This is a genomic window from Vogesella lacus (genome assembly GCF_979366295.1).
In genome coordinates this window covers 184361-233157 of sequence record NZ_CEETQT010000007.1, presented here as the reverse complement: position 1 = coordinate 233157, position 48797 = coordinate 184361, and the positions used below count along the sequence as shown (strand labels likewise).

Here is a 48797-nt window from a genome sequence, read left to right as displayed (position 1 = left end):
TTGGCACGCAAGTTCAAAGAAACCGAATCCGAAGATTCGTGTCACTTTCTCTTGCAGTGCAAGTATTTGGCTTCGCCAGATACTTACACCTATCGGTTATTTGGTCTGTTAAAGAGCGGTGCTGACTGCTTGTTTCGTTTGCGTCGTCAGCTGAGGAGGCGAACTATACCCACCCCGACCAACCTCGTCAACACCTCAAAACCAAAACAATCACACAAAGTGAACAAGTCGTTGATTATAAAGAACCCCACAAAGCAAAAAAGTTGGCCGCAATCGCTTGCGGCCAACTTTTTCTGACAATCAGGACTACTTACTCGCGCAAGCCTGGCGGCAGTGCAAAGGTAATTTTCTCCTCCACACCATCAAGCTCGCTCACCGACTCGATACCGAATGACTGGATACGCTCAATTACGGCTTGCACCAACACTTCCGGTGCACTGGCTCCCGCCGTGACGCCAATGCTGCTCTTGCCGACAAACCATTCCGGCTGCAGCAGACTGGCGTTATCGACCATATAGGCCTCAATACCACGCAGCGCGGCGACCTCACGCAAACGATTTGAGTTGGAGCTATTCGGCGAGCCGACGACGATGATCAGATCACACTGACCTGTCATCGCCTTGACCGCGTCCTGGCGATTCTGGGTGGCGTAGCAGATATCATCCTTCTTGGGACTATGAATCTGCGGGAAGCGCACCTTGAGCGCCTCGATAATTTCGCGCGTCTCATCAACCGACAGGGTTGTCTGGCTGACATAGGCAAGCTTGCTCTCATCCGGCAGCTGCAAAGTCGCCACATCAGCAACCGTTTCCACCAGGAACATGCCCGAGCCGACCTGCCCCATGGTGCCTTCAACCTCAGGATGGCCCTTGTGGCCGATCATGATGATGCTCATGCCGGCCTGATGCATACGCTTGACCTCGACGTGGACTTTGGTCACCAACGGACAGGTCGCATCATAGACCGTCAAGCCCATATCGGCCGCCTGCTGGCGAACCGACTGCGGTACGCCATGCGCCGAATAAATCAAGGTACTGCCTGCCGGCACATCAACCAGATCTTCGATAAAGATGGCCCCCTTGGCGCGCAGATTATCGACTACGAAGCGATTGTGAACGACTTCATGACGCACATAGATCGGCGCACCGTAGATTTCAAGCGCACGCTCGACGATGGCGATGGCACGATCGACACCAGCACAAAAACCACGCGGATTGGCCAGCATGATGGTTTTCGACATCGGTTTATCCTTTTACAAGAAAGGTTGGCCGCAGATGCGGCCAACCTTTGATTACAGCAAGCTGATTACTTTTGCGGATGGAGAATGCTGTCCACCACCATCAGGATCGCGCCGACCACGATAAAGCTGTCAGCAAGATTGAATGCCGGATAAAACCAGCTCTGATAGTAGTGCACCTGGATAAAGTCGATGACGTGACCATGAATCAGACGGTCAATCACATTACCCAGAGCGCCCCCTATGATGAAGCTGGCAGCCAGGCACATCAGTCGGGTGAACTGCTGACGCAAAATCCCCCATCCCAGCCAGCCACTGACCGCAAACGCGAGGCCCGTGAAGAAGTACTTCTGCCAGCCTCCGGCATCCGCCAGAAAACTGAAAGCTGCCCCAGGATTGAACAGCAAGGTAAAACCGAAATACCCCGGAATCACCTCGCGTAACTCACCATAACGATAGCTCTCGTTAAAATGGATCTTGGTCAGCTGGTCGACCACGATGATGGCGATCGCCAGCAAGAACCATTTCAGACTGGCACGCAGCGCCATCACTGGCGCGGCCTTGATTGCATTATCAGGCGTGGACACGAGCCTCACCTTTGCCATCGATATTGTCGACGCAGCGACCACACACCGCACCATGACCGGCATGCGAGCCGACATCGGCACGATAGTGCCAGCAGCGATCACACTTGGCATGTGCCGACGGGCTGACCTGAATAGCAGTTTCGCTACCTTCCAGCACCGTGGCGCGCGATACGATCAGCACGAACTTGAGATCCTCACCCAGACTCAGCAGATGCTGATACAACTCGCCTTCAGCGGTGATATCCAGCTCGGCCTGCAGCGATGAGCCCAGCTGATCGGCACTGCGCAAGGCCTCGATCTGCTTGTTGACCTCGGCACGGAAGGCGCGAATCGCTTGCCACTTGGCGACCAGCGCTGCCTCGGCACCGACAGCCGGATTCGGGAACTCGTGCCAGACGTGATACAGCGGGGTTTCCTCATCACTGCCCAGCAACACTTCCCAAGCCTCGTCGGCGGTAAAGCACAACACAGGCGACAGCAGCAGCAGCAGGCTGCGACTGATGTGATACAGCGCAGTCTGCGCGCTGCGACGTGCGTGGCTGTCGGCCTTGGTGGTGTACAGCCTGTCTTTCAGGATGTCCAAGTAGAAAGCACCCAGATCTTCCGAGCAGTAATTCACGATTTCCTGCATCGCGTGATGGAAGGCATAACGCGGGTACAGATCACCGGTGATCTTTTCCTGCATTTCCTTGGCCATCATCAGCGCATAACGGTCGATCTCGCTCAGACGCTCGTAAGGCACGGCATGCTCCATCGGATCGAAGTCCGACAGATTGGCCAGCAGGAAGCGGATGGTATTGCGCAGACGGCGATAGCTTTCGGTCACACGCTTGAGGATTTCATCGGAAATCGCCAGCTCGCCAGAGTAGTCGGTAGACGCCACCCACAGACGCAAGATGTCGGCACCCAGGCTGTCGTTCACCTTCTGCGGCGCTACCACATTGCCCTTGGACTTGGACATCTTCAGGCCCTTGCCATCCACCACGAAACCGTGGGTCAGCAGCTGCTGATACGGTGCGCGACCAATCGTGGCGCAACCGGTCAACAGGGACGACTGGAACCAGCCGCGGTGCTGATCGGAGCCTTCCAGATACAGATCTGCCGGCCAAGCCAGCTCTGCGCGCTGCTTGAGCACGGCAAAATGGGTAGAGCCCGAGTCAAACCATACATCCAGTGTATCGGTCAGCTTGCGATAGTTGGCCGCATCTTCACCCAGCAATTCGGTCGCATCCAGGCTGAACCAGGCTTCGATACCTTGCCTCTCGATACGCAAGGCCACCTGCTCCAACAGCTCGGCAGAATTCGGATGCAGATCACCCGTCTCTTTGTGGATGAAGAAGGTCATCGGCACGCCCCAGTTGCGCTGACGCGATACGCACCAGTCAGGACGGTTACCGATCATCGCTTCCAGACGTGCACGCCCCCAAGCCGGGAAGAACTCGGTGCTGTCAACAGCCTGCATGGCACGCTCACGCAATACCTGACCATCGTTGCCCGCCTTGTCCATGCCGATAAACCACTGCGGCGTGGCACGGAAGATGATCGGCGTCTTGTGACGCCAGCAGTGCGGATAGCTGTGCAAGAGCTTGTCCTGATGCACCAGTGCACCACGTTCGATCAGCACTTCAATCACTTTCGGATTGGCTTCCCAGACGCTCAGACCGGCAAACAGCTCGGTAGTACTCTTGTAGCGACCATTGTCCGCCACCGGATTATCAACCGGGATACCGTATTGCTGGCCAACCTGGAAGTCTTCTAGACCGTGCGCCGGTGCGGTGTGCACCAGGCCGGTACCGGCATCGGTGGTCACATGATCACCACAGATCACCGGCACTTCACGGCTGTAGAACGGGTGGGCAAAACGGATCATCTCCAACGCCTCACCCTTTGCCTCACCCAGCACAGTCCAGTTTTCGACGCCATAGCGCTTCATGGTCGCTTCGACCAGATCCTTGGCCAACACCAGCTTGCCTTTCGGCGTATCCAGCAGCTGGTAATCCAGCTTGGCACTAACGGAGATCGCCTGGTTGGCAGGCAGCGTCCACGGCGTCGTTGTCCAGATCACCGCCATCGCACCATCAACGTTGGCCACAGCAAAAGCTGCGGCCAACTTGTCGGTATCCACCACACGGAAACCGACATCGATTGCCGGTGAAGTCTTGTCTTCGTATTCGACTTCCGCTTCGGCCAGTGCAGAGCCACACTCGATACACCAGTGCACTGGCTTCTCGCCCTTCATCAGGTAGCCGTTTTCAAAAATCGTGCCGAGGGTGCGCACAATGTCAGCCTCGGTCTTGAAATCCATGGTCAGGTAAGGATTATCCCAATCACCCAGTACGCCGAGACGGATAAAATCCTTTTTCTGACGAGCGATCTGCTCGTGAGCATACTCGCGGCACAGCTCGCGGAATTTGGCTGCCGGAATATCCTTGCCGTGCAACTTTTCCACCATCAGCTCGATAGGCAGACCGTGGCAATCCCAGCCCGGCACATACGGCGCATCAAAACCAGACAAGGTCTTGGAGCGGACGATAATGTCCTTCAGCACCTTGTTGACGGCATGACCAATGTGGATATCACCGTTGGCATACGGCGGGCCATCATGCAGGATGAACTTCGGACGACCGGCGGCCAGCTTGCGCAGCTTCTGATAACGTTGCTGTTCGTTCCAGCGCTTGAGCCAAGCCGGCTCACGCTTGGCCAGATCGCCACGCATAGGGAAGGCGGTATCCAGCAGGTTGACGGTTTTTCTGTAATCGATGCTCATGCCTGATCTCGTTGCAAACTGTTCAAATAGGTTCTGGCACTGGCAGCATCACGTTCGATCTGTGCCACCAGCAAATTCAAATCATCATAACGCGCTTCATCGCGCAGTTTTTTCAGGAAGTGCACACTAATACGCTGACCATACAAGTCGCCGGCGAAGTCGAAAAGGTGCACTTCCAGTTTGTAGTTCTGACTATCGGTTACAGTCGGGTTTTTACCCAGGCTCGCCACGCCACCCAAGCGGCCAACAGGCGTGTCGACCTCAACCACAAAGATCCCCTGCAGCGGCGGCAAACGATGCGGCAAATGCACATTAGCTGTCGGAAAACCGATAGTACGCCCCAACTTTTGGCCATGCATGACCTTGCCACTTAACTGATAAGGCCGGCCAAGCAGTCTTGCCGCAGCATCCAGATCGCCTGCGGCCAACCTTTCACGCACCAGCGTACTGGATGCCCGCTCCCCCGCAACCAGCACCGAGGGCATCGCCTCCACTACCATCTCGGCATTGGCAGACAGCAAAGAGAAATCACCCTTTCGATCAGCACCAAACTGGAAGTCATCACCAATCAGCAAGTAACGCACCTGCAACTGCTCAATCAGCACATCACGAATGAAATGCTCTGCGGGCAGCCGCGAGAAAACGTGATTGAAACGGTAAACAAATACGTAGTCGACCCTGGCTTCATCGGCCAGAAATTGCAGCTTGTCGCGCAGAATGGATAAGCGGGCCGGCACCTGCCCTTTGGCAAAAAATTCACGCGGGTGCGGCTCGAATGTCAGCAGCGCGGATGGCAAGCCACGCGCCGCAGCCTCATGCCTCAACTTGGACAGCATTTTCTGATGCCCCAGATGGACACCGTCAAAATTGCCGATAGTCAGGGCACAGGGCGGAAGTTCATATCGCCTCGGGTCTCCCAGAAACGCTCGCATGGGCTAAGGTGCTCTTTCCATGATCAAACTTCGATTGTAACCAGCAAGCGAAATCGCGGCCAGCCCACTGACAAAAGAAAAGCCCCGGCTTGGCCGGGGCTTTCATCAGGCGATCCCGGACGGGATTACTTGACAGTCACTTCCTTGGCGGACTCTACAGTCACTTCGAAGCGACGATCGCCTTCCAGGCAAGCAATCTTGTCTGCGCGCTTGGCGATCTTCTGGCACTGTTCGGTCAGCTTGGCTTCGGACTCACCCTTGCCGTAAGCAGAAACTTTCTCTGCCGGAATACCGCCAGCTACCAGGTAGTCTTTCACAGCATTGGCACGACGCTCGGACAGACGCTGGTTGTAATCAGCAGAGCCCATGTAGTCGGTGTGGCCAACGATGGTAACGGCCTTCAGGTACTTGTCGCCCTTCAGGTCAGCAACCAGGCTATCCAGTGCAGCGTTACCGCTGGTGATAACGGTCTTGTCGAACGCAAACAGGCCAGCAGCAGACAGGCTGAAAGAGCGAATTTCGGACTTGACTGGAGCAGGAGCAACTGGCGCAACCGGAGCTACAGGTGCAACCGGCTTGGCAGCTTCGCGATCGCCACACTCAACCAGACCATCACGAGCCTGATTGTAAGTTGTCGGCAACTTCCAGCACTCGCCGTAGGCATTCTTCACTACATTGCGAACGTGACCATCAACTGCATAGCCTTGGTTAGCAAAAGCAGCACCAGAAACCAGCATTGCAGCAAGCAGAGCACTCAGTTTGACCGATTTTTTCATGGCAAAATCCTTATTTGTGAATGAATCCATCTCGAAGCTGAATCTACAGGAAGCTTTAAATGTCAATAAATCAACTGACAAAAAGCAACCAACAGCATAAGACAGTTGCAGAAACTATAGGCAACGCATCACTACAATGTCAACTTAAACAAACACATAAAAGACAAAAAAGGCAACATGGCAAATTACTTTTCTATCGAAAAAAGTATTTTCCAGTTGCCTTCCTGCAACAAATCAACCTGCTGCGCGACGCTTGAACAAAGGCTCCGGTTGCAACGCAGTTACCTGATATTGCTCGCTGAAATCGAACAGACCTGCCAAGGCATTTTCAGCGGAACGATCGGCACGAACTGCAAATGCAGTAAACCCTACCTGGGCCAGATAAGCCAATTGATCACGCTGGACATCGCCAATCGCGCGCAACTCACCTTGATAACCATAGCGCTCGCGCAACAATCTTGCCAGACTATAACCACGACCATCGGTAAATGCAGGGAAGTCGATAGCGATCAGCTCGACACTAGCCAGACTGGATCGCAAGGCCTCGAGATCGCTATCCGGAGACAGCCACGGCGCACGGCGACCACCGGCCGGCAACTCACCAGCCAGATACAGCTCAAGCGGTACAATCAGGTCATCCGCCGCATTGAAGCTGTCTTCAGCGCTGCGTACCAGCACCCAAGTATCGTCCTGGCAAATTTCACGATTCTTAATGAGATTTTGCATATACGCGCTCCTTGAATGGATCCAAACCGATACGACGCACGGTCTCGATGAAGCGCTCGCCCTCCTGACGCTGCTCCACATACAGATTCATGATTTTTGCAAACGCCTCAGGCACGTCAGCCTGGGCAAACGACGGGCCAATCACCTTGCCGATGGCTGTGCCATTGCCCTGGCTGCCACCCAAAGTAATCTGGTACCACTCCTGACCGTTCTTATCTACGCCGAGGATGCCGATATTGCCGATGTGATGATGTCCACAGGCATTCATGCAACCGGAGAAGTTACAGTCAATCTCGCCAAGGTCAAACAGGTAATCCAGATCATCAAACTTGCGCTGGATCGCCTCGGCTACCGGAATCGAGCGCGCATTGGCCAGATCACAGAAATCGCCGCCCGGACAGCAGATGATGTCGGTCAGCAGGCCGATGTTTGGCGTAGCAAAACCATGCGCCTTGGCCAGTTGCCACAGTTCGTACAGATCAGCCTCTTTGATATCTGGCAGAATCACGTTCTGCTCATGCGAGAAGCGCAGCTCGCCAAAGCCGAAACGATCCGCCCAATCGGCGGCCACATCCAGCTGCGCATCAGTGATATCGCCAGGTGGCACACCGGTTTTCTTCAACGACAGCACTACCGAGCGATAGCCCGGCTTTTTATGGACACGGGTATTACGCGACACCCACTTGGCAAAAGCCGCATCGCTAGCTTGTGCTGCAGCGAAAGCTGCAGGGTTAGCCGCAAGCACTTCATAAGCCGGATCAGTAAAGAAACTGCTGAAATGCGCAATATCCTGATCACGCAGCGTCGCCGGGCCATCCTTGAGATGCGCCCATTCGTCTTCGACCTTGGCGGCAAAACCCTCTGCCGTCAGTGCCTGCACCAGAATCTTGATCCGTGCCTTGTACTTGTTGTCGCGACGGCCAAAGCGGTTGTAAACGCGCAAGATGGCATCGAGATAAGTCAGGATATGGCGCGCCGGCAGGAACTCGCGAATCACCTTGCCGACGATAGGCGTACGGCCAAGGCCGCCACCAACCCACACCTTGAAGCCGGTCTCGCCCGCTTCATTCTGCACCACATGCAGGCCGACATCGTGCACCTGGGTCGCCGCACGGTCATCGCGGCTACCGGAAACGGCAATCTTGAATTTACGCGGCAGATAGGCAAACTCGGGGTGCAGCGTACTCCACTGACGGATGATTTCGCAGTAGGCGCGGCCATCCAGCAATTCGTCGGCAGCGACACCGGCAAAGGCATCCGTGGTGGTATTGCGCACACAGTTGCCGGACGTCTGGATCGCGTGCATCTCGACTTCAGCCAACTCGTCCAGGATATCCGGCACGGTTTCCAGCGCAGGCCAGTTGAACTGGATGTTCTGACGCGTAGTGACGTGAGCATAGCCACGGTCGTACTTGCGGGCGATATGCGCGAGCTTGCGCACCTGGGTGCTGGAAACATGGCCATAAGGCACCGCCACACGCAACATCGGCGCATGACGCTGGATGTAGAGGCCATTCATCAGACGCAGCGGGCGGAACTCTTCTTCAGCCAGTTCACCAGCTAGGTAGCGACGGGTCTGGTCGCGGAACTGGTCAACGCGTTCGCGTACCAGTTTGTGATCTACAGCATCGTACTTGTACATGTATCGACTCGGTATAAGGTTGGCCGCAAGCTGGCGGCCAACGTTGACATTCTCAGTTCGGGCGCTTGAGCGGGCTGGCTTTCACATGCAGGCCGCACTCTTTCGATTCCGGATTCTCCCACCACCAGCGGCCGGCACGCACGTCTTCGCCAATGGTAATGGGGCGGGTACAGGGCGCACAGCCGATAGATGGCACACGCTTGTCGTGCAGGCTATTGTAAGGAATCTCGTTGGCGCGGATGTATTCCCACACTTCTTTTTCCGTCCACTCGATCAGCGGATTGAATTTCATCAGCCCGTTGTCGGCATCGTGCTCGCGATCGCCCAGATCCTGGCGCGTTGGCGACTGCTCGCGGCGCAAGCCGGTGATCCAGGCATCCAGCCCGCCCAGCGCGCGGCGTAGCGGCTCGATCTTGCGTACATGGCAACAGGACTTGCGTAGCTCCACGCTCTGATAAAAAGCGTTAATGCCGTGGCTGTTGACATAGTTTTCCAGCGCCGTGGCATCCGGATAGTAAACACGGATGCTGTGGCTTGGATAACGTTCGGCAGCCTGCTGCATCAGGGTGTAGGTTTCCACCGGCAGACGTCCGGTGTCCAGACTGAAAATGCCGATAGACAGATTGCGGCTGGCGATCAGGTGCATCAGCACCATGTCTTCGGCACCAAAACTGTTGGCAAGAGCTACATTGGGAAAATCGCGCGCGATCTCGTCGAGCAGCGCTTCGGTATGCGCGAGTTTGTCGGCAAAACTCATCGAACGCCTCCAGTGGGCAAGCGGATTGAGGTTTGCATGGTAGCGAAAGGCCTTAAAGCCGAAAAGAATATTGTGTTAGTATTTAATTACTTTAAGTTGTAAGGACACACCCATGAAACTGCAGCAGCTGCGCTATCTGGTCGAGGTCGCCAAACAAGGCTTGAATGTCTCCGAAGCAGCGGAAAAACTGCACACCTCGCAACCCGGCATCTCCAAACAGATTCGCCTGCTGGAGGACGAACTGGGCATCCAGGTGTTCATCCGCAATGGCAAACGCGTCGTCGCCGTTTCCGAACCCGGCAAGGAAGTGCTGCGGATTTCCGAGCGCATCCTGCGCGAGGCACAAAACCTCAAACGCGTAGGTGACGAGTTCTCTAAGGAATCCGAAGGTTCGCTGACCATCGCCACCACCCACACCCAGGCCCGCTACGCCCTGCCGGATGTGATCAGCGAGTTCGTGCGACGCTATCCCAAAGTCAGACTGTCGATCAAGCAAGGCAGCCCGACGCAGATCTGCGATATGGTGATCTCTGGCGAAGCCGACCTCGCCATCGCTACCGAAGGCGTCTCGCTTTACAAGGAGCTGGCCACTCTGCCCTGCTATGACTGGAACCGCAGCATTGTCGCGCCCAATGATCACCCGCTGCACCAGCTGGGGCGCACCATCACCCTGCAGGACATTGCCGAGCATCCGATCATCACCTACGACTTTGCCTTTGCCGGCCGCAGCAAGATCAACCAGGCCTTTGCCGATGCCGGCTGCAGCGCCAACGTCGTGCTGACCGCCATTGATACCGACGTAATCAAGACCTATGTGAAGCTAGGCCTGGGCATCGGCATTATCGCCAGCATGGCCTTCGAGCCCGAGCGCGACACCGGCCTGGCTGCCATTGACGCCAGCCACCTGTTCTCGCCCTCGACCACCAAAATCGGCATTCGCAAGGACGCCTATCTGCGCGGTTTTGCCTACACCTTCATCGAGCTGTTCGCGCCGCATCTCAAGCGCAAGGATGTCGATGCCGTGCTGCATCAGGGCGAAGAAGAGTAAATTTCGCCACCGCAGACCACACAAAGTAAAAGGTTGGCCGCAAACTTCAGCAGTTTGCGGCCAACCTTTTTTATCAGCTAGGCGTAAAGCTTACAGCGCTGCGCGCACCACACCCGCCAATCTGGCTACACCTTCCTCGATACGTTCGGTAGTCGCATGACTGAAGTTCAGGCGCAGGTGACCGATGCCCTCTTCCGGATTGGCGTAGAACGGCTCGCCCGGCATGAAGGCCACATTGTGCTGTTCCAGCGCAATCTTCAGCAGCGGACGGGTATCCACCGGCTTTTTCAGCTTCAGCCAGAAGAACAGGCCGCCTTTCGGGATTTCCCAATCAGCCAGATCAGCAAAATGGCGTTGCAGCGAGGCCTGCATCGCGTCGCGGCCAACCTTGTAATGCCGCTGCAAATCGGCAAGATGGGCGTCCATCTCGCCACTTTCCAGCCAGCGTGCATTGAACCACTGTCCCAGACGGTTGGTATGCAGATCAGACGCCTGTTTCAGGCGCAGGAAGTAAGGGTAAAGCTCGGGCGAAGCTACCAGATAGCCGATACGCAGACCCGGCGCCAGTGTCTTGGAGAAAGAACCACAGTAAACCCACTGGGCTGTCTTCAGATGCGTAACCAGCGGTCTCGGTGCAGCGCCATCATAGGCAAGGGCGCGGTAAGGATCGTCCTCGATCAGCACCATATTCGCGGCATCGATCACCCCGGCCAGTTGCTGACGCGTGTCTTCGCTGTAACAGGCACCAGACGGATTCTGGAAGGACGGAATCAGATAGCCGACACGCGCCTTGCTATGTTCGAGCGCATCCGCTAGCGAGGCAGCCGACAGTTGGCCATCCTGCTGCTGCACCGTGGTGATCTTGGCGCCAAACAGCTTGAACACCTGTAAGGCTGCCAGATAGGTCGGGCCTTCGGTAATCAGCGGCGTACCCGGATCGACAAACAGCTTGGCAGCCAGATCCAGCGCCTGCTGCGAACCGGACAGCACCAGCACCTGATCAGGCGACACCTGCATGCCGATCTTGGCCAGCTCGGCCGCAATGGCAGCGCGCAGCTCCGGCTCGCCTTCGCTGGTACCGTATTGGGCAATGTGCGGTGGTACCGCCGCAAAATCGAGCGCCGGCAGGCACTGGCTGGCCGGCAAACCGCCAGCAAAGGAAATCACTTCGGGACGTTGGGCGGCAGCAAGAATCTCTCTGATAAGGGAACCGGACAAGCGTTCGATGCGCTCTGAAAACATGTTACTCTCCACGGCAGACAGGTTATTATTTAGTCAAATTATTTGACCAAACTACCGCTTTCACGCTCCAACGTCAACCATGAATACCGAAGCCCACTCGCCAGTGTTGCGCGATGCCATGAAGGCCTTTTTTCACGCCTACATGGCCTTTACCGACAAGCCCGACGAAATACTGGCCAAGCGCGGCCTCGCTCGCGTGCATCACCGCATCCTGTTCTTTATCGCCCTGCAACCCGGCCTGTCGGTCAAGGACTTGCTCGCCCATCTGGACGTCACCAAACAGGCGATCAACATCCCGCTGCGCCAGCTGGTCGAAATGGGCCTGGTACGTACTGACACCGCCAGCCACGACAAGCGGGTGAAAGAACTGCGCCTGACGGAAGAGGGGCGCAAGCTCGAAGAAACCCTGCATCGCGAACAGGCCAGGCTGCTGCAACTGGCCTTTGATGCCGCTGGCGGCGATGCAACCAGCGGCTGGCTGAAGGTCAATGAGGCATTGAGCCGCTGACCCGGCCAACAACGGACACTACCGATAAACAATGGCCAGCCCAAAGTAACAGGCTGGCCATTTATTGATCCACATCTGGCTGATTCAGTCTTATGGATCAGCCAGATATAACGATCACTTGGAAGTCGGCGTCTGCCATACTTCGCCAAATGCGTTCTTGATTGGCTCACCACTAGACGTAATAACTGCGGCCATAGATACCGCTGAGAACAGTGCCAAGATAGAAGCCAGCGCCAATTTTTTCATCTTTCATCTCCCTAAGTTAAATTACCCCATTCAGATAGGGCAATGGATTATTTAACCGAAAAAGAATACCCACACAATCAAAATGGCTTAATTGTCAAAACGTGATCAACCCTTGTAGCAAACAAACTACACCAATTACCTGACACATAAGCATCAGCTTATCTTTTCGTAACGCACCGCCAGAATCTCGATTTCTTCCTCGCCATCCGGGCCGCGGAACAGCACCGTATCGCCCTCACGCGCCTTGATCAGCACGCGTGCAATCGGCGAGATCCAGCTGATGTGGCCGCGTGCCAGATCAATCTCGTCCACCCCGACTATGCTCAGGGTCTGCTCGTCGCCATTGCCACGCTGGATTTCGACTGTCGCCGAAAAGAACACTTGGTCGGTCTCTTCGCGCAACTCGGGGTCGACCACCTCGGCGATCTCCAGCCGCTTGGTCAGAAAGCGGATACGACGGTCTATCTCGCGCAGGCGGCGCTTGCCGTACAGATAATCACCGTTTTCCGAACGGTCACCATTACTGGCCGCCCAGTTCACCACCTGGGTCATGTGCGGACGCTCGGTCTTGACCAGCTGGTTCAGCTCCTCGCGCAGGCGATGCCAGCCGGCTGGCGTGATGTAATTCTTGGTCGATTTGGGCAGGCGCAGTTCGGCCGGCACATCGTCTTCGTGCTCGTCATCCTGCTCGCGGGTAAATGCCTTGCTCATGGCTGCTCTCGTGGCTGACACAACAAAAGAAAAAGCCTCCGGCGTGTGCCGGAGGCCTTGATTGTAGCGCTGTTGGCCGTGGCTGTTTAGCGCTGGGGCTTGCGGCTGCCCTTTTCCTGACCGGTAGCCGTCAGGCCGGCCCACTTCATTACCGCGGCCACTTCGGCTTCATTCAGCTCGTAGTACTGGCCACGCTTCAGGCGTGGAGGCAGACCGATATTGCCGAAACGCACGCGAATCAGGCGGCTGACAGTCAGACCGAAATGCTCGAACATGCGGCGAACTTCGCGGTTACGGCCTTCACGGATGATGACCTTGTACCAGCGGTTGGCACCTTCTTCGGCACCGCCTTGCTCGCTCACGTGCTGGAAATGCGCCTGGCCATCTTCCAGCATGATGCCGCTGGTCATTTCCTTCATCTGCTCGCGAGTCAGCTCACCCAGTACGCGTACTGCGTATTCGCGATCAAATTCGAAGCTCGGGTGCATCATGCGGTTGGCCAGCTCGCCACTGGTGGTCACCAGCAGCAGGCCGGAGGTATTCACGTCCAGACGGCCGATCGCCACCCAGCGGCTGGAGCGCGCCTGTGGCAGACGGTCGAATACCGTGATACGACCTTCCGGGTCGTCACGAGTCACGATCTCGCCTTCCTGCTTGTGATACATGATCACGCGCGGCAGGCGGTCAGCCCATTTCAGGCGGATCTGGTCACCCTTCACCGTCACGCGGTCGCGCGGGCCGACCTTGTCGCCCAGCGCGGCTTTCTTGCCGTTCACCAGCACGAGGCCGGCTTCGATCCATTCTTCCATCTCGCGACGCGAACCGACACCGGAGGCGGCTAGCGCTTTTTGCAGGCGCACGGCTTCGATATGGTCGATATCGACGCGAGTTTCACGCAGACGGGCAGAACGCTCCTGCACATCCTGACGCGGCGCGCGCAGCGCCAGCTTCTTGGCACGCTGCACCTTGTTGGCGGCACCGCGCTCGCGGCGGCCAACGGCGGCTTGTGGCTCTTCTACGCCAGGGATGGCGGCATTCTTGTTGCCAAAGCGGCGTTCATGCTGCAAGGCAGGGTTGGCCGCAGGCTGGGCGCGGCCTGCCGGCGCCGCACGGCCGGCTGCAGGGGCATTACGCGGGCTCAGGAAGTGGCCGGATGGCTTCTTGCCACCACCGGCACGACCCATATCGGGTTTACGGGCTTGGCCACTTTCCTGGCCACGGACACGGGCGACCGGCTGGCGCGCGTTGTTGCGTTGTCCTTTAGACATCATGATTCCTGTTCTGTAAGGGGGGGCGCCTCATCAACGAGGGGCAAATCGTCCGGGCCTGCGGCTTCTGCCTTGCTATCAGCAATCACCAAGGTCGACAGCTCGGCAAGCGGCGGCAAATCGCGCAGGCTGCTCAGGCTGAGGTCATCCAGAAACTTGCTGGTGGTGGCATACAGGCCGGGACGGCCGGGCACATCCTTGTGCCCGATGATTTCGATCCAGCCCCGCTCGAGCAGGGTCTGCATCACGCTGGTCGATACCGTAACACCACGAATGGCCTCGATATCGCCGCGCGTTACCGGCTGTTTATAGGCAATGATGGCCAGCGTTTCCATCACGGCCCGCGAGTAACGCGGCGGTTTTTCCGGATTGAGTCGTGCCAGGTAAGGCGTGAACTCGGCGCGCGCCCGAAAGCGCCAGCCTGAAGCCAGCTTCACCAGCTCTATACCACGGCCTTTCCAGCCTTTCTGGATCTCGTCCAGCAAGTCATTGATCAGCGCCGCACGCACGTCTTCGGTAAACAGCTTTTTCAGCTGATGCACCGACAGTGGCTCTTGCGCCGTCAGCAGCGCTGTCTCCAGCACGATTTTCAGATATTTGAGATCGGTGATGGTGGACATGCCGGCACGGTTTCAAAAACGGAAGGCGCGGATTTTACACGCTTTTTTGGCTTTGCGCAGCCAGATGGTAACGCAGGAGGTCAGGTTCGCCTCCACCTTGCGGCCGGATATCCAGCAAACGGCCACCACGACCGCTGATGGTGCGCTGCGAAGCAGGGTTGTTGGCCGCACAGGTGATGATCCAGCCACCATCCAGCTGCGCAGTGCCATAACTCTGCACATGGGCGAGCAGCCGGCCGGCAATGCCCTGGCCTCTGGCCGCCGGCAAGACTTCGTAACCGATATGACCGCATTCATCGAAGATAAACGGCGTCGTCCCCAGTCGCAAACGGATGGCACCGACAATGCGCCCCAGCTCATCCAGCGCAAACCAGGTCTGGCTAGGCACATAACCAGGCGGCAAATGGCGACCGGCAGCGTTATCCAGCACGCGCTGAAAGAACACCGCCGCCGAGTCACCAGCGTCAGCATAATGCTCGCAAGCGGCTGCACGGCAAGCGTGAAAATAATCGGGGTAGCAAGGCGCATGGCGGATGTCCGCCAGCTCGATATGCAGATTCATGACAGGCTTTCACGATGGCTTTGCATAAAGCATATAAAGCCCGCGAATGACTGCCAAGCACTTAGCCACGGGGTGCCAGCATGATCACTGCCATACCGGCCAGACACAGCCCGACACCGGCCAGATCCCACAAGCTTGGCCGCACACCATCCACCGCCCATAACCAGGCCAGCGCTACCGACACATAGACCCCGCCGTAAGCGGCATAGATACGACCGGAGGCATCCGGATGCAAGGTCAGCAACCAGGCAAACAAGGCCAGACTGGCTGCCGCCGGCAGCAACAGCCATGGCGAGCCACCCTTTTTCAGCCACAGCCACGGTAAATAACAGCCGATTATTTCGGCCAGTGCTGTTATCACAAACAGCGCAAAAGTTCGCATCGTTTCCACTTCTCCGCGCCGGCATGCCGGTGCCATCCACTCATCCGGGTCAACAATCCACCCGGCGCTTATTTGTCCAAATTCACTTGACATGACAGCATGCGCAAAATGCCATTGGAGAATGATTATGCAACAACAAGACGTGTGGGTATGCGTGGATATCGAGAGTGACGGCCCGGTGGCCGGCATGCACAATCTGTTGGCCTTTGCCGCTGTCGCCTTCCGCGCCAACGGTCACATCATCGCCGAATTCAGCTGCAACCTGCTGCCCACACCGGGTATGAGCGGCCATCCTGACACGCTGGCCTGGTGGCAAACGCAAAAAGAGACCTGGGCAGCCCTGCAACAAGATCAAGTCGAAGCGGGGACGGCGATGCAGGATTTTGCTGACTGGCTAAAGTCCCTGCCCGGCCGCGCCGTGCTGGTCTCGCATCCGGCCACGTTCGACTTTCCATTCATGCGCTGGTACAGCTTCAAATATCTTGGCTACGAACCATATTGCCGCTGGGGTATTGATGTCCCCAGCTTTGCCATGGCAGTACTGGGCAAACCATTCACCCGTAGTGGCCGCAATGACTGGCCTGCCGAACTGAATGAAGTCAGCAGTCCGCACTCGCACCTGCCGCTTGATGACGCACGCGGCCACGCTCAGGCCTTCTGCAATCTGCTAAAGCGGCGGGAAGAATTATGGGGCAAGGCCGAATATCAAAACTGAGGTCAAGCAACCTTCCCGATCAAATGTGTGAACCTACTACACCAGCGCCAGACGTACATAGATGGGCTGATACGGCTCGTCCTGACTGACCTTGATCATGCCTTCCTTGACCAGCTCCAGCACCGCGATGAAGTTGACTACCAGATGGGCTACGCCCTTGTTGATGTCGAACAATTCTTCGAAGGCGACATAATCGCGACCATCCAGATAGCGCAGGATAAAACTCATCTGTTCGCGTACCGACAGTTCGTCTTTCTTGACCTGATGGTGACGATTGTTCCTGGCTCGCGACAAAATGGCCAGCCAGGCATGTCGCAGATCGATTGCACTGACATCGGGCAGGCGCTGCTCGGCGGACTGTTCGATCAATACCGCCAGCCAGGCAAAGTCACGCTCGGCTTGCGGCAGCTTGTCGAGCGCGAGGCCAGCCAGCTTCATCTGTTCGTATTCCAGCAGACGACGTACCAGCTCGGCACGTGGATCATCCGGCTCGAAATCATCATCAGCCGGCGGACGCGGCAGCAGCAGGCGCGATTTGATTTCAATCAGCAGAGCGGCCATCAGCAGATACTCTGCGGCCAACTCCAGCCGTTCGGCACGCATGGCATCAATATACTGCATGTATTGCGCGGTAACTTCGGCCAGCGGGATGTCGAGTACATCGAGGTTCTGCTTGCGGATCAGATACAGCAGCAAGTCGAGCGGGCCTTCGAAACTCTCAAGTATCAGCCGCAAGGCATCGGGCGGGATAAACAGGTCCTGCGGCAGCTCCAGCACCGGCTGGCCAAAGACATGGGCCAGCGGCAGGCTGACAGGCAACTCGTCTGCATTCAGGGAAAAGTCGGGCGTGGTGTCGGTCATGACTACTCGGCAAGCTGATTCAAGCCGGCATTGTACGCGCTGCCGCCATTGGCAGCAGCAGGCTGATCGGCCAGCTGCCAGCGCAGGCGCAGAAACTGCGGACCGCTGGCAATCACGCGATAGCCCATTTCGGCATAAAAGGCATGCACAGGCCGGTCGCGGCGCAGACAGTCCAGCTCGATGCTTTCATGTTGGCCGCACATCGCCTGCAGACATTCCATGGCGCGCCTCCCATAGCCACGTCTTGGCGACACCACAACCAGCAAGTACAGCTGCCAGACGCTGCCGATCAGCTCCATGCACAACAAGCCGCGCTGGCGGCCGTTTTCGAGATACCAAAACAGTGTGCGGTCGCGATAGCAATCCATAAACTGCAGCCGCTGCTTGAGCTCGTCCCAGTGTGCGGCCAAGGATAGCTGCGCCTTCATGCCGTGACAGTACCAGGCATAGGCTTCGCCAACCTCACGCTGGCTGACCGGCTGCAGCTGGCCGTTCACATTCCGGCATCCTGCATGCGCTGTTCGGCTTCCTTGCGCATCTGGCGCCGGATCTCGGCCTCGCGAAACCGTTTGCGGTGGGTTTCGCTATCAAGAGAAAGAGGCGGCACCGGCTGGGCCTGGCCATCCTGAAACGCCACCATGGTGAAATAGCAGCTATTGGTATGGCGCACGCTGCGTTGCTGGATATTCTCGGCCAGCACCTTGATGCCAACCTCCATCGAGGTGCGGCCAACGTGGTTGACGCTGGCGAGGAAGGTCACCATTTCGCCGACATGAATCGGCTGCTTGAACAGTACCTGATCCACCGACAGCGTCACCGCATAACAGCCGGCGTAGCGGCTGGCACAGGCATAAGCTACCTGATCGAGCAGTTTCAGCAATACGCCGCCGTGTACATTGCCGGAAAAGTTGGCCATATCCGGCGTCATCAACACCGACATGGTCAGTTCGCGCTGATTAACAGTGTGTTCCGTCATTCTGATACCTTGCTTCACGTTTTATTCAAACTGGATGGCGTACAATACTTGCCCGGCAACCCACCCAGATTTCATCATGTCATCCCTGAGCCGATTGTTCCAGTACGCCCGCCGCTACCGCCGCGATGTTTACCTGGCCAGCACCTACTCCGTCATCAACAAGTTTTTCGACATCCTGCCCGAGATCCTGATCGGCGTAGCCGTCGATATCGTGGTCAACCAGCAGGCGTCGTTCCTTGCCAAGCTCGGTATTGTCGACACCTTCCAGCAACTGCTGTGGCTGGGCGTGCTGACCGTGCTGATCTGGGGTGGCGAATCGCTGTTCGAATACCTGTACCAGATTCGCTGGCGCAATCTGGCCCAAAATCTGCAGCACGATCTGCGGCTGGATGCCTACCAGCATGTGCAGAAGCTGCCGCTGTCCTATTTCGAAAACCAGAGCACCGGCAAGCTGATGGCCATCCTGAATGATGACATCAACCAGCTGGAACGCTTCCTCAACGGCGGCGCCAACAGCATCATCCAGATCTTGTGCTCGACGGTGATGGTCAGCGCCGTCTTCTTTTATATCGCGCCACAGTTGGCCGCACTGGCGCTGGCGCCGGTGCCGCTGATTCTGTTCGGCACGTTCTGGTTTCAGCGCCGCATCGCGCCGCACTATGCCGCGGTGCGCGAGGCCGCCGGCGTGATTAACAGCCGCCTCAACAATAATCTGCTGGGCGTGGCCACCATCAAGGCCTTTACCGCCGAGGGTTTCGAGGCGCAACACATTCGCGATGCCAGCGAAGCCTATCTCGCGCGCAATGCCGCCGCCATTCGCCTTGCCTCGGCCATTATTCCCATCATCCGCATGGCCATCCTGTCCGGCTTTGTGGTGACGCTGGTCTACGGCGGCTATCTGGCGATGGAAAAACAAATCAGTGTCGGCAGTTACTCGGTGCTGGTCTTCCTGACCCAGCGGCTGTTGTGGCCGCTGGTCGGGCTGGCCGACATTGCCGACCTCTACCAGCGCTCGATGACCGCCATCGATCGCGTGCTGAATGTCCTCTCCACACCCATCACGATTCCGTATGAAGGCACGTCGCTGCCGACCGAGGCAGTATCGGGGCAACTGGCTTTCAGCAAGCTGTCGTTTGCCTATGGCGAACAGCCAGTGTTGCAGGACATCAGCTTTGTGGTGCCGGCCGGTCGCACCGTGGCCTTTGTCGGCGCCACCGGTAGTGGCAAGAGCACGCTGATCAAGCTGCTGTTGCGCTTTTATGAAAGCAAGCAGGGCGAGATCCGGCTGGATAACCAGAATATCCGCGACATTGCCCTGCCCGAGCTGCGCCGCCAGATCGGTTATGTGAGTCAGGATGTCTTCCTGACCGATGGCAGCGTGGCGCAGAATATTGCTTATGGCCTGGGTGAGGTTGGCCGCAAGGAAGTCGAAGCCGCCGCCCGCGCGGCCGAGGCGCATGATTTCATCAGCAAGCTGCCACAGGGCTACGACACCCAGATCGGCGAGCGCGGCCAGAAGCTGTCCGGCGGCCAACGTCAGCGCCTGGCACTGGCGCGCGCGATCTTGCGTAATCCGAAGATCCTGATTCTGGATGAAGCCACCAGCGCGGTGGATAACGAGACCGAGGCGGCCATCCAGCGCTCGCTGGATATCGTGTCGCGTGGCCGCACCACACTGGTGATTGCCCATCGCCTGTCTACCGTGCGCCACGCCGACTGCATTCATGTGATGGAGCACGGCCGGCTGGTGGAATCCGGCACGCACGACAGTCTGCTGGCACAGGATGGCATTTACGCCGCACTGTGGCGTTTGCAGACCGGTGAAAAGCCGCAAGCCAGTCTCGCGCTATAATTCAGGCATCCACCCAGCAGCGCGCCATCATGCAAATTTCCACCGCCACGGCGGGCAGTTACGACAATCCTTACCTGACATCCTGCCCGGCAGGGTGTCAGTGTGCGTCGTGCCTGCGCAAGGCTGAACGCAAGGAAGCGCAGGCGGCCAACGTTGGCCGCAAGAGCAATGGCGAGCCGCTGGAGGATCACGAGCAGCGCCAGGTCGACAAGCTGAAAGAGCGTGATGCCGAGGTGCGCCGCCACGAACAGGCGCATGTTGCGGCCGCCAGCGGCCTGTCGGCCAGCAGCCCCAGCTATACCTTCCAGCAAGGGCCGGATGGCAACAAGTATGCGATCGGCGGCGAGGTCAATATCGACGTCAGCCCCGGTCGCAGCCCGCAAGAGACAATAGACAAGGCACGTCGCATCGAAGCCGCCGCGATGGCGCCGGCCGACCCGTCACCGCAAGACCATGCCGTCGCAGCGCAGGCTCGGCAGATGGCGCAACAAGCCAGTGTCGAGCTGCGCAGCCAGCAGCAAGCGCAGTCAAGCGGCGGACAAACCGGCTCGGCCAGCCAGCCCGGCACTCAGCCAGCCAGTCAGGGCGACCCGCTGGCGCAACGCATCCACAAAGATCTCAACCCAGCCAAAACTACCGGGCAATACATCAACACCAGCGCCTGACCTGACGGCAATAGGCGCGATAATCCTCGCCAAAGCGCTGCCGCAGCGCCGCCTCTTCTGCCGCAATCTGGACACGATCCATCCAGACGACAAACAGCAAGGGCACGATCAGGCCATGCGGCACCGCCAGCCATAATCCCCACGCCAGCAACAGCAAGCCCATGCCCAGATACATCGGATTGCGGCTATAGCGATACCAGCCGGCCACCACCAGCACGCTGGCTTCGCTTGGCCGCACCGGATTCAGCGTGGTACGGCTCTGCACGAAACGCCGGGCCGCGCCAAACAGCATGGACAAGCCCGGCAAAGCCAGCAGCAGCGACAAGCCTGCCGGCACCTCAAAGCGCGGCGTCGGCCAGCGCCAGGCCAGCAGCCACATCAGCGCAGCCAGCAAGACTGTCAGCAATAAAGGCGGTATACGCAGACTCATCCGTTCTCCTTTTCAACGCGCGCGTGCCAGACGCAAACCATTGGCAATCACCAGCAGGCTGGCACCGACGTCGGCAAATACGGCCATCCACAGATTGGCAATACCGAACAAGGCCAGCACGAAGAATACCGCCTTGATGCCCAATGCCAGCGCAATATTCACCCGCAACACCGCCATGCTGCTCCGTGCATGGGCAAACAGCCACGGCAGCTTGTCCAGCCGGTCATCCATCAGCGCGACCTGTGCCGCCTCGAGTGCTGTATCCGAGCCGGCTGCGCCCATGGCAATGCCCAGATCAGCGCGCGCCAGTGCCGGCGCATCATTGACACCATCGCCCACCATCGCCACCGGCGCCTGCGCCGCGGCTGCGGCCAACCTTTGCAGCTTGTCTTCCGGCAGCAGATTGCCATGCGCCTCGTCCAGCCCCAGCTGTGCGGCCACCCGCGCCACCACGCCGGCACGATCGCCCGACAGCAACATCAGCCGCATGCCCTGCCCGTGCAAAGCCTGCAAGCTGGCCGCCGCCGTTGGCCGCAAGGCATCCTCGACCAGCAATACCGCCAGCAAGCTGCGCTCCTGCATCAGCAAGACATAACCTTGGCCATCCGCCTCCAGCGGCTGCAAGTATTGCTGCAACACCTCCTCAGCCACGCCCGACTCTTGCGCGAGGCGACGATTGCCCAGCGCGACATCGCGACCTTGCCACAAACCGGTCATGCCTAGGCCGGGCAGCTGGCGCACCGCGCTGATCGGTTGCGGCGTAATCTCCTGCTGCTTTGCTGCCTGTTGTACGGCCCGCGCAATCGGGTGGCTGCTCTCGCCAGCCAGACCGGCTGCCAATGCCAGTAGCTCACGCTCCGGCTGATTGACCACGGCTTGAATGGCACCCAGCTGCGGCTCGCCCAGACTCAGGGTGCCGGTCTTGTCGAGCACGATGGTTTTGATGCGCGCTGCTGCTTCCAGTGCCGCGCCGCCCTTCACCAGCACGCCATGCCGCGCCGAAGCCGCCAGCGCCGACACCAGCGTCACCGGCGTGGCGATGACCAGCGCGCACGGGCAGGCAATCACCAGTAATACCAGCGCCTGATACAAGGCCGCCTGCCAGCTGGCGAGGCCGACCAGTGGCGCGGCCACCGCCCACAGCACCGCCAGCGCGACCACCACCGGCGTGTAACGCGCGGCAAAACGGTCAATAAAGCGCTCGACCTGGGTACGCTGCGCCTCGGCATCCCGCACGCTGCGAATGATGCGGGCAAGCAGGCTGTCATCCGCCAGACTCGTTACCGTCATCAGCAGCACGCCCTCACCATTGATCGCACCGGCAAAGAGCGCATCCCCTACGCTCTTGTCCACCGGCAGGCTCTCGCCGGTAATTGCCGCCTCGTCAAGCGCACTGCTGCCTTGCAGGATGCGACCGTCCAGCGGCACCCGCTCGCCCGGCTGCACCTTGACCGTGCGGCCAAGCGCGATAGCAGCTACCGCCACTTGCTGCCACTGGCCGCCCTCTTCCACCCAGGCAAGCTCTGGTCGCAAGGCCATCAAGGCACGAACCGCCTCGCCAGCCTTGGCCAATGCCCGCGCTTCGAGCTTTTCCGACAAGGCAAACAGGAACAGCACCATTGCCGCTTCCGGCCACTGGCCGAGAATCACGGCACCCAGTACGGCAACCGACATCAGGAAATAGATATTCAGGGTGAAGGTCTTTAGCGCAAACCAGCCCTTGCGCGCCGTTGCCGGGCCGGAGAGCAATAGTGACAGCAGCGCCGCTACCACCACAGCCGCCGGCTGCGAAGGCAGCAGGTAGTGCACCGCCTCGGACGTTGCGGCCAACATGCCTGATAAAGCCAGCGCGGTATTGCTCTGCCACCACGGTGCAGCTGTTGCCGTGCCGGCACGGTCGCTACGCTGCGCCGGCAAGCCGATCTGCTGCAGCGCGGCATAGAGCGGCTCCGGCGACGCTGCCTGATAGCGCAACACCACATTGCGCGCCAGATAATCAAAGCGCAAAGCCGACACACCGGCGACCTTGCCCAGTGCCTCGGCAATCATGCGGCCTTCGGTCGGGCAATCCATCGCCGGTATGTGCAAGGCCAGCTCGTCACTGGCAAGTGCATCGACCACCGTTTGTGCCGGCCCGGCGTCCGCGGCAGTAGCGCAGCAGCCATGCTCATGATTGTGCTGGTGGTCGTGCTGATGGTCGTGCCTCGTCTGGCACGAGGCTGGTTGTTTGTTCTGGCAGCAGGCTGACATGATGTACTCCGCTAGTCTGTTCAGACTGCATTGCACACCCTATAGTTACTTTAGGGTCAAGACTGATGACCAGACAATTTCAGGAGGCTGTCGTGCAAATCGGACAATTGGCCAAGGCCACGGGTTGCGAGGTGGAAACCATCCGCTATTACGAGAAAGAAGGCTTGCTGCCTTCGCCCAGCCGCAGCAGTGGCGGCTATCGCCAGTATCTGCCGCAGCATGTCGAGCAGCTGCACTTCATCCGCCACTGCCGCGCGCTCGGCATGTCGCTTGGCGATATCCGTCTGCTGGCCGATTTTCACCAGCACCCCGCCCCCGAACCTTGTGACCATGTGAATGCGCTGATAGACCGGCAAATCCGCGAGGTACATCAGCAGATTGAAAAACTGCAGCAGCTGGAGCAGCAATTACTGAGCTTGCGCGCGCGCTGTGACAGCCCGCATACGGTGGCGGACTGCGGCATTCTGAAATCTCTGGAAGATGCCTCGAACGGGCTGGACTGCGCCTGCCACCCCGAGGCTGGCGAACAGGCAAAAAAATAGCCGGCTAAAAGCCGGCTTCAACAACGCTCGTAAGGGGATTCAAGGTCATACCTCGCATCGCATCCCCTGGCTATGCGAGGCATCACATAATCTTCGGGATCAACCCGGCTGATGCCTTGTCCGCTAGGCGGACCACAACGTTCAGATGCACAACACTGTTCAGCGAGGAGAAGCTGGCAATGTCGCTCTGGCAAATGCACGCTGCGTTACGAGCCACAACACAACACAGAGAGTGATACGGATTATAAGTAAGAAAGTTACAGTCGTGAAATGACTTGTTTTCATAAAAATCATTCCAAAATAGAATTCAAAAGCATCATGCAAAAAAATTGCCGGCTGATTGCCGGCAATAACAACGCTCGTAAGGGAGTTCAAGCTCATGCTTCGCACCGCACTCCCGGCTTGCGAAGCATCAATGAAATCATGGACCTGGCCAATGATGCTTTGTCCGGTCAAGGACAACGGCGCCACAACAGCCTGCCGTGCAAAGAGGAGAAGTCTGCACCGCGCTACTGCTGCACTACCGTGTTACGAGCCACAACACAACACAGAGAGTAAGCGCAGTATAGCGAAACAAAACTACATTCCGCAAATGAATTGATATTATATTTATAATTCTAAAATGGAATAATTTATATCCAGGCAAAAAAATGGCCGGCTTGTCAGCCGGCCAAACAACGCTCGTAAAGGGAAGTCAAGGAAACTACCTCGTCAGCGTCCCATGCACTAGACGAGGCATCAGTAATCTGATGCGACCTACAGTCGCTGCCTTGCCCAAATCTGGGCGACGGGTTAACAGGCACATTCTTCAGGGAGGAGATACCGTCAGAACGTTGATTGCCGTGTAGTCCGTCTTACGAGCCACAACACAACACAGAGAGTGATGCGGAGTATATAGTGATACGAAACATTCTAAAAATGAATTAAAATAATAAATAACATTCGAATTGGGAATAACATGGACATCAAGGCACTGCGCTACTTTACCGAACTGGTACGCCAGCAAAACTTCACTCGTGCGGCGGAGGCACTGTTCGTTACCCAACCTACCATCAGCAAGATGGTGAAACAGCTGGAAGAAGAGATCGGAACACCTCTGCTGGTGCGTGAAGGCAAAAGCTTTCATCTGACCGATGCCGGCCGCGTGGTGTACCAACGCGGGCAGGATGTGTTGGCCGCACAAATGCGCCTCAACAGCCAGCTGGCCGAACTCGCCGAGCTCGCGCGTGGTGAACTGGTCGTCGGCCTGCCCCCGATGACCGGCGGTGCCTTCTTTGCCCCGGTGGTCGGCGCCTTCCGCGACCGCTACCCCAGCGTCGAGCTCAAGATTGTCGAGGACGGCGCGCGCGCCATCGAAAACAGCGTGCGCAGCGGCGAGCTGGAAATCGGTGCAGCGGTATTGCCTGTCGACAATAATGTGTTCGAGAGCATCAGCCTCGTGCGTGAGCGTCTGTGCCTGGTCGCACCCAAAGGCAGCCGCTGGCAAGGCCAGACTCAGGTAACGTTGTCAGAGATAGTCGACCAGCCATTGGTGTTTTATCCGGAAGACTTTTCGCTGAGCAAGCGCATTGCCGACTCGTATGCCCTGCTGGGTAAACCATTGCTGATTGCCGGACGCAGCGCCCACTGGGACTTCATCGCCGCCATGGTCGAAGCCCGCCTTGGCATTGCCATGCTGCCCGAGGTCATCAGCTATCGGCTGGACAGTCAGCGTTTCGACATCATCCCGATTGATGAAGAGCGCATCATCTGGCACCTCGGCCTGATCTGGAAGAAAAACAGCTATCTGTCTCACGCAGCACGAGCATGGATTACACTGACCAAAGAGATACTACTTTCTTGACCGGCTTATGACGGTTAGTGTGCAGATTAGTCAGTATGATTATTGAAATGGCCACATAGTCCAGCATTATGGCTTAACATAGCTGTCAGTAACTGCATTGACATCATTACAAGCATTTCAGGAAAGAAATCAGGATAACGCCAGCATGACCGTTCCCACCAACCCCGCGACCACCACCATCTCTGACCCGTTCCTGAACAATCTGGTCGAACTGACCTCGCAACGCGAGCAGAATCTGCTGGAACGCAGCCTGCTGTCGACACTGGTCGAATGCCTTGGCGCTACCCACGCCGAGTTATTTTCCTGCCGCTGGATCAACGGCGCACCCTATGTCAAACGCCAGACCCTGGTGACTGTCAGCGAAGATGGCAACGCCACCATCAGCAATCTCGAAGGTGAGACCTGGGCACCACCGGTCATCTCGATGTACAACGCCCTGCAAAGTGGCCAGACCGTACAACACAGCCCTGCCGGCCATACCCTGATGTTGCGTTGCCTCGGCTCGGTGGTCGCCATCGTACGCTTCCGCTGTCGTGATGATCAGCCGCTGAATGTCGGGGCACTGATGGCGATGGCGCGCATCAATGAAAACTTTCTGCGCCTGCTGTTCGAGGCCGACCGCGACATGCTGACCGGCCTGCATAATCGCCGCAAGTTTGATGCCCACCTTTATACGCTGATCTCCGGTCTGCTGCTGGACAAACAGGATGAACCACGCGCCGCGCTGGCTATCATCGATGCCGATGACTTCAAGCGCATCAATGACGACTACGGCCACCAGATCGGTGACGAGATCCTGCTGTTGCTGGCCCAGCAACTGCAGCGGGCATTTGGCGAAGATGACGGCATCTATCGCTATGGTGGCGAAGAGTTCGCCATCATCATGCGCAATGTGACGGTAGAGCAGGCTCAGGCACAGCTAGAGCGTTTCCGCCAGGCCATAGAGCACTTCGGCTTTCCGCAGATCGGCCAGCTGACAATCAGCTGTGGCTTTACCGAGATCCAGCGCGGCCAGCTGCCAACCACCCTGATCGGCCAGGCTGACAAGGCCTTGCTGTACAGCAAGAAGCACGGCAAGAACCGAGTCAGCCATTTTGAAAGCCTGCGCCAGCAAGGCCTGCTGGAAGACAGTCAGATCAACGGCGAAGTCACCCTGTTCTGACATCAAGGTTGGCCGCAAGCGATTGCGGCCAACCTACACGCTGCAAAATAAAAAACGCCACCCAGAAAGGTGGCGTTTTGCTTTGACCGAAAGTCTTGCGACTTAGATCATGCCTTTGCTTTTCAGCAGTTCGAACATGGTCTTGCCGATCTCGGCCGGGCTACGAGTGTAGGCAATACCAGCCTGCTCGAAAGCCTTGAACTTCTCTTCGGCAGTACCCTTGCCGCCGGAGATGATCGCACCAGCGTGGCCCATACGCTTGCCCTTAGGCGCGGTAACACCAGCGATGTAGCCAACAACCGGCTTGGTCACGTACTGCTTGGCAAATTCAGCTGCTTCTTCTTCAGCGGAACCACCGATTTCACCGATCATCACGATCGCGTCGGTATCAGGATCGTCCTGGAACAGTTTCAGGGCGTCGATGTGGCTGGTGCCAGGGATCGGGTCGCCGCCGATACCGATACACGTGGACTGACCCAGACCCAGAGCGGTAGTCTGAGCAACCGCTTCGTAAGTCAGGGTACCGGAACGGGACACGATACCGATACGGCCCGGGTTGTGGATGTGCCACGGCATGATGCCGATCTTGCACTCGCCCGGAGTGATGATACCTGGGCAGTTAGGGCCGATCAGGCGGATGCCGGCTTCGTCAACGGCCTTCTTCACGTACAGCATGTCCAGAGTCGGCACGCCTTCGGTGATGCACACGATCAGCTTAACGCCGCTGTCGATAGCTTCCAGGATGGAATCCTTGGCGAAAGCTGCAGGTACGTAGATAACCGAAGCATCAGCCTGGGTTTGACGAACCGCGTCTTTCATGGTGTTGAACACCGGCAGACCCAGATGCTCGGAACCACCTTTGCCTGGAGTAACACCACCGACAACCTTGGTGCCAACCTTCAGCGCCTGTTCAGCGTGGAAAGTACCGTTCTTGCCGGTGAAGCCTTGCACCAGCACTTTGGTGTCTTTGTTTACCAATACGCTCATTTCGAAATCCTTATGCGGTGCGTGTGATTACAGGGCAGCAACAGCAGCAACGATCTTCTCGGCTGCGTCGTTCAGACCTTGTGCGGAAGTCAGCTTCAGGCCGGACTCGTCCAGGATCTTGGCGCCCAGTTCGGCATTGTTGCCTTCCAGACGTACCACTACCGGTACAGTCACGTTCACTTCTTTAACCGCAGCAATGATCGCCTCGGCAATCATGTCGCAGCGAACGATGCCGCCGAAGATGTTGATCAGCACGCCCTGAACCGAAGTGTCGGCCAGAATCAGCTTGAACGCTTCGATCACGCGCTCTTTGGTAGCGCCGCCGCCCACGTCCAGGAAGTTGGCAGGCTGGCCGCCCTTCAGCTTGATGATGTCCATGGTGGCCATCGCCAGACCAGCACCGTTCACCATGCAACCGATATTGCCTTCCAGGGCCACATAGTTCAGGTCGAACTCGGAAGCTTTCACTTCGCGCTCGTTCTCCTGCGACTTGTCGCGCTGAGCCAGCAGTTCCGGATGACGGTACAGGGCGTTGGAGTCCAGGTTGATCTTGCCGTCAACGCAAGCCAGTTCGCCGTTTTCACGCAGCGCCAGCGGGTTCACTTCGAACAGTGCGAAGTCGTTTTCAACGAAGGCGTTGTACGCGCCCAGCATCAGCTTGCTGAAAGCAGCGATCTGGCTACCGGACAGACCCAGCGCGAAAGCCGCGTCACGAGTCTGGAACGGCTGCATGCCAACCAGCGGATCTACTTCGATCTTGATGATCTTTTCCGGGGTTTCTTCGGCAACTTTTTCGATTTCCACGCCACCTTCGGTGGAAACCATGAACACTACGCGCTGGGAACCGCGGTCAACCACGGCGCCCAGGTACAGTTCGCGCTGTACCGGGTACATGTCTTCACATACCAGCACGCTGTTTACCGGCTGGCCGGCAGCGTCAGTCTGGTAAGTCACCAGATTGGTGCCGATCAGGGTCTTGGCAACTTCAGCAGCTTCTTCGCGGGTTTTAACCACTTTTACGCCACCAGCCTTGCCACGGCCACCTGCGTGTACCTGGGCTTTTACAACGGCGAATTTGCCGCCCAGTTGGTCGTAGGCAGCAGCAGCTTCTTCCGGCGTGGTAGCCAGAATGCCTTTTTGCACCGGCAGGCCGTATTTGGCCAGCAGCTCTTTCGCTTGGTATTCGTGCAGGTTCATTGCGTTTCCTTTACGGGTAGATTCGGGCCGGTTTGTGGCCAGCCCAGCTATGCCTGAATTGCGGGATTGTACCGTCTGTCGCCCAGACGGTACATGACCTTGTTTTGTTAGCCGTGCAGGGCGCGCTTGTCAGCAGCCAGCGCAGCCTCGTGCACTACTTCGGACAGACTCGGGTGAGCATGGACAATGCGTGCCAGATCTTCGCTGGCCGCCTTGAATTCCATGGATACCACGCCTTCGGTTACCAGTTCGGACACCATCGGGCCGATCATGTGCAGACCGAGAATACGGTCGGTCTTGGCGCAAGCCAGCAGCTTGACCGTACCCTGTGCCTGACCCAGACCCAGTGCGCGACCGTTGGCAGCAAAACCGGAAGTACCTTTCTTGTACTCGATACCTTCGGCTTTCAGCTGCTCTTCGGTCTTGCCGACCCAGGCGATTTCCGGCGAGGTGTAGATCACCCACGGAATCACGCCGAAATCGACGTGCGGCTTCTGGCCAGCGATACGCTCGGCCACGGCCACGCCCTCTTCCGACGCCTTATGCGCCAGCATCGGGCCACGCACCACATCACCAATCGCCCAGACATTAGGCAGATTGGTATGGCAGTGATCGTCAACCACGATGAAACCGCGCTCATCAGTAGTCAGGCCAACGTTGGCCGCGCCCAGACCATTGGTGTTCGGCACGCGGCCGATGGACACGATCAGCTTGTCGAATTCGGCCTTCACGGTTTCGCCGTTCAGCTCGTAGCTGACAGTCACGCCGTTGTCGCCCTTGACGATCTCGCCAATCTTCACGCTCAGCTTGATATCCAGGCCAGTGTCTTTGGTCAGGGTCTTGAACGCTTCCTTGGCGATCTGCTGGTCAGCAGCAGCGAGGAAAGTCGGGGCTGCTTCCAGGATGGTCACTTCCGCGCCAAGGCGCTTCCACACCGAACCCATTTCCAGACCGATCACGCCGGCGCCGATCACGCCCAGACGCGCCGGAACGGCGGTCAGCGCCAATGCACCTTCGTTGTCCAGCACGATCTGGTTGTCGGTTGCCAGACCTGGCAGTGCGCGCGGGCTGGAACCGGTAGCCACGATCACGTGGGTAGCTTCCAGGGTGTCAACCACGGCGCCGTTGTCGGTCACTTCGATAACCCACTTGTCGCCCTGACGGCTCTTCAGTTCACCGAAACCGTGGATATTGGCAACCTTGTTCTTCTTGAACAGGAAGCTGATACCACCGGCGTTCTTGGTGATGATGTCGTTCTTGCGGGCCAGCATCTTGGCCACGTCCATCTGCGCGCCTTCGACGCTGATGCCGTGCTTGGCAAAGTCGTGCTGTACGGCGTGGAAGTTTTCCGACGACTGCAGCAGGGCCTTGGACGGAATGCAACCGACGTTCAGGCAGGTACCACCCAAAGAAGGCTTGCCTTCCGGGCTCTTGGTCGCGTCAACGCAAGCAGTATTGAAACCCAGCTGGGCTGCACGAATGGCCGCAACGTAACCGCCAGGGCCGCCGCCGATCACCACCACGTCAAATTGTTGGCTCATTGATTATTCCTTTGCACGCTGCGGCCAACCTTGTGGGTTGGCCGCACGTTGTCAGCTAGACAAGACAACGCGGGAGACAGGCTCCCGCGCTGCGGTATTACAGATCCAGGATCAGGCGAGCCGGATCTTCGATCGCATCCTTGATGGCTACCAGGCTCAGTACAGCCTCGCGACCGTCAATGATACGGTGGTCGTAGGACTGTGCCAGATACATCATCGGACGCACGACAACCTGACCGTTTTCCACGACAGCGCGCTCTTTGGTAGCGTGCATGCCCAGAATGGCGGACTGTGGCGGGTTGATGATAGGGGTAGACATCATTGAGCCGAAAGTACCACCGTTGGAGATGGTGTAAGTACCGCCGGTCAGTTCGTCAACGGTCAGCTTGCCTTCCTGGGCACGCTTGCCGAAGTCGGCGATCTGCTTCTCGATGTCGGCCAGGCTGAGCTGGTCGGCATTGCGGATAACCGGTACCACCAGACCACGCGGGCTGCCTACGGCCACACCGATGTCGAAGAAGCCGTGGTAAACGATGTCGTTACCGTCAACGGAGGCGTTCACGATCGGGTACTTTTTCAGGGCAGCAACCGCGGCCTTGACGAAGAAGCCCATGAAGCCCAGCTTCACGCCGTGCTCTTTCTCGAACTTGTCCTTGTACTTGTTGCGCAGATCCATCAGCGGCTTCATGTTCACTTCGTTGAAAGTGGTCAGAATCGCGTTGGTCTGCTGCGACTGCACCAGACGCTCGGCGACGCGCTGGCGCAGACGGGACATTGGTACGCGCTGTTCCGGACGACCGGACAGGTCAGCAACAAAAGCGGTGGCAGCGGCAGCTGGCTTGGCGGCCGGCTTGGCAGCGGCAGCAGCTACGTCTTCTTTCAGCACACGACCGTCACGGCCGGTACCGGCAACCGAACCCAGTGCTACGCCAGTCTCGGCAGCCAGCTTGGCAGCAGACGGCATGGCCAGCGGCTCGGCGCGGGCAACCACGGCAGTACCGAAACCGATAGCCGGATCAACCGCAGCCGGTGCAGCAGCCGGGGCCGGAGCGGCTTCAGCAGCCGGCGCCTTGTCGCCGGCAGTCGCGGCGGTATCGATACGGGCGATCAGCTGACCGGAAACGACGGTCGCGCCATCCTGCTCGATGATTTCAACGATCACGCCAGCCTGTGGTGCTGGCAGTTCCAGCACAACCTTGTCGGTTTCCAGGTCGATCACGTTTTCGTCACGGGCAACAGACTGACCAACAGCCTTGTGCCAGGACATCAGGGTAGCTTCGGATACGGATTCCGGCAGCTGCGGAACTTTAACTTCAATGATGGCCATTGTTCTTCTCCATATTGGGGAGCCCGAGCTCCCCGTTATTGTCATGCAGGACGATTACTTGATCGCGGCAAAGGCTTCTTCAACAAAGGCCTTGAGCTGGGCAACGTGCTTGCTCATATAGCCGACGGCTGGCGATGCGGACGACGGACGACCGGCAAAGCCCAGCGTTTGCTTGCCTTGCAGCAGGCCTTCCAGACGATGGCGGATCTGGTACCAGGCACCCTGGTTGCGCGGCTCTTCCTGAACCCACACGATTTCCTTGACGTGAGAGTAAGGCTCGAGCACGGCTTGCAGCTGCTCGGTCGGGAACGGGTACAGTTGCTCGATACGCACGATGGCAACATCGTTCTCGATACCGCGCTCTTTGCGGCCATTGACCAGATCGTAGTAGACCTGACCGGCACACAGCAGTACGCGCTTCACCTGCTTCGGATCGGTAATACCGGCATCGGCAATCACCGGGCGGAAGCCGTGATCGGTGAAGTCAGCCAGCGGGCTCATGGAATCCTTGTAACGCAGCAGGCGCTTGGACAGGAAAATCACCAGCGGCTTGCGATACGGGCGCAGCACCTGACGACGCAGCATATGGAACATCTGCGAAGCTTCGGATGGCATGACCACTTGCATATTGTGCTCGGCGCACAGTTGCAGCCAACGTTCCAGACGCGCGGAGGAGTGCTCCGGGCCCTGACCGTCATAGCCATGCGGCAGGATGGTGGTCAGACCGCACAGACGGCCCCACTTGGTCTCGCCCGAGGAGATGAACTGGTCAATCGCGACCTGGGCACCGTTGGCGAAGTCGCCGAACTGGGCTTCCCAGATCACCAGCTTGTCAGGTGCAGAGCAGGCGTAGCCGTACTCGTAAGCCATGACCGCTTCTTCGTTCAGGATCGAGTCGATCACGCGGAAGTCAGCTTGTTGCTCGCTCAGGTTCGCCAGCGGAATGTGGGTACCCTGGTCCCACTTCTCGCGGTTCTGGTCGTGCAATACAGCATGACGGTGCGAGAAGGTGCCACGACCGGAGTCTTCACCGGAGATACGCACGCCGTAACCATTGGTCACCAGGCTGGCGTAAGCCAGGGTCTCGGCCATACCCCAGTCGAAGTCCTGATTGCCGGCAGCCATGGCCAGACGGGCATCCAGTACTTTCTTCACGGTCGGGTGCAGCTTGAAGCCTTCCGGTACGGCGGTGAACTTCTCGGCCAGACGCTGGATATCGGCGGCAGGCAGGCTGGTATCAGTCGGGTGCGCCCAGTGGGTGCCCTGATACTGGCTCCAGTCCAGCGCGTGTTCGCGGCGGTAGTTGGTCAGCGTGGTCTGTTCGACGTGCTCGCCCTTGTCCAGCGCATCACGGTAAGCCTGGATCAGGCTTTCGGCTTCGCTGGCGGACAGGACGCCTTCGGCCACCAGACGCTCTGCATACATGGCACGGGTGCCCTGATGCTTGGCGATCTTCTTGTACATCATCGGCTGGGTCAGGAACGGGTCATCGCCCTCGTTGTGGCCCAGTTTGCGGTAGCACACCAGATCGATTACCACGTCCTTCTTGAAGGTCATGCGGTAGTCGAGTGCAGCCTGCATTACATAGCAAACCGCTTCCGGATCATCTGCATTCACGTGGAAGATCGGTGCTTCGATCATCTTGGCCACGTCGGTACAGTACAGCGTGGAACGCATGTCGCGGGTGTCGGAAGTGGTAAAGCCGACCTGGTTGTTGATCACCAGGTGCAGGGTACCGCCAGTACGATAGCCACGAGTCTGCGACAGGTTGAAAGTACCCTGGTTCACGCCCAGACCACCGAAAGCGGAGTCACCGTGAATCAGCAGCGGCACCACAGTCTTGCCTTCCAGATCCTTGCGACGCTCCTGACGGGCACGCACCGAACCTTCGACTACCGGATTCACGATCTCGAGGTGGGACGGGTTGAACGCCAGCGACACGTGCATCGGGCCGTTCGGGGTCGGGATGTCGGAAGAGAAGCCCATGTGGTACTTCACGTCACCGGACGCCAGATCCTGCGCTGCCTTGCCTTCGAACTCGGCGAACAGGTTGGCAGGCTGCTTGCCCAAGGTGTTGACCAGCACGTTCAGACGACCACGGTGGGCCATACCGATGATCAGCTCTTCCACGCCTTGCGCAGTACCGTTCTGGATCAGGTGATCCATTGCGGCGATGGCGGCTTCGCCACCTTCCAGCGAGAAACGCTTCTGGCCGACATACTTGGTATGCAGGTAACGTTCCAGCGTCTCGGCAGCAGTGATCTGCTTCAGAATGCGCTTTTTCTTGTCGGCATTGTAATGCGGGGTCGACAGGTCACCTTCGAAGCGCTTCTGTACCCAGTGCTTCTCTTCGGAGGTGGTGATGTGCATGTACTCGACGCCGATATTGCCGCAGTAAGTCTGCTTCAGACGGGCAATGATCTCGGACAGCGGCAGCTTGGCCGGGCCAACCAGCGAGCCGGCATTGAACTGTACGGCCATGTCGGCATCGCTCAGGCCCTGGCTCAGGTGGTCCATCTCGCGCATCTGCGTCTGGTCCATGCGCTTGAGCGGGTCGAGATTGGCCTGGCGTGAACCCAGTACGCGGTACGCAGAGATCAGCTTCAGTACCGCAACCTGCTTCTGCATGGACTCCCAGTCAGCGGCAGCATTGCTGCGCGCGGCCATCGGCGGGCGCTTGGCCAGCTGGATGAAGGATTCCTGGATGGGCAGGTGCGCCACATCGCGCTCGACTACGCCAGGCGTAGCGGCGAGCTTGTCAAAGTAGTCCCGCCACTCCTGCGGTACCACCGTCGGATCAGCGAGGTACTGTTCGTACAGTTCCTCGATGAACGGTGCATTCCCGCCAAACAGGTGGGAATGACTGTACAAGGTTTGCATCATTTTCGACCCTTTGTCTGCGTTGCTGCTTTAGCAAAAAGCGTTTTGACAAAGAGAGCTGGCACTGCGACAGACATCCAGAGCACCTCCCTTTGACAGAGCGTTCTTTACAACCGGCATGACGGTAATAAAGGTTGGCCGCATCGCGGCCAACCTTTAACAGCGACTTAGCGCTTGTCGGACTCGATGAAATCGCGACGTGGTGCGCCGGTGTACAGCTGACGCGGACGACCGATCTTCATGCCCGGGTCGGAGATCATCTCTGCCCAGTGCGAGATCCAGCCCACGGTACGGGCCAGCGCGAAGATCGGGGTGAACATCGATACCGGGATACCGATAGCGGACAGCACGATACCGGAGTAGAAGTCGACGTTCGGGTACAGCTTGCGCTCGATGAAGTACGGATCTTCCAGAGCGATCTTTTCCAGCGCCATGGCCAGCTTGAACTTCGGGCTGTCCTGCAGGCCCAGTTCTTTCAGCACTTCGTCGCAGGTCTCTTTCATGATCGCTGCGCGCGGGTCCATGTTCTTGTACACGCGGTGACCGAAGCCCATCAGCTTGTGGGTCTTGTTCTTCACGCCTTCCATGAAGGCAGGAACGTTGTCCACGGAGCCGATTTCGTCCAGCATCTTCAGTACGGCTTCGTTGGCGCCGCCGTGGGACGGACCCCACAGGCAAGCGATACCGGCCGCGATACACGCGAACGGGTTGGCACCGGAAGAGCCAGCCAGACGCACGGTAGAAGTCGAAGCGTTCTGCTCGTGATCAGCGTGCAGGGTGAAGATACGATCCAGCGCACGCGCCAGAACCGGGTTCACCTTGTACTCTTCGCACGGCGTCGAGAACATCATGTGCAGGAAGTTCTCGGCATAGGTCAGACCATTCTTCGGATAGGAGAATGGCAGGCCTTTGTTATAGCGATAAGCCTGGGCTGCAATGTTCGGCAGCTTGGCGATCAGGCGGTGAGCCGAAATCTTGCGGTGATCCGGGTTATTGATGTCCAGCGAGTCATGGTAGAAGGCGGACAGCGCGCCAACCACACCCACCATTACGGCCATCGGGTGAGCATCACGACGGAAGCCCTTGAACAGGGTCATCAGTTGATCATGCAGCATATTGTGGCGCATGATGCCGCGCTCGAATTCAGCGCGCTGCTGGGCGTTCGGCAGTTCGCCGTTCAGCAACAGGTAGCAGACTTCCAGGTAGTCGCTCTTCTCGGCCAGTTGCTCGATCGGGTAACCGCGGTAGTACAGCTGACCCAGGTCACCATCGATAAAGGTGATCTTGGACTCGCAGCTGGCGGTAGCCAGGAAGCCAGGGTCAAAGGTGAACATGCCGGTCTTCGCGAAAGTGCGAATATCAACGACATCAGGACCGAGTGTGCCGGCCTGTACGGGCAAGTCCAGTGCATCCTTGCCGTCGTTATAAGTGAGCGTCACTTTACGATTGTTTTCCACAGCAATACTCCCAGTCTAATTTGTGGTCGTTGTAATTTATGGTTGCTGCTTTGCACTGCACTTACGCGCGGCGCAATATCCCGATGATGTGAGTCAGTTCGGGGTCTTCGATTTCCGCCTTGCCGTTGACGTAGTCCAGGAAATCGTTGTCCGGAAGCTCCAGACAACGCCTGTACGCCAACAGCTCGGCCTGGGTCAGCCGGTTGAAACCATCGGCCAGAAAACGCTCCAGCACCAGGTCCAGCTCCAGCAAACCCCGGCGCGAGCGCCAGCGGATCCGCTTGATTTCAATCGGATCGATTTCGGTCATACGGCACGCTTGACCATCAGGTCCTTGATCTTGCCGATGGCCTTGGTCGGGTTCAGGCCCTTAGGACACACGTCCACGCAGTTCATGATGGTGTGGCAACGGAACAAGCGGTACGGGTCTTCCAGATTGTCCAGACGCTCGTTGGTCGCAGTATCGCGGGTATCGGCGATAAAGCGGTAGGCAGCCAGCAGGCCGGCCGGGCCAACGAATTTGTCCGGGTTCCACCAGAACGACGGGCAGGAAGTCGAGCAGCTGGCGCACAGGATGCACTCGTACAGGCCGTCCAGTTCCAGACGGTCTTCCGGTGATTGCAGGCGCTCTTTTTCCGGGGCCGGGGTATCGTTGATCACGTACGGCTTGATCGAGTGGTACTGCTTGAAGAACTGGGTCATGTCCACGATCAGATCGCGGATGACCGGCAGGCCTGGCAGCGGGCGCAGCTCGATCGGCTGTTTCAGATCCTTGATATCGGTCAGACAGGCCAGACCGTTCTTGCCGTTGATGTTCATGGCGTCGGAGCCACACACACCTTCACGGCAGGAACGACGGAAGGACACGGAGTCATCCTTGATCTTCAGCTTGACCAGGGCGTCCAGCAGCTTGCGATCGGTAGCATCGACCTCGACGCTGATGTCCTGCATGTACGGCTTGGCGTCCTGGTCCGGGTTATAGCGATAAACGCGGAATTGCACGGTTTGCGTTGTCATCTGTCAGCGTCCCTTAGTACGAGCGAGTCTTGAGCGCGATGGTCTCGACGGTCAGCGGAGTCATGTTCACCGGCTTGTACTCCAGACGGTTGCCGTCACGGTGCCACAGGGTGTGCTTCAGCCAGTTCTTGTCGTCACGACCGTTCGGGGTCTCGGCGGTATCCGGTGCATCATCACGCACGTGGGCACCACGGGACTCGGTACGGGCATTGGCGGAAATCATGGTCGCCTTGGCCACTTCGATCAGGTTTTCCAGCTCCAGCGCTTCGATACGCGCAGTGTTGAACACCTTGGACTTGTCGTGGATCTGGATCTTCTTGACCATTTCTTCCACTTCCAGGATCTTGGCTGCGCCTTCGGCCAGCATGTCCTTGAAACGGAATACGCCGCAGTGGTTCTGCATGGTGCGCTGCATGGCGTTGCGGGCGTCGTTGACTTCGACACCGTTGGTCTGGCCATCCAGGCGGGCTATACGTGCCACCGAACGATCCACATCAGCGGTCGCCAGTACTGGCAGATCAGCAGGCTGTTCCTTGATGAAGTCGATCATCGAGTTGGCCGAGCTCTTGCCGAAGACCAGCAGGTCGAGCAACGAGTTGGTGCCCAGACGGTTGGCACCGTGTACCGAGGCACACGCTACTTCACCAGCTGCATAGAAACCGCTAACCGGCTTGCCATCGATCACGACTTCGCCGCGATAGTTGGTCGGAATACCACCCATCTGGTAGTGGCAGGTCGGCACGACAGGAATCGGGGCGACGATAGGATCAACACCAGCAAACTTGATGGAGATCTCGCGGATACCCGGCAGCTTGGACTTGATGACTTCCGGATCCAGGTGGGTAATGTCCAGCAGCACGTGATCCTTGTTCGGACCACAACCGCGGCCTTCATTGATCTCGGTCACCATAGCGCGGGAAACCACGTCACGCGACGCCAGATCCTTGGCGTTAGGCGCATAACGCTCCATGAAACGCTCACCCGCGCTGTTACGCAGGATACCGCCTTCACCACGTACGCCTTCGGTAATCAGTACACCGGCACCGGCAACACCGGTCGGGTGGAACTGCCAGAATTCCATGTCCTCCAGCGGGATACCGGCACGTGCGGCCATACCCAGACCATCACCGGTATTGATGAAGGCATTGGTGGAAGACGAGAAGATACGGCCGGCACCACCGGTCGCAAACAGGGTGGCCTTGGCTTGGAATACCACGATTTCGGAGGTTTCCATTTCCATGGCAACGACGCCCTGGACATTGCCGTCAGCATCACGTACCAGATCCAGCGCCATCCACTCTACGAAGAAGTGGGTGTTGGCACGGACGTTACGCTGGTACAGCGCATGCAGCATAGCGTGACCGGTACGGTCAGCCGCAGCACAGGCGCGACGCACCGGCTTTTCGCCGAAATTGGACATGTGGCCGCCAAACGGACGCTGGTAGATGGTGCCATCTTCGTTGCGGTCAAACGGCATGCCGAAATGTTCCAGCTCTACTACCACTTTCGGGGCTTCGCGGCACATGAATTCGATCGCATCCTGGTCACCTAGCCAGTCCGAACCTTTAACGGTGTCGTACATGTGCCAGTGCCAGTGATCCGGCTCGGAGTTGCCCAGCGAGGCGGAGACACCACCTTGTGCAGCAACAGTGTGCGAACGGGTCGGGAATACCTTGGACAGTACCGCGGTCTTCAGACCGGCCTCGGACAGTTGCAAGGCAGCGCGCATACCGGCGCCACCGGCACCGACGATTACTGCATCAAAACGACGAACGGGTACAGTCATTACAGCCCCCAGACAACCTTAAGCGAATAAATGAAACAGGACACCAGCCATACAGCGGTAAAGGTATGCATGGTCAGACGCAGACCAACCGGCTTGATGTAGTCCATCCACAAATCACGGATACCGACCCAGGCGTGCAGGAACAGCGCGATCAGCGTAGTTTGGGTCAGCACCTTCACCCAGGTCTGACCCATCAGCAGTTTCCAGCCTTCATAGCCGGAAGGCATGGCCAGCAGGAACAGTACCAGTGCAACGGTGTAGGCCAGCATGACCACGGCGGTCAGACGCTGAACCAGCCAGTCTTTCAGACCATAGTGAGCGCCGACAACTTGACGGTTTACCATAGTACGCCTCCGATAATCACAGTCAGGGACAGGCTGACAACCAGCACCAGCTTGGCGGTAGCGCGGGCAGTCTGCAGCTCGAGACCCTTGTGCATATCCAGCAGCAGGAAGCGGATACCGGCAACTGCATGGTGCAGGAAGGCCCACAGCAAACCGATCAGGATCAGCTTGACCAGCGGATTGGCGACAACGGCGCGATAGCTGTCAAAAGAATCAGCGGAACTCAAGGAACCACTGAGGAGATAAATCAGGATTGGCAGAGAGAAAAACAGTGCCACTCCGCTGATACGGTGCAGGATCGAGACGATGCCCGGCACCGGCAGCCTGATCTTGGCCAGATCTAGATGCTTTGGTCGTTGCTTCTGCATATAGCTTCCTTGGATGTGCATGAACCAAGTGGTTTTTACAGGGCTGCCACTTGCTGCGGCAACCTCTTTTGGCCGGTTACCCGACCGCTCCGTGTCATGCTGCAACTGCAGCACAACCGCGAAATTCTAGCAAAATTCTGGTAAGCGCCGCACTACATGACAGAAATACGACATCAACCATCAAAATATCGACTGCAGATTTCAGACTTCCCGCTGCGTCAGTGCCTGCTGATCCGTGACGCACAGGCGATCTCGCCACTCCACCAGCTTGCCCGTTGCATCTGCGGCCAACCTCACATGCAATAACAGCGGCAATTCGGTATCAATCCCCAGCAACTGGCGCTCGTCACGTCCGGATCGGATTGCTCGCCACTGCTGTGACACCACATGCAGTCGCAGACCTTCCTGCTGCAGCAAGCTCCACACCCCGGCCTGCCTGAGTTGCTTGCCATCCAGCTCCGGCAACAAGGTCAGCGGCAGCAAGACATCATCAAGTGCTACCGCCCTGCCTCGCAGTCGCCACAACAACCTGACCCGGTGAAACACCGAGCCGCGGCGCAGACCAAAGGCTTCGCACACCTCATCGGCAGCACTGATACGACTGACGCCGAGAAACTCACGCTGCAGCCTATCCGGCGACTCGCCAAACAAGCCTGGCGTAACCAGCGACATACCAGCCCAGTCATCACAAGAAGCTGCCACAAAAGTGCCGCGCCCTTGCTGGCGGTACAGAAATCCATCATTCACCAGATCGCCCAGTGCTTTACGAACCGTCCCCTGACTGACCTGTAACTCGGCAGCCAGATCCCACTCACTGGGCAACATGTCGCCTTCCAGCCAATCGCCTTGCGAAATACGCAGCGCCAACTGGTCGTAAACCTGGCGGTAAAGGGGTAAACGACTAGGTACTTTGCTGTTCATTCAACGTTTTATCATCATTCTGCGACAAGGTAAATACTAGTCTTATATAAGACACAAGACAAGACCCCCATACCGCACCAGCACAAACGCGAAAACGCATGTTAAACTCCGTGAAACTGTTGCAAAGCAGCATCCAAAGGCAGTCCATTTACAGCTCAAAGGAGAGTACAACGATGAAAGCCCCCGTACGCGTTGCCGTCACTGGCGCAGCCGGTCAGATTGGTTACAGCCTGTTGTTCCGCATTGCCAGCGGTGAGATGCTGGGCAAAGACCAGCCAGTCATCCTGCAATTGCTGGAAATCGCCAATGAAAAGGCCCAGCAGGCCCTGCAAGGCGTAATGATGGAGCTGGAAGATTGTGCCTTCCCGCTGCTGGCCGGCATGGTTGGCACTGACGACCCGAATGTTGCCTTCAAGGATGCAGACTACGCCCTGCTGGTTGGTGCCCGTCCACGCGGCCCAGGTATGGAGCGCGCTGACCTGCTGCAGGAAAACGCCAAGATTTTCACCGTTCAGGGCAAGGCACTGAACGATTTCGCCAGCCGCAATGTAAAAGTGCTGGTCGTTGGCAACCCGGCCAACACCAACGCCTACATCGCCATGAAGTCCGCTCCGGATCTGAATCCGAACAACTTCACCGCCATGTTGCGCCTGGACCACAACCGCGCACTGTCGCAACTGGCTGCCAAGACCGGCAAACCGGTTACCCAGTTCGAGAAGCTGACTGTATGGGGCAACCACTCTCCGACCATGTACGCCGACTACCGCTTCGCGACCGTTGCCGGCCAGTCCGTCAAAGACCTGATCAACGATCACGAGTGGAACCGTGACGTCTTCCTGCCGACCGTCGGCAAGCGTGGCGCCGCCATCATCGCTGCTCGTGGCCTGTCGTCTGCTGCTTCTGCAGCCAACGCTGCCATCGACCACATGCGCGACTGGGCACTGGGCACCAATGGCCAGTGGGTCACCATGGGCATTCCGTCCGACGGCTCCTACGACATCCCTAAAGATGTGATGTTCGGCTTCCCGGTAACCTGCGAGAATGGCGAGTACAAGATCGTTCAGGGCCTGGAAATCGACGAATTCAGCCGTGAGCGCATCAACATCACCCTGAACGAGCTCGAAGAAGAGCGCGCTGGCGTAGCTCACCTGCTGGGTTAATCTGACCCGATCAGGCAAAAGCGCACCGCAAGGTGCGCTTTTTGTCTTTACTGAATTAGCCTTTTTATTGTTTGAACCGCTCTTTTGGAGGTCGACACACCATGATTGAAGCCGAAGTTCTCAATCAGATTCAGGCTCAGATCGATGATCTGAGTGCCCGCAACACCGCTATCCGGGGGTATCTTTGACTTCGACGGCAAAAAAGACCGTCTGGAAGAAGTATCCCGTCTGACTGAAGACCCGGAAATCTGGAACGACCCGAAAAAGGCGCAAGACCTTGGCCGCGAGCGCAAGCAGCTCGAGGACGTGGTGCTGGTCATCGAAGGCATTGCCAACACGCTCGCCGACTGTGCCGAGCTGTTCGAGATGGGCAAGGCCGAAGAGGATGACGACACCATCCTGGCCGTCAAGGCTGATCTGGACGCTGTGGAAGAAAAGCTGGCCAAGCTCGAATTCCGCCGCATGTTCCACGATCCGATGGACCCGAACAACTGCTTCCTCGATATCCAGGCCGGTGCCGGTGGTACCGAGGCGCAAGACTGGGCCGGCATGCTGCTGCGCATGTATGTGCGCTTTGCCGAACGCAAGGGCTTCAAGGTCGAGATCCTTGAAGAATCCGAAGGCGATGTAGCCGGCATTACCAGTGCCACCATCAAGATCGAGGGCGAATACGCCTACGGCCTGATGCGTACCGAAGTCGGTGTACACCGCCTGGTGCGCGTATCGCCGTTCGACTCCAATGCCCGTCGTCACACCTCCTTCTCATCCGTGTTCGTGTATCCGGAAGTTGACGACAGCTTCGAGATCGACATCAACCCGGCCGATGTGCGTACCGATACCTACCGCGCCTCCGGTGCCGGTGGTCAGCACATCAACAAGACCGACTCCGCCGTCCGTCTGACCCACATCCCGACCAATATCGTGGTGCAGTGCCAGAACGACCGCTCGCAACACCGCAACCGCGACGAGGCGTGGCAGATGCTGCGTGCCAAGCTGTACGAGCTGGAACTGAAAAAGCGTAACGAAGCCAAGCAGGCGCTGGAAGACAGCAAGACTGATGTGGGTTGGGGTCACCAGATCCGTTCCTACGTCTTCGACCAGTCGCGCATCAAGGATCTGCGCACCAGCTACGAAGTCGGCAACATCAAGGCCGTGATGGATGGCGACCTTGACGGCTTCATCGAAGCCAGCCTGAAGCAAGGCGTATAAATTTCAAAAGGTTGGCCGCACCCGTTGCGGCCAACCTTCAGTCATTAGTGGAGACCCGCATGTCCGAGCAAGAATCCGGCCTGCCGCAGCAGGACGAAAACCATATCATCGCCGAGCGTCGCGAAAAGCTGAAAGCCATCCGCGAAGCCGGTATCGCCTTCCCTAACGACTTCAAGCGCGAACACTTTGCCGGCGATCTGCAAAGCAGCCACGGCGAAAAGAGCAAGGAAGAGCTGGAAAGCCTGAACATCCAGGTGGCCGTTGCCGGTCGCATGATGCTCAAGCGCGTGATGGGCAAGGCGAGCTTCGCCACCATCCAGGACGCCTCCGCGCAGATCCAGCTCTATATCAACGACCAGGGCGTCGGTGCCGACGTGCACAGCGCCTTCAAGCACTGGGACATGGGCGACATCCTGTCCGCACGCGGCACCCTGTTCAAGACCAACAAGGGCGAACTGTCTGTCAACGTCACCGAGCTGCGCCTGCTGACCAAGAGCCTGCGCCCGCTGCCGGACAAGTTCCACGGCATGACCGATCAGGAACAGAAATACCGTCAGCGCTACGTCGACCTGATCACCAGCGAAGAAAGCCGCAACACCTTCATCAAGCGCTCGAAGATCGTACAGACCGTGCGTGACGTGATGGTGGGCGAAGGCTACCTCGAAGTCGAAACTCCGATGATGCACCCGATTCCGGGTGGTGCCGCCGCCAAGCCGTTCGTGACCCATCACAACGCGCTGGACATGCCGCTCTACCTGCGTATCGCGCCGGAACTGTATCTGAAGCGTCTGGTGGTCGGCGGCCTCGAGCGCGTGTTCGAGATCAACCGCAACTTCCGCAACGAAGGGATGAGCACACGCCACAACCCCGAGTTCACCATGATCGAGTTCTACGAAGCCTACAGCGACTACCAGCGCATGATGGACATGACCGAGACCATCATCCGCCGCTGCGCGGTAACCGCCACCGGCGGTACCACCGTGAGCTATCAGGGCAAGGAAGTGGATCTGGGCAAGCCGTTTGACCGCTTCACCATCGTTGGCGCGATCAAGCACTACAACCCGCAATACACCGACGAGCAGCTGACCAATGCCAATTGGGTAGCCGGCGAGATCCAGCGTCTGGGCGGCAAGCTGCCACCGGCACCTGGCCTTGGCAGCCTGCAACTGGCGCTGTTCGAAGAATGCGCCGAGAGCCTGCTGTGGAACCCGACCTTCATCATCGACTACCCGGTTGAAGTGTCGCCACTGGCGCGAGGCTCCGACAGCCAGCCTGGTATTACCGAGCGTTTCGAGCTGTTCATCGTTGGCCGCGAGCACGCCAATGGCTACTCCGAGTTGAACGATCCGGAAGACCAGGCCGCCCGTTTCCTGTCGCAGGTGGCGCAGAAAGACGCCGGCGACGACGAAGCCATGCACTATGACGCCGACTACATCCGCGCCATGGAATACGGCCTGCCACCGACCGGCGGCTGCGGCATCGGCATCGACCGTCTGGTGATGCTGCTGACCGACGCTCCGTCGATCCGCGACGTGATTCTGTTCCCGCAGATGCGTCACGAAGGCTAAGCCTCATAAGGTTGGCCGCACGCCGGCAAGAAAAAGGGCAAGCATGATGCTTGCCCTTTTTTCATCCGATCATCAGCGCCACCCTTGCGGCCAACCTTGTGCACGGTTTACAGCTCCCGCAGCCCGGTGTTCTCCAGCGGCCGTTTGAGCTGCGCCGACAACAGCTTGTAGCTGTCGGCATCAAACAAGGGCTTGCCTTGTGGCAGGGCATTTTCATCGCGACGGCTGCCGAGGTAGCACCAGCGGTCAAAAACGTGTTCTTCCCACTCGCCGCTGACCGGGTCGGTTTCGCGGATCGCAATCGCGCCGGTAAACGGCCAGCGATTGATTTTCAGACTGCCCAATGCCTGCAGCAGACGCAGATTATGGCTGTCAGCATCCTCGCGACCGATGCAGGCACCCTTGCAGCGCCTGACCTGCCAGGCAAAGCAGGCCCCTTTGCGAGCACCGCGCTTTTCCAGCTGCAACATGGTCTGACACAGGCCATTGCCCTCACAGATCTCGTGCAAGACTTTTTTGGCTTCTTTCTGGGTGCGGAACAGGCCGTACAGGCTATCAAGCCGGCCAAAGTCGACATCACGCGCCCAGACGATGCGCGGGCTCAGAAAGCCGTTGTCCAGCGTCTCCAGCTGCAAGGAGCACAATTCCTGCTCCAGCCGGCCGCGCTGGTTATGCAGCGGCTGCAGTTCCTTGATCAGCCGCGACTCCAGCAAGAGCGCGCCAAACTCGCCGATGGTCTCCTGCCACTCGACGCGGCGGATCTGCTGGCTGATGCGCATTTCCTTGTGTTGCTTGTGATCGCCGGAAAAATGCGACAGCACGCGCTTGCGCAGATTATTGCTCTTGCCGACATACAAGGGCAGCTGGTTTTCACCATAGAAAAAGTACACCCCCGGCACATCTGGCAGGTCTTCCAGCACCTCCGCATCCAGCCCCGGCGGGGTGGCCGGCAGCGCCATCAGCTTGTCGGCCGCCTGCTCTACTGCCTCGCGGCCATGCTCGGCCAGCATCAGCTGCAGATACTGGTACAAGGCCTCGGTATCGGCCATGGCGCGGTGGCGGTCGGCATGCGGGATCTGGTGCCGCTGGATGATGGCCTCGAGGCTGTGTTTGTATTCACGCGGGTACATCTGGCGCGACAGCTTGACGGTACACAGCACATCGCGGCGAAACGGCCGCTGCAGGCGCTTGAATTCGTTTTTCAGAAAGCCGTAATCGAAGCGCACATTGTGGGCAATCAGCAGCCGGCCGGCGAGCAAGCCATCCAGCTCGTCGGCAATCGCGGCAAACGGCGGCGCATCGGCCACCATGGCATCGGAAATGCCGGTGATCTGCTCGATAAAGGCCGGAATTGGCTGCCCCGGATTGACCAGCTGTTCGTAATGGCGCACCTCGTCGCCATCAATCAGGATGATGCCGATCTCGGTGATGCGGTCGCGGGTGATGTGGCCGCCGGTGGCCTCAAGGTCAAGAATGGCTAGGGGACGATCAAACAGCATGTCAGGTGCGGGGTTTCTTTGCATTCAGTTGCTGATAGACGCGCAGCGCCACCCAGGCATCGTTGGCCGCATACAAAAGCTGGGCATCGGACAGCGGCAGGCGCGACCAGTTGGAGGTGCTGAGCTTGCGTGATTTGCGAAACTGCTGGCCAAACACACGGGCCACCGCCTGCACCGCGCCGACGGTCAGCTGCTCGCCCATCTGGCGGAACAGGCGGCCGATATCGACCACATGCTCGAGGCTCAGGCCCAGCTTGTGCCACAGATGCTGGCGGTCGCTACGCAGATCAAAACCGACCAGTTGCAACTGACCACTGGCCAGCAGCGGGCGCAGGCCGGCCATCACTGCTTCATCGCTGACGGCAAACAGATAGGCATGCTCGAGGGTAGCCAGCTGGATCAGATGCGGGCCGTCGGACTCTTCGCCCTTGTGAAAGGTTGGCCGCGACTCGGTATCAAAACCGACCAATCGCGCTGCAGCCAAGGCCGCCAGCGCAGCCGGCAGGCTGTCTGCATTCACCATGGTAATGGCCGAGAGTGGCAGGGCAGCAAACGGCGGCAGCGCCTTGATTTCTTCGCGGTCGTAGTGTCGTAACAGCCTGGATGACATGGGTTTCTTTCAGAAGGGCACGGTGCTATGCCAGCTGCAGCGTTCGCCGCTGACGGGATGCGGCAGCGCCAGCTCGCGCGCATGCAGCATCAGTCGCGCAGCAGGGCGACCATCATACAGGGTATCGCCGATAATGGCCGCCCCCTGCTGTTGCATATGCACACGCAGCTGATGTGTACGGCCGGTTACCGGCTCCAGCGCTACGCGCGTGGTCATGTTGGCCGCATCGACACCGAGCACGCTAAAACGGGTCAGGGCTGGCTTGCCCGCCTGCTGATCCACCATCTGCCTTGGCCGGCGCAGCCAGTCGGTGATCAGCGGCAGGCTCACCTCGCCCTGCGTGGCGGGCAACAGGCCGCCTAACAGCGCCTCGTAGCATTTGTCGACACGGCGCTCGGCAAAGCTGATGCTCAGCGCGCGCTGCATCGCCTCGCCACGCCCCAACACTACGAGGCCGGAAGTCGCCATATCGAGGCGGTGCACAATCAGCGCATCCGGGTAAAGCGTCTGCACGCGATGAATCAGGCAATCGAGCATGCCTTCGGCGCGACCCGGCACGCACAACAGGCCGGCTGGCTTGTCGACCACCAGCATGGCCTCATCGGCGTAAATGATCTCGGGCATGCCTGGTGGCGGCCGGTAGTGTTCTATCGTGTGGCTCACGGCCGGCTTGTCTTGCCCTGGCTGGCTATTTATGCTGAATACCTCATCCACCCTACTTCACCCGTCATCATGTCCGAACAATTTTACAACGACCCTTATCAGCAAAGCCTGCAAACCACCGTGCTGCAACACGACGAGCGAGGCCTGCAGCTGGCCGATACGCTGTTTTATCCGCTAGGCGGCGGCCAACCCGGCGACAGTGGCCAGCTGCTGCTGGAGGATGGTCGCCAGCTGAACATCAAGGACACCCGTCGCGACAAGGAAAGCCGCGCCATCCTGCATCAGCTGGACGAGCAGGACATCCGCCTGAGCGCCGGCAGCACCGTCACCCTGCAGCTCGACTGGCCACGCCGCTACCGTCTGATGCGCCTGCACAGCTGCCTGCATCTGCTATCTGTCGTCATCAAGGCCGGTGTGACCGGCGGCAATATCAGCCCCGACTCGGCGCGCCTCGACTTTGACCTGCCTGAGGGCATGGAGCTGGATGCAGCCAACATCGAGCAGGAACTGAACCAGCTGATTGCCAGCGATCTGCCGGTCAGCGTACAGATGACCAGCGGTGCCGCGTTGCAGGCACAGCCCGAGCTGATCAAGACCATGTCGGTAACCCCGCCCCTGCATCTGCCCGAAATCCGCCTGATCGCCATGGGCGAGGTTGACCTGCAGCCCTGTGGCGGCACCCACGTTGGCCGCAGCAGCGAAATCGGCCGCGTCATCGTCAAGAAAATCGAAAGCAAGGGTGCGCGTAACAAGCGTGTGGTCATCGCGCTGGCCGATTAGGCACTGTCAGCAACGACAAAGCCCGCCATCGTGGCGGGCTTGTCTGTCAGGCGGAACGCTCAGGAACCGACCTTGTAGCGCGGCGGCAGCAGCAAGGCTGGTACTTCGCGCTGACGCTGTGGCAGTACGCGCCCCGGCACGGTATTGCGTGCAGTCTTGCGACCTTCACCTGCATC

49 protein-coding genes (1 of these 49 cut by a window edge) are annotated in these 48797 nt (G+C 58.4%); 13 read left to right on the top strand and 36 right to left on the bottom strand.

Annotation, left to right across the window (positions count from 1 at the left end; all coding sequences use genetic code 11):
- The coding region (locus ACZ9W6_RS11145) for a hypothetical protein (protein ID WP_465191211.1) at nucleotides 1-297 on the top strand (297 nt) is incomplete at its 5' end.
- Nucleotides 298-310: 13 nt separating this feature from the next.
- On the opposite strand, the gene ispH is transcribed toward ACZ9W6_RS11145, so the two are convergent.
- The 8 genes from ispH to ACZ9W6_RS11105 all read right to left on the bottom strand — a co-directional run bounded on the left by ispH (nucleotide 311) and on the right by ACZ9W6_RS11105 (nucleotide 9424).
- Nucleotides 311-1240 carry a 4-hydroxy-3-methylbut-2-enyl diphosphate reductase gene (gene ispH / locus ACZ9W6_RS11140; RefSeq protein ID WP_465191210.1) on the bottom strand — a complete coding sequence of 310 codons (930 nt, stop codon included), beginning with the start codon at nucleotides 1238-1240 and terminating at the stop codon, nucleotides 311-313.
- A 65-nt stretch (nucleotides 1241-1305) separates the two neighbouring features.
- Nucleotides 1306-1785: a signal peptidase II gene (gene lspA / locus ACZ9W6_RS11135; protein WP_465191221.1), complete on the bottom strand. Its 480-nt coding sequence runs from the start codon at nucleotides 1783-1785 to the stop codon at nucleotides 1306-1308.
- A gap of 25 nt (nucleotides 1786-1810) precedes the next feature.
- Nucleotides 1811-4591, bottom strand: coding sequence for an isoleucine--tRNA ligase (gene ileS, locus ACZ9W6_RS11130; protein WP_465191209.1), 2781 nt, complete (start codon nucleotides 4589-4591; stop codon nucleotides 1811-1813).
- Nucleotides 4588-5523, bottom strand: coding sequence for a bifunctional riboflavin kinase/FAD synthetase (locus tag ACZ9W6_RS11125; RefSeq protein WP_465191208.1), 936 nt, complete (start codon nucleotides 5521-5523; stop codon nucleotides 4588-4590). The genes ileS and ACZ9W6_RS11125 overlap by 4 nt, the downstream gene beginning before the upstream one ends.
- Before the next feature lie 125 nt (nucleotides 5524-5648).
- The gene (locus tag ACZ9W6_RS11120; RefSeq protein WP_465191207.1) at nucleotides 5649-6299 is read right to left on the bottom strand and encodes an OmpA family protein; all 651 of its coding nucleotides are present in this window, start codon (nucleotides 6297-6299) and stop codon (nucleotides 5649-5651) included.
- 234 nt (nucleotides 6300-6533) lie between these two features.
- Nucleotides 6534-7025, bottom strand: coding sequence for a DUF934 domain-containing protein (locus tag ACZ9W6_RS11115; RefSeq protein ID WP_465191206.1), 492 nt, complete (start codon nucleotides 7023-7025; stop codon nucleotides 6534-6536).
- Nucleotides 7009-8667 (bottom strand): nitrite/sulfite reductase, encoded by a 1659-nt coding sequence (locus tag ACZ9W6_RS11110; RefSeq protein ID WP_465191205.1) that lies wholly within the window; start codon nucleotides 8665-8667, stop codon nucleotides 7009-7011. The genes ACZ9W6_RS11115 and ACZ9W6_RS11110 overlap by 17 nt, the downstream gene beginning before the upstream one ends.
- A gap of 52 nt (nucleotides 8668-8719) precedes the next feature.
- Nucleotides 8720-9424: a phosphoadenylyl-sulfate reductase gene (locus ACZ9W6_RS11105; RefSeq protein WP_465191204.1), complete on the bottom strand. Its 705-nt coding sequence runs from the start codon at nucleotides 9422-9424 to the stop codon at nucleotides 8720-8722.
- A gap of 112 nt (nucleotides 9425-9536) precedes the next feature.
- Between ACZ9W6_RS11105 and cysB the strand changes: the two genes are divergently transcribed.
- Complete coding sequence (gene cysB / locus ACZ9W6_RS11100; protein ID WP_465191203.1) at nucleotides 9537-10472, top strand: HTH-type transcriptional regulator CysB; 936 nt, start codon at nucleotides 9537-9539, stop codon at nucleotides 10470-10472.
- A 90-nt stretch (nucleotides 10473-10562) separates the two neighbouring features.
- Here the strand turns inward: cysB and ACZ9W6_RS11095 are convergent, their stop codons facing one another.
- Nucleotides 10563-11714, bottom strand: a complete 1152-nt coding sequence (locus ACZ9W6_RS11095; RefSeq protein WP_465191202.1) for an aminotransferase-like domain-containing protein — start codon at nucleotides 11712-11714, stop codon at nucleotides 10563-10565.
- A 79-nt stretch (nucleotides 11715-11793) separates the two neighbouring features.
- Between ACZ9W6_RS11095 and ACZ9W6_RS11090 the strand changes: the two genes are divergently transcribed.
- Nucleotides 11794-12222 (top strand): MarR family winged helix-turn-helix transcriptional regulator, encoded by a 429-nt coding sequence (locus ACZ9W6_RS11090; RefSeq protein WP_465191201.1) that lies wholly within the window; start codon nucleotides 11794-11796, stop codon nucleotides 12220-12222.
- A gap of 114 nt (nucleotides 12223-12336) precedes the next feature.
- Here the strand turns inward: ACZ9W6_RS11090 and ACZ9W6_RS11085 are convergent, their stop codons facing one another.
- The 6 genes from ACZ9W6_RS11085 to ACZ9W6_RS11060 all read right to left on the bottom strand — a co-directional run bounded on the left by ACZ9W6_RS11085 (nucleotide 12337) and on the right by ACZ9W6_RS11060 (nucleotide 16011).
- Complete coding sequence (locus ACZ9W6_RS11085) at nucleotides 12337-12468, bottom strand: hypothetical protein (RefSeq protein ID WP_465191200.1); 132 nt, start codon at nucleotides 12466-12468, stop codon at nucleotides 12337-12339.
- Nucleotides 12469-12621: 153 nt separating this feature from the next.
- Nucleotides 12622-13179 (bottom strand): transcription elongation factor GreB, encoded by a 558-nt coding sequence (greB, locus tag ACZ9W6_RS11080; RefSeq protein ID WP_465191199.1) that lies wholly within the window; start codon nucleotides 13177-13179, stop codon nucleotides 12622-12624.
- An 86-nt stretch (nucleotides 13180-13265) separates the two neighbouring features.
- Nucleotides 13266-14447: a pseudouridine synthase gene (locus ACZ9W6_RS11075; RefSeq protein WP_465191198.1), complete on the bottom strand. Its 1182-nt coding sequence runs from the start codon at nucleotides 14445-14447 to the stop codon at nucleotides 13266-13268.
- Nucleotides 14447-15067 carry an SMC-Scp complex subunit ScpB gene (scpB, locus tag ACZ9W6_RS11070; RefSeq protein ID WP_465191197.1) on the bottom strand — a complete coding sequence of 207 codons (621 nt, stop codon included), beginning with the start codon at nucleotides 15065-15067 and terminating at the stop codon, nucleotides 14447-14449. Before scpB ends, ACZ9W6_RS11075 begins: the two co-directional genes overlap by 1 nt.
- Nucleotides 15068-15101: 34 nt before the next feature.
- Nucleotides 15102-15629, bottom strand: coding sequence for a GNAT family N-acetyltransferase (locus tag ACZ9W6_RS11065; RefSeq protein WP_465191196.1), 528 nt, complete (start codon nucleotides 15627-15629; stop codon nucleotides 15102-15104).
- 61 nt (nucleotides 15630-15690) lie between these two features.
- Nucleotides 15691-16011 (bottom strand): YnfA family protein, encoded by a 321-nt coding sequence (locus ACZ9W6_RS11060; RefSeq protein ID WP_465191195.1) that lies wholly within the window; start codon nucleotides 16009-16011, stop codon nucleotides 15691-15693.
- 127 nt (nucleotides 16012-16138) lie between these two features.
- On the opposite strand from ACZ9W6_RS11060, the gene ACZ9W6_RS11055 reads away from it, so the two are divergent.
- On the top strand, nucleotides 16139-16726 hold the full coding sequence (locus tag ACZ9W6_RS11055) for a 3'-5' exoribonuclease domain-containing protein (protein ID WP_465191194.1): 588 nt from the start codon (nucleotides 16139-16141) through the stop codon (nucleotides 16724-16726).
- A gap of 36 nt (nucleotides 16727-16762) precedes the next feature.
- Here the strand turns inward: ACZ9W6_RS11055 and ACZ9W6_RS11050 are convergent, their stop codons facing one another.
- Genes ACZ9W6_RS11050 through ACZ9W6_RS11040 form a run of 3 tightly spaced genes read right to left on the bottom strand, consistent with a single transcriptional unit; the run spans nucleotide 16763 to nucleotide 18563 of the window.
- Complete coding sequence (locus tag ACZ9W6_RS11050) at nucleotides 16763-17587, bottom strand: segregation and condensation protein A (protein WP_465191193.1); 825 nt, start codon at nucleotides 17585-17587, stop codon at nucleotides 16763-16765.
- 2 nt (nucleotides 17588-17589) lie between these two features.
- On the bottom strand, nucleotides 17590-18084 hold the full coding sequence (locus tag ACZ9W6_RS11045) for a GNAT family N-acetyltransferase (protein ID WP_465191192.1): 495 nt from the start codon (nucleotides 18082-18084) through the stop codon (nucleotides 17590-17592).
- On the bottom strand, nucleotides 18081-18563 hold the full coding sequence (locus ACZ9W6_RS11040; protein ID WP_465191191.1) for an acyl-CoA thioesterase: 483 nt from the start codon (nucleotides 18561-18563) through the stop codon (nucleotides 18081-18083). The genes ACZ9W6_RS11045 and ACZ9W6_RS11040 overlap by 4 nt, the downstream gene beginning before the upstream one ends.
- A gap of 76 nt (nucleotides 18564-18639) precedes the next feature.
- Here ACZ9W6_RS11040 and ACZ9W6_RS11035 point away from each other — a divergent pair, with 76 nt between their 5' ends.
- Nucleotides 18640-20415, top strand: a complete 1776-nt coding sequence (locus tag ACZ9W6_RS11035) for an ABC transporter ATP-binding protein (RefSeq protein ID WP_465191190.1) — start codon at nucleotides 18640-18642, stop codon at nucleotides 20413-20415.
- Nucleotides 20416-20444: 29 nt separating this feature from the next.
- Nucleotides 20445-21080: a putative metalloprotease CJM1_0395 family protein gene (locus ACZ9W6_RS11030; RefSeq protein WP_465191189.1), complete on the top strand. Its 636-nt coding sequence runs from the start codon at nucleotides 20445-20447 to the stop codon at nucleotides 21078-21080.
- Here ACZ9W6_RS11030 and ACZ9W6_RS11025 read toward each other — a convergent pair.
- Entirely contained in the window at nucleotides 21064-21510 is a 447-nt protein-coding gene (locus ACZ9W6_RS11025; protein WP_465191188.1) for a methyltransferase family protein, read from the bottom strand. The genes ACZ9W6_RS11030 and ACZ9W6_RS11025 overlap by 17 nt on opposite strands.
- 12 nt (nucleotides 21511-21522) lie before the next feature.
- Nucleotides 21523-23760: a heavy metal translocating P-type ATPase gene (locus tag ACZ9W6_RS11020; RefSeq protein WP_465191187.1), complete on the bottom strand. Its 2238-nt coding sequence runs from the start codon at nucleotides 23758-23760 to the stop codon at nucleotides 21523-21525.
- Between the two features lie 92 nt (nucleotides 23761-23852).
- Between ACZ9W6_RS11020 and cadR the strand changes: the two genes are divergently transcribed.
- The 3 genes from cadR (at nucleotide 23853) to ACZ9W6_RS11005 (ending at nucleotide 27307) form a co-directional block, all read left to right on the top strand.
- Nucleotides 23853-24302 carry a Cd(II)/Pb(II)-responsive transcriptional regulator gene (gene cadR, locus ACZ9W6_RS11015; protein WP_465191186.1) on the top strand — a complete coding sequence of 150 codons (450 nt, stop codon included), beginning with the start codon at nucleotides 23853-23855 and terminating at the stop codon, nucleotides 24300-24302.
- A gap of 958 nt (nucleotides 24303-25260) precedes the next feature.
- The gene (locus tag ACZ9W6_RS11010) at nucleotides 25261-26145 is read left to right on the top strand and encodes a LysR substrate-binding domain-containing protein (protein WP_465191185.1); all 885 of its coding nucleotides are present in this window, start codon (nucleotides 25261-25263) and stop codon (nucleotides 26143-26145) included.
- Nucleotides 26146-26290: 145 nt separating this feature from the next.
- Entirely contained in the window at nucleotides 26291-27307 is a 1017-nt protein-coding gene (locus ACZ9W6_RS11005; RefSeq protein WP_465191184.1) for a GGDEF domain-containing protein, read from the top strand.
- Nucleotides 27308-27409: 102 nt separating this feature from the next.
- Here ACZ9W6_RS11005 and sucD read toward each other — a convergent pair whose 3' ends face one another.
- The 12 genes from sucD to ACZ9W6_RS10945 all read right to left on the bottom strand — a co-directional run bounded on the left by sucD (nucleotide 27410) and on the right by ACZ9W6_RS10945 (nucleotide 41132).
- Nucleotides 27410-28294 carry a succinate--CoA ligase subunit alpha gene (gene sucD, locus ACZ9W6_RS11000; RefSeq protein WP_047966798.1) on the bottom strand — a complete coding sequence of 295 codons (885 nt, stop codon included), beginning with the start codon at nucleotides 28292-28294 and terminating at the stop codon, nucleotides 27410-27412.
- Nucleotides 28295-28321: 27 nt separating this feature from the next.
- Entirely contained in the window at nucleotides 28322-29491 is a 1170-nt protein-coding gene (gene sucC / locus ACZ9W6_RS10995; RefSeq protein ID WP_465191183.1) for an ADP-forming succinate--CoA ligase subunit beta, read from the bottom strand.
- Nucleotides 29492-29598: 107 nt separating this feature from the next.
- A complete protein-coding gene (lpdA, locus tag ACZ9W6_RS10990) occupies nucleotides 29599-31032 on the bottom strand; it encodes a dihydrolipoyl dehydrogenase (protein WP_465191182.1) in 1434 nt (477 codons plus the stop codon).
- Nucleotides 31033-31129: 97 nt separating this feature from the next.
- Entirely contained in the window at nucleotides 31130-32359 is a 1230-nt protein-coding gene (gene odhB, locus ACZ9W6_RS10985; protein ID WP_465191181.1) for a 2-oxoglutarate dehydrogenase complex dihydrolipoyllysine-residue succinyltransferase, read from the bottom strand.
- 54 nt (nucleotides 32360-32413) lie between these two features.
- Nucleotides 32414-35242 carry a 2-oxoglutarate dehydrogenase E1 component gene (locus ACZ9W6_RS10980; RefSeq protein ID WP_465191180.1) on the bottom strand — a complete coding sequence of 943 codons (2829 nt, stop codon included), beginning with the start codon at nucleotides 35240-35242 and terminating at the stop codon, nucleotides 32414-32416.
- Nucleotides 35243-35406: 164 nt separating this feature from the next.
- Entirely contained in the window at nucleotides 35407-36696 is a 1290-nt protein-coding gene (gltA, locus tag ACZ9W6_RS10975; protein ID WP_465191179.1) for a citrate synthase, read from the bottom strand.
- A gap of 61 nt (nucleotides 36697-36757) precedes the next feature.
- Nucleotides 36758-37006 (bottom strand): FAD assembly factor SdhE, encoded by a 249-nt coding sequence (locus ACZ9W6_RS10970; RefSeq protein ID WP_465191178.1) that lies wholly within the window; start codon nucleotides 37004-37006, stop codon nucleotides 36758-36760.
- A complete protein-coding gene (locus tag ACZ9W6_RS10965; protein ID WP_465191177.1) occupies nucleotides 37003-37713 on the bottom strand; it encodes a succinate dehydrogenase iron-sulfur subunit in 711 nt (236 codons plus the stop codon). The genes ACZ9W6_RS10970 and ACZ9W6_RS10965 overlap by 4 nt, the downstream gene beginning before the upstream one ends.
- A 13-nt stretch (nucleotides 37714-37726) precedes the next feature.
- Nucleotides 37727-39499: a succinate dehydrogenase flavoprotein subunit gene (sdhA, locus tag ACZ9W6_RS10960; protein ID WP_465191176.1), complete on the bottom strand. Its 1773-nt coding sequence runs from the start codon at nucleotides 39497-39499 to the stop codon at nucleotides 37727-37729.
- The gene (gene sdhD / locus ACZ9W6_RS10955) at nucleotides 39499-39843 is read right to left on the bottom strand and encodes a succinate dehydrogenase, hydrophobic membrane anchor protein (RefSeq protein ID WP_465191175.1); all 345 of its coding nucleotides are present in this window, start codon (nucleotides 39841-39843) and stop codon (nucleotides 39499-39501) included. The genes sdhA and sdhD overlap by 1 nt, the downstream gene beginning before the upstream one ends.
- A complete protein-coding gene (sdhC, locus tag ACZ9W6_RS10950; RefSeq protein ID WP_465191173.1) occupies nucleotides 39837-40211 on the bottom strand; it encodes a succinate dehydrogenase, cytochrome b556 subunit in 375 nt (124 codons plus the stop codon). The genes sdhD and sdhC overlap by 7 nt, the downstream gene beginning before the upstream one ends.
- Nucleotides 40212-40412: 201 nt before the next feature.
- The gene (locus tag ACZ9W6_RS10945) at nucleotides 40413-41132 is read right to left on the bottom strand and encodes a GntR family transcriptional regulator (RefSeq protein WP_465191172.1); all 720 of its coding nucleotides are present in this window, start codon (nucleotides 41130-41132) and stop codon (nucleotides 40413-40415) included.
- A 173-nt stretch (nucleotides 41133-41305) separates the two neighbouring features.
- Between ACZ9W6_RS10945 and ACZ9W6_RS10940 the strand changes: the two genes are divergently transcribed.
- The 3 genes from ACZ9W6_RS10940 (at nucleotide 41306) to lysS (ending at nucleotide 45069) form a co-directional block, all read left to right on the top strand.
- A complete protein-coding gene (locus ACZ9W6_RS10940) occupies nucleotides 41306-42292 on the top strand; it encodes a malate dehydrogenase (protein ID WP_465191171.1) in 987 nt (328 codons plus the stop codon).
- Between the two features lie 104 nt (nucleotides 42293-42396).
- Nucleotides 42397-43501 (top strand): peptide chain release factor 2 gene (gene prfB, locus ACZ9W6_RS10935; RefSeq protein ID WP_465191220.1). Its coding sequence is split into 2 segments (ribosomal slippage): nucleotides 42397-42477 and nucleotides 42479-43501, totalling 1104 coding nucleotides; the frame shifts between segments, so codons are not numbered across the junction.
- Nucleotides 43502-43560: 59 nt separating this feature from the next.
- Nucleotides 43561-45069 carry a lysine--tRNA ligase gene (gene lysS / locus ACZ9W6_RS10930; protein WP_465191170.1) on the top strand — a complete coding sequence of 503 codons (1509 nt, stop codon included), beginning with the start codon at nucleotides 43561-43563 and terminating at the stop codon, nucleotides 45067-45069.
- A 107-nt stretch (nucleotides 45070-45176) separates the two neighbouring features.
- On the opposite strand, the gene ACZ9W6_RS10925 is transcribed toward lysS, so the two are convergent.
- The 3 genes from ACZ9W6_RS10925 to ACZ9W6_RS10915 are packed head-to-tail and all read right to left on the bottom strand — an operon-like array spanning nucleotide 45177 to nucleotide 47841.
- Nucleotides 45177-46592, bottom strand: a complete 1416-nt coding sequence (locus ACZ9W6_RS10925) for an exonuclease domain-containing protein (protein ID WP_465191168.1) — start codon at nucleotides 46590-46592, stop codon at nucleotides 45177-45179.
- Nucleotides 46570-47178 (bottom strand): 3'-5' exonuclease, encoded by a 609-nt coding sequence (locus ACZ9W6_RS10920; RefSeq protein ID WP_465191167.1) that lies wholly within the window; start codon nucleotides 47176-47178, stop codon nucleotides 46570-46572. The genes ACZ9W6_RS10925 and ACZ9W6_RS10920 overlap by 23 nt, the downstream gene beginning before the upstream one ends.
- Before the next feature lie 9 nt (nucleotides 47179-47187).
- Complete coding sequence (locus tag ACZ9W6_RS10915; protein ID WP_465191166.1) at nucleotides 47188-47841, bottom strand: RluA family pseudouridine synthase; 654 nt, start codon at nucleotides 47839-47841, stop codon at nucleotides 47188-47190.
- 69 nt (nucleotides 47842-47910) lie between these two features.
- On the opposite strand from ACZ9W6_RS10915, the gene ACZ9W6_RS10910 reads away from it, so the two are divergent.
- Nucleotides 47911-48621 carry an alanyl-tRNA editing protein gene (locus ACZ9W6_RS10910; RefSeq protein ID WP_465191165.1) on the top strand — a complete coding sequence of 237 codons (711 nt, stop codon included), beginning with the start codon at nucleotides 47911-47913 and terminating at the stop codon, nucleotides 48619-48621.
- A 59-nt stretch (nucleotides 48622-48680) separates the two neighbouring features.
- Here the strand turns inward: ACZ9W6_RS10910 and ACZ9W6_RS10905 are convergent, their stop codons facing one another.
- A protein-coding gene (locus tag ACZ9W6_RS10905; RefSeq protein WP_465191164.1) for a DEAD/DEAH box helicase crosses the window boundary here: on the bottom strand, nucleotides 48681-48797 show its 3' end. The gene runs 1290 nt beyond the window's last position; the window shows 117 of its 1407 coding nt (coding positions 1291-1407); its start codon lies off the right edge, out of view; its stop codon occupies nucleotides 48681-48683.

Bases quoted from the DNA above. Each gene is read 5' to 3' on its own strand.
- ispH (WP_465191210.1), bottom strand. From the start codon at position 1,240: ATGTCGAAAACCATCATGCTGGCCAATCCGCGTGGTTTTTGTGCTGGT.
- lspA (WP_465191221.1), bottom strand. From the start codon at position 1,785: ATGGCGCTGCGTGCCAGTCTGAAATGGTTCTTGCTGGCGATCGCCATC.
- ileS (WP_465191209.1), bottom strand. From the start codon at position 4,591: ATGAGCATCGATTACAGAAAAACCGTCAACCTGCTGGATACCGCCTTC.
- ACZ9W6_RS11125 (WP_465191208.1), bottom strand. From the start codon at position 5,523: ATGCGAGCGTTTCTGGGAGACCCGAGGCGATATGAACTTCCGCCCTGT.
- ACZ9W6_RS11120 (WP_465191207.1), bottom strand. From the start codon at position 6,299: ATGAAAAAATCGGTCAAACTGAGTGCTCTGCTTGCTGCAATGCTGGTT.
- ACZ9W6_RS11115 (WP_465191206.1), bottom strand. From the start codon at position 7,025: ATGCAAAATCTCATTAAGAATCGTGAAATTTGCCAGGACGATACTTGG.
- ACZ9W6_RS11110 (WP_465191205.1), bottom strand. From the start codon at position 8,667: ATGTACAAGTACGATGCTGTAGATCACAAACTGGTACGCGAACGCGTT.
- ACZ9W6_RS11105 (WP_465191204.1), bottom strand. From the start codon at position 9,424: ATGAGTTTTGCCGACAAACTCGCGCATACCGAAGCGCTGCTCGACGAG.
- cysB (WP_465191203.1), top strand. From the start codon at position 9,537: ATGAAACTGCAGCAGCTGCGCTATCTGGTCGAGGTCGCCAAACAAGGC.
- ACZ9W6_RS11095 (WP_465191202.1), bottom strand. From the start codon at position 11,714: ATGTTTTCAGAGCGCATCGAACGCTTGTCCGGTTCCCTTATCAGAGAG.
- ACZ9W6_RS11090 (WP_465191201.1), top strand. From the start codon at position 11,794: ATGAATACCGAAGCCCACTCGCCAGTGTTGCGCGATGCCATGAAGGCC.
- ACZ9W6_RS11085 (WP_465191200.1), bottom strand. From the start codon at position 12,468: ATGAAAAAATTGGCGCTGGCTTCTATCTTGGCACTGTTCTCAGCGGTA.
- greB (WP_465191199.1), bottom strand. From the start codon at position 13,179: ATGAGCAAGGCATTTACCCGCGAGCAGGATGACGAGCACGAAGACGAT.
- ACZ9W6_RS11075 (WP_465191198.1), bottom strand. From the start codon at position 14,447: ATGTCTAAAGGACAACGCAACAACGCGCGCCAGCCGGTCGCCCGTGTC.
- scpB (WP_465191197.1), bottom strand. From the start codon at position 15,067: ATGTCCACCATCACCGATCTCAAATATCTGAAAATCGTGCTGGAGACA.
- ACZ9W6_RS11065 (WP_465191196.1), bottom strand. From the start codon at position 15,629: ATGAATCTGCATATCGAGCTGGCGGACATCCGCCATGCGCCTTGCTAC.
- ACZ9W6_RS11060 (WP_465191195.1), bottom strand. From the start codon at position 16,011: ATGCGAACTTTTGCGCTGTTTGTGATAACAGCACTGGCCGAAATAATC.
- ACZ9W6_RS11055 (WP_465191194.1), top strand. From the start codon at position 16,139: ATGCAACAACAAGACGTGTGGGTATGCGTGGATATCGAGAGTGACGGC.
- ACZ9W6_RS11050 (WP_465191193.1), bottom strand. From the start codon at position 17,587: ATGACCGACACCACGCCCGACTTTTCCCTGAATGCAGACGAGTTGCCT.
- ACZ9W6_RS11040 (WP_465191191.1), bottom strand. From the start codon at position 18,563: ATGACGGAACACACTGTTAATCAGCGCGAACTGACCATGTCGGTGTTG.
- ACZ9W6_RS11035 (WP_465191190.1), top strand. From the start codon at position 18,640: ATGTCATCCCTGAGCCGATTGTTCCAGTACGCCCGCCGCTACCGCCGC.
- ACZ9W6_RS11030 (WP_465191189.1), top strand. From the start codon at position 20,445: ATGCAAATTTCCACCGCCACGGCGGGCAGTTACGACAATCCTTACCTG.
- ACZ9W6_RS11025 (WP_465191188.1), bottom strand. From the start codon at position 21,510: ATGAGTCTGCGTATACCGCCTTTATTGCTGACAGTCTTGCTGGCTGCG.
- ACZ9W6_RS11020 (WP_465191187.1), bottom strand. From the start codon at position 23,760: ATGTCAGCCTGCTGCCAGAACAAACAACCAGCCTCGTGCCAGACGAGG.
- ACZ9W6_RS11010 (WP_465191185.1), top strand. From the start codon at position 25,261: ATGGACATCAAGGCACTGCGCTACTTTACCGAACTGGTACGCCAGCAA.
- ACZ9W6_RS11005 (WP_465191184.1), top strand. From the start codon at position 26,291: ATGACCGTTCCCACCAACCCCGCGACCACCACCATCTCTGACCCGTTC.
- sucD (WP_047966798.1), bottom strand. From the start codon at position 28,294: ATGAGCGTATTGGTAAACAAAGACACCAAAGTGCTGGTGCAAGGCTTC.
- sucC (WP_465191183.1), bottom strand. From the start codon at position 29,491: ATGAACCTGCACGAATACCAAGCGAAAGAGCTGCTGGCCAAATACGGC.
- lpdA (WP_465191182.1), bottom strand. From the start codon at position 31,032: ATGAGCCAACAATTTGACGTGGTGGTGATCGGCGGCGGCCCTGGCGGT.
- odhB (WP_465191181.1), bottom strand. From the start codon at position 32,359: ATGGCCATCATTGAAGTTAAAGTTCCGCAGCTGCCGGAATCCGTATCC.
- ACZ9W6_RS10980 (WP_465191180.1), bottom strand. From the start codon at position 35,242: ATGATGCAAACCTTGTACAGTCATTCCCACCTGTTTGGCGGGAATGCA.
- ACZ9W6_RS10970 (WP_465191178.1), bottom strand. From the start codon at position 37,006: ATGACCGAAATCGATCCGATTGAAATCAAGCGGATCCGCTGGCGCTCG.
- ACZ9W6_RS10965 (WP_465191177.1), bottom strand. From the start codon at position 37,713: ATGACAACGCAAACCGTGCAATTCCGCGTTTATCGCTATAACCCGGAC.
- sdhA (WP_465191176.1), bottom strand. From the start codon at position 39,499: ATGACTGTACCCGTTCGTCGTTTTGATGCAGTAATCGTCGGTGCCGGT.
- sdhD (WP_465191175.1), bottom strand. From the start codon at position 39,843: ATGGTAAACCGTCAAGTTGTCGGCGCTCACTATGGTCTGAAAGACTGG.
- sdhC (WP_465191173.1), bottom strand. From the start codon at position 40,211: ATGCAGAAGCAACGACCAAAGCATCTAGATCTGGCCAAGATCAGGCTG.
- ACZ9W6_RS10945 (WP_465191172.1), bottom strand. From the start codon at position 41,132: ATGAACAGCAAAGTACCTAGTCGTTTACCCCTTTACCGCCAGGTTTAC.
- ACZ9W6_RS10940 (WP_465191171.1), top strand. From the start codon at position 41,306: ATGAAAGCCCCCGTACGCGTTGCCGTCACTGGCGCAGCCGGTCAGATT.
- lysS (WP_465191170.1), top strand. From the start codon at position 43,561: ATGTCCGAGCAAGAATCCGGCCTGCCGCAGCAGGACGAAAACCATATC.
- ACZ9W6_RS10925 (WP_465191168.1), bottom strand. From the start codon at position 46,592: ATGCAAAGAAACCCCGCACCTGACATGCTGTTTGATCGTCCCCTAGCC.
- ACZ9W6_RS10920 (WP_465191167.1), bottom strand. From the start codon at position 47,178: ATGTCATCCAGGCTGTTACGACACTACGACCGCGAAGAAATCAAGGCG.
- ACZ9W6_RS10910 (WP_465191165.1), top strand. From the start codon at position 47,911: ATGTCCGAACAATTTTACAACGACCCTTATCAGCAAAGCCTGCAAACC.